Source organism: Azospirillum rugosum (assembly GCF_017876155.1).
In the GTDB taxonomy this organism is placed as follows: domain Bacteria; phylum Pseudomonadota; class Alphaproteobacteria; order Azospirillales; family Azospirillaceae; genus Azospirillum; species Azospirillum rugosum.
In genome coordinates, this window is the sequence record NZ_JAGINP010000020.1 from 111,657 (window position 1) to 166,606 (window position 54,950).

Genomic DNA, 54,950 nt, shown 5'->3' on the forward strand with positions numbered 1-54,950 from the left:
CGCCTGTTCGAGCCGGTCGAGGGGCTTGCCGACCATCTGCTGTCGCGCCGCGCCAAGAAGGCCCGCCGCGCCGGCCAGGGCTTCGCCGACCTGTCGGTGACGGAGCGGCACGAGCTGCGCATCGCGCTGAAGAAGCTGCGCTACGCGGCGGAGTTCTTCCGCAGCCTGCACGAGGACAAGCCGGCGCGCCGCTACATCCAGCAGCTGGCCGCCTTCCAGGACGCGCTGGGCCACCTCAACGACGTGGCGACGGCGACCCGCCTGCTGCACGAGCTGCACGACGACGGCAGCCGCCCGGCGCCGGGAGAGCCGCGCGCCGCCGGCATCGTCATCGGCTGGCACGCCCGCGGCGTGGCCGACGCCGAGGCGACGCTGGTCGGCCTGTGGGAGGGCTTCGCCGGCGCGAAACCCTTCTGGCCAAAGCCGGACCGGGAGGAGTAGTCTTTCCGGCCATGCGCACAATCCTCGTCGCGAACATCAAGGGCGGCTGCGGCAAGACCACCATCGCCACCCACCTTGCCGCCGCCTACGCCGGGACGGGGCACAGCACCGTGCTGGCCGACGTGGACCGCCAGCGCTCCTCGCTCGGCTGGCTGGAACGCCGGCCGCACACCGCCCCGGCCCTGGTCGGGCTGGACTGGGCGAAGGACTTCGGCGACGCGCCGAAGGGGACGCAGCGCCTGATCATCGACGCGCCGGCCGCGCTGAAGACCAAGCAGATCGAGGATCTGGTCCGCATGGTCGACATCGTCGTCCTGCCGGTCCTGCCCAGCGCCTTCGACGAGCAGGCGACCCAGCGCTTCCTCGGCAAGCTGGAGGAGCTGAAGTCGATCGCCAAGAACCGCAAGTCGGTCGCCGTGGTCGGCAACCGCCTGCGCGCCCGCACCAAGGCCGCCGACCGGCTGGACCAGTTCCTGGGCGGGGTGGGGCACCGCGTGGTCACCCGCCTGCGCGACAGCCAGATCTACGCGGACGCCGCCGCCTCGGGCCTCAGCCTCTTCGACCTGTCCGGCAAGCGCGCGGCGGAGCACCGCGCCGACTGGGACCCGCTGCTGACCTACATCGACGGGGTGTGAGGCAGATTTTGTAGATTTTGTAGGTTGGGTGGAGCGCAGCGCAACCCAACAAGCGTCGGCTTGGAAGCGTGTGTTGGGTTTCGCTGGCGCTGCACCCAACCTACGGGGCCTGCGAATCGGCGCTGTTACACTCCGTTACGCGGTTCGCGCCTGCCGGACATCAACCCGTTACACAGCGGCGTCAGCTTGACCGTCGTGATTTCGAACGGTCAGCAGGGTGCCGCCATGCGCTTTTCCTCCTTCTCATTCTCCCGCCACGTCGTCACCCCGGTGACCATCGTCCTGTTCGTAGTCTCCACGGTGACGGGGATCATGCTGCTTCTGCACTGGAACGCCGGGCTGGTGCGCTTCTCGCACGAATGGCTCAGCGTCGGCTTCTCGGCCATCGCGCTGTGGCATCTGGCGCGGAACTGGAAGGCCTTCCTGGGCTATCTGAAGCGCGACTGGGCGCTGGCCGCCTTCGCGATCAGCCTCGGTGCGTCGCTGGTCATCACGGGCATGACCGGCAGCAGCGGTCCGTCGACCAGCGGTCCAGGCGCCATCATCGGCGCGGTGTCCAACGCCCCGCTGGAGACCGCCGCCCCCCTCTTCGGGCTCAGCGCCGACAAGGCCGTGCAGGCCCTGAAGGCCGCGAACATCGAGGCCAGGCCCGACGAAACGCTGACCGTCATCGGCAACCGCGCCGGCACCAACGCTATAGCCATCGCTGCCGTCCTCAACGGCCAGCGCCGGCGCGCGCCGCAGTCCTGAGAGACCGCGTCACACCCGCGCGACGATGAACAGGCGCTTGAAGGGGAACAGGGTATTGCCGTCTGGGCGCTGCGGGTAGGCGGCCTCCAGCTTGGCGCGGTAGGCGGCGAGGAAGGCGTCCAGCTCCTCCCCCTGCAATGTCTCCATGACCGGGACCAGCGTGGTGCCGCGGGTCCATTGCAGGACCGGAACGTCGCCGTTCAGGACCTGGAGATACTCGGTCTCCCAGATGTCCACGCGCGCGGCGCGCGGGCTGAGCCAGTCGTAATAGTCGCGGGGCGCGTGCACCGGCTTGGTGCGCAGCGCCTCCTTCAGCTTTGCGGCCCAGGGGCCCTCCCCCGCCGTCTCGTAGAGCAGGCGGTGCGACGGGGCCTCGAAGTTGCGGGGCATCTGCACGGCCAGCACCCCGCCGGGGGCGAGCGTCTGCAACAGCTCCGGGAACAGCCGCTGGTGGTCGTCCAGCCAGTGCAGCGCGGCGTTGGAGATCAGCAGATCCACCGGCCAGTGCGGGCGCCAGTCCCGCAGGTCGGCCTGCATCCAGCGCACGCGCGACGCGGTGCCCTCCGCCCAGGTCAGCATGGCGGGGGAGTTGTCCACCCCCAGCACGTCGGCGTCCGGCCAGCGTTCGGCCAGCAGGCGGGCGAGCTGCCCGCCGCCGCAGCCGAGGTCGACGACCGTCTTCGGCTCGATGGAGGGCAGCGCCGCCACGAGGTCGTGGGCCGGGCGCCGGCGCCAGACGTCGAACAGCGCGTATTGCTCCGGATCCCACGCCATGCCCGATTCCCCTCGCCCGACTCAGCCTTCGGCGTGGCCGCGATGCCGGGCGATCTGCGCGTCCATCCGGTCGTAATGCTTGTTGACCATATAGAAGATCGCCACCAGGCAGCCGATGGCCAGGATCCAGCCGCCGTAATAGAAGGCCTCGTCCGCGGCGCGCGACGCCGCCAGAAGACCGAGGAACGCGAGGAGGCCGAGAACGCCCCCGATGATCCACTTGCCTGTGCCTTCCAACTCCCGTCTCCCTTTGCCATTGATCTTCTTGCGTCCGGCCGGTTGCGGCGCACCGCGAATTTTGGGCGAGCGGGGGCCGGAAATCAATGCGGGATGGCGTGGCGCGCGGCTGAATTCTCCACCGCCGTTGCCGTCGGCAACTCCAGCGCGAAGGTGGTGCCGGCGGCCGTGCTTTCCACCAGCCGCAGCTCCCCGCCATGGGCGCGCAGCACCTCCCGCGCGATGGCGAGGCCGAGGCCGATGCCGCCGGCCCGGGCCGAGCCGGCGAAAGGCTGGAACAGGTTCTCCCGCGCCCGCGGCGGCAGGCCGGGGCCGTTGTCGGCGACCAGCAGGACCAGCGTCCCGTCGCGCCGTTCCGCCGCCACCGTCACCCGGTCGGCCCCGGCCTGCACGGCGTTGCGGCCCAGGTTGACCAGCGCGCGGGCGAACTGCACGGCATCCACGCGGGCGGTCAGCCCCTCCGGCACGGCGTTCTCCCACAGCACCTCCGCCCCGCGTTGCGCGGCGCGCACCTCCGCCGCAGCCTCGTCGACCAGGGCGGCGAGGTTCACGTCGGCCGCGTGCAGCGGCAGCACGCCGTCGCGGCTGTAGGCCAGCGTCTGGCCGCACAGCTCCACCGCGCGGTCGATGGCGCCCATCAGCCGCGGCGTCACCCGCCGCACCTCCGGGTCGGCGCTCTCCGACAGGCGTTCGGACAGCAGGGCGGCAGTGGACAGGATGCCGCGCAGGTCGTGGTTGATCTTGGTGACCGCGGTGCCCAGCGCCGCCAGCCGCTCCCGCTGGCGCAGCGCGGTGCGCACCGTCTGCTGCATGTCGGCCAGTTCGCGTTCGGCGACGCCGATCTCGTCGGTGCGGGCGCTCGGCTCGATCGGCGGGGTGCCGTCGGGGGCGCGGCGGAAGGCCACCATGCTGGCGGTCAGCCGCCGCATCGGCCGCACCAGCATCCCGTTCAGCGCCAGGAAGACCAGCCCGGCGGTGATCAGCGAGATGACCACCGACAGCGCCAGGATGCGGCCGGAGAAGTCGATCATCGCGACGACCATCGGCCGCTCGTCCATCACCATCTCGACCCGGAAGGCCGGGTCCTTGGGCGACAGGCCGATGACGCGGATCACCCGGTCGCGCCGCTGCGCCAGCGCGGCGAAGGCGTCGGCGATCAGCGACCAGGGCGTGGCGTCGCGCAGGTCGAACACGGCGTCCACCCGCGGCGGCATGGAGCGCGACAGCATGTAGACCCGGCTGTCCGGCTGCGCCAGCTCCACCGCGTGGGCGCCCACATAGGCCAGCAGCCGGTTCTGCAGACCCATGGCGACCATCATGCTGGGCGAGGCCTCCACCGACAGCGCGGCGAGGTGGGCGGCGGCCAGCCGCTCCTCCAGGAAGGTCTGGCGGAAGCGCGCGATGGACGGGGTGTAGATCAGCACCTCCGCCAGCATGACGAACAGCACGGTCAGCACCAGCAGCTTGGCCGACAGGCTTCGCGTCACGGGGGGAAGGGGCATGGGGGCGGCGTCCGGTTCGGGAATGCCGCAAGATAAGCCAGGACGCGGCGGCTGCCCAGCCGGCCGAACCGGTGTTATCCGAACCACCCGAGAAACCGCACCAGCCCCCGCGTGCGCGGCCCGAACAGGGTCGGCGTGTAGAAGCTTCCGGCCGCGCGCTTGCCGGCCTCCGCGAGCGTGGGGTAGGGCAGGGTCAGGTTCGCCACGTCGCCCACGCCCATCCGCTTCGCGACGGCCAGGCACCACAGGGCGATCTGCTCCCCCGCGTGGGGACCGGCGATGCCGGCGCCCAGAAGCCGCCCGCGCTTGGTGACGACCAGCTTCACCAGCCCCTCGGTCTCCGCCTCGGTCCGGGCGCGGTCGTTGCCGGCGAAGGGAGCGGTCAGGGCGCGGACGCCGTCGCCGTGCCGCTCCCGCGCCGCCGCCTCGGTCAGGCCGACCTGGGCCAGCTCCGGCTCCGCGTAGGTGACCCAGGGCAAGGCGGCGTAGTCCACCTTGGCGGGCAGCCGGAACAGCGCGTTCTTGATGACGACCGAGGCGTGCTGGCCCGCCACATGGGTGAAAGCCGGCCCGCCGGTGACGTCGCCGACCGCGAAGACGTGCCGGTTGGTGGTGCGCAGCCGGGCGTCCACCTTCACGCCCTTCTTGGTCACCGCGATCCCCGCGGCGTCCAGCCCCAGATCCTCCAGGTTCGGTGCGCGGCCCGTCGCGACGAGAAGGTCGGAGCCCTCGATCCGCCGCCCATCCTCCAGCAGCACCGCCACGCCGTTGCCGGCCCGCTCAGCCTGCGCGGCGGCGGCGCCCTCCAGGATCGCGACGCCCTCCGCCGACAGCCGCCGGCGCAGGACCTCGACCAGTTCCGGGTCGTCCTTCGGCAGCAGGCGGGAGCGGACGAGCATCGTCACCCGGGCGCCGAGCCGCCGGTGCGCCTGGGCCATCTCCACCCCGATGGGGCCGCCGCCGAGCACCAGCAGATGCTCCGGCGCGGCGGTCCGCTCGAACAGCGTCTCGTTGGTCAGGAATGGCAGGGCGTCGAGCCCGGGGAGGGGCGGCACGGCGGGGCGGGATCCCGTCGCCAGCACGAAGCGCCGCGCCCGCACGGTGATCCCGCCGGCCTCCACGGCGTCCGGTCCGGTGAAGCGCGCCGCGGCCCGGATCACCCGCACGCCCAGCCCCTCGAACCGCTCCTGGCTGTCGTGCGGGGCGATGGAGTCGATGACGCCGCGGACGTGCCCGTGCACCTGGGCGAAGTCGATGGAAGGCTCATGGCCGTTCACGCCGAAGCGGCCGGCCCGGCGCAGGGACTCGGCGGCCTTGGCGGCGGCCAGCAGGGACTTTGACGGCACGCAGCCGCTGTTCAGGCAGTCGCCGCCCATGGCGCCGCGCTCGATCAGCACGGTGTCGGCGCCCATCTGGGCCGCTCCGGCGGCGACCGACAGCCCGCCTGACCCGGCGCCGATCACGCACAGGTCGCAGTTGATCGCGCTCACCGGCGCCACCGCTTCGCCAGCACCGGCAGCAGGGCCAGCGCCCCCAGCCCGAGCAGCGGCAGCAGGATCTCCGGCGCGAAGATCAACCCCAGGTCAGGCTTCCCGCCGGCGTCCAGCACCGCGCCCAGCCCGTTGCCGACCGACGCGTAGACCAGCGCCCCCGGCACGATGCCGACCAGCGTGGCGAGCGCGTAGGTGCCCAGCGGCACGCCCAGCACCGCCGGCACGAGGTTCACCAACCAGAAGGGGAACAGCGGCACCAGCCGCAGGAACAGCGTGTAGCTGAAGGCGTTGGCGCGGAACCCGCCCTCCAGCCGTTCCACCCACGGGCCGGCCTTGGCGCGCAGCAGCCCGCCCAGCGCGGACCGCGCGGCCAGGAACACCGCGATGGCGCCGAGCGTCGCGCCGGCCACGGCGCAGGCGGTCGCCGCCAGCGTCCCGAACAGGAAACCGCCGGCCAACGTCAGCACGGTCGCCCCCGGCACGGAAAAGGCCACGGCCAGCGCGTAGACGCCCACATAGGCGGCGGCGGCCAGCGTCCCGTCCTCCGCGACGAAGCGGGCCAGCGTCTCCCGGTGGGCGGCCAGCGCGTCGAGCGTCAGGTGCCGGTGCAGCCCCAGCGCCAGGGCGACGCCCAACCCGGCCAGCAGCAGGGCGGGCGGCAGCCAGCGCCATGGCGTTCGCCGACCCTGGCGCGGTTCGTTCCCGCCGTTTGCGAAGCCGTCGTCCGTCGCGGCCATGCCTTCCGTCCTCCGCCGTTCCTCATGACCTAGCACCGGCGCCCGGCAACAGCCATTCACAGGTTGTGACCCGACGTTCACCGATCCGTGATCCCGGCGGATCGACCTCCCCGTATCTCTGGCGCGATCGGCGCAAGGTTGGTAGTAGGACGGGCATGAGCGACCTTGCCCGTCACATCGACTCCCTGTCCCGCGCCAGCGTGCTGTGCGTCGGCGACGTCATGCTCGACCGCTTCGTCTACGGGGCGGTCGACCGCGTCTCCCCGGAAGCGCCGATCCCGGTCCTGCGGATCGAGCGCGAGACGGCCATGCTCGGCGGCGCCGGCAACGTGGCCGCCAACGCCGTGGCGCTGGGCGCGGCCTGCCGCTTCGTCTCGGTGGTGGGCGAGGACGCGGCGGGGCTGGAGCTGGTCCGCCTGATCGCCCGGGCGACGGGCGACGGCGGCGGCCTGGTCGCGGAGCCCGGCCGCCAGACCACGGTGAAGACCCGCTTCATCGGCGGGCGCCAGCAGCTTCTGCGCGCCGACGCGGAAACCATCGCGGCCATCGACTCGGAAGATGAGGTGATGGTCGCCGCCCGCACCGGCCTGCTGACGGTGGGCGCGGTGATCCTGTCGGACTACGGCAAGGGCGTGCTGACCGACGGGCTGGTCGCCCGGCTGATCGCCGCCGCGCGGGAGGCCGGGGTGCCGGTGGTGGTCGACCCGAAGGGCGACGACTTCGGCCGCTACCGCGGCGCCAGCGTCGTGACGCCGAACCGGAAGGAGCTGATGCAGGCCACCGGCCTGCCGGCCGACACGGACGCGGAGGTGGAGACGGCCTGTCGGCAGCTGATCGAGACCTGCGGCATCGACGCCGTGGTCGCCACGCGCAGCGAGCGCGGCATGTCGGTGGTGACCCGCGACACGGCGACGCACCTGCCGGCCCGGGCGCGCGAGGTCTTCGACGTGTCGGGCGCCGGCGACACGGTGGTGGCGACGCTGACGGCCGCCCTGTCGGTGGGCGTCGATCTGGTGGAGGCGGCGCGGCTGGCGAACCTCGCCGCCGGCATCGTGGTGGGGAAGGTCGGCACCGCGGTCGTCCGCGCGCCGGAGCTGCTGTCCGCCCTGCACGAGCAGGAATGGCGCAGCGGCGAACAGAAGGTCGGCTCGCTCACCCAGGTCGTGGAATGGGCGGAACGCTGCCGCGCCCGCGGCAAGCGTGTGGGCTTCACCAACGGCTGCTTCGACCTGCTGCACCCCGGCCACATCTCCCTGCTGAACCAGGCCAAGGCGGCCTGCGACGTGCTGGTGGTCGGGCTGAACAGTGACGCGTCGGTCAAGCGCCTGAAGGGCGAGTCCCGGCCGATCCAGAACGAGGGCGCGCGGGCGACGGTGCTCGCCTCGCTGGCCTGCGTGGACCAAGTGGTGGTGTTCGCGGAGGACACGCCGGAGGCCCTGATCCGGGCGCTGCGCCCCGACGTGCTGGTGAAGGGGGCCGACTACACCGTCGCCACGGTGGTGGGCGCCGAATTCGTGATGAGCTACGGCGGAAAGGTCGTGCTGGCCGACCTCGTGGAGGGCCAGAGCACGACCAACACCATCAAGCGCATGCAGCGCTGACAGGGCTTCTCCCGCCCGGCAGCTCCCTCCCCAAAAAAGATCCGGGGTCGCGGAGCGCCGGGCGGGGTCGCCTGACGGGTCCCGTCTTTGCGTCTTCTGGGCCTTTACATCTTCTTCTGGACGTTGTCCGACGAACGCTCCATGGCGCGGCCGCCGGCCTGCACGTCTTCACCCATGCCGGAAACGGTGTTGCAGGCGGCGAGCGAGGTGCCCAGGGCGCCGGCGAGCATGGCGAAAAGCACGAGCTTCTTCAGGTTACGCATGTCAATCTCCCGCTTGTGGTGACGAGCAATCGCCGGAAAAACGCGCGAACAGGGCCAAGTGTTTCCAAGCCGCCGCGGCGTGTCCGGACAGGGCCGCCACTCAAAAGGATGAGGGGAGGGACGCGCATGTTCGATGGCTTCACCGAACGCCGGATCGCCACCAGCGGCGCGGAGGTCCACGCGCTGGTCGGCGGCCAAGGGCCTGCACTGCTTATGCTTCATGGGTTTCCGCAGTCCCACGCGATGTGGCACCGCGTGGCCCCGGCGCTGGCTGAACGCTTCACGCTGGTGCTGCCCGACCTGCGGGGCTACGGCTTATCCGCCAAGCCGCCGGGCGATCCGGCGCATGAGACCTACTCCAAACGCGCCAATGCCCTCGATCAGGTGGAGGTGATGGCCGCGCTGGGGTACGAGCGCTTCCTGTTGGCCGGCCACGACCGAGGGGCGCGGGTGGCGCACCGGCTGGTGCTGGACCACCCGGACCGGGTGGAGCGCGTGGCCTTCCTGGACATCGCCCCGACGCTGGAGGTCTTCGCCCGCATCGACCAGCGCATGGCGACCGCCTATTACCACTGGTTCTTCCTGATCCAACCCGGCGGCCTGCCGGAACACCTGATCGGGCTCGACCCCGAATTCTACCTGCGCCGGGTGCTGGGCTCCATCGGCAGCACGGCGGACGTCTTCGGCGAGGAGGCCTTCGCCAACTACCTGACCGCCTTCCGCGACCCCGCCACCGTCCACGCCATGTGCGAAGACTACCGAGCCGCCGCCAGCATCGACCAGGTCCACGACCGCGCGGACCGCGCCGCCGGCCGGGTGGTGACCTGCCCGTCCCTGGTCCTCTGGGGCCGCAACAGCGCGGTCGGCCGCCTCTACGACGACCCGCTGGGCATCTGGCGCCCCTACGCGCCGGGCATCCAAGGCCAGGAGATGCCCGCCGGCCACTTCATCCCGGAGGAAGCGCCGGAGGAGACGGCGCGGGCGTTGATGGAGTTCTTCGGGTAAGGCGGTAAACAACCCCTCTCCCTGCTCCGCAGGGAGAGGGAGGGGCCCACCGCAAGGCGGTGGGAGGGTGAGGGCAAGGTTTCACGACGGAGAAACACCCCAATGCCTCGCGTTTCGGCACCCACACTGGACAAGGCCCGTACCTTGCGCACCGAATTGACGGACGCGGAACGGGTGTTGTGGCGTCTGCTGCGCGGTCGTCGGATCGACGGGTGGAAGTTCCGCCGGCAGCATCCCGTTCCGCCCTATGTGCTGGACTTCGCCTGCGTCGAGGCGCACTTGGCCGTCGAGGCGGACGGCGGGCAGCACAATGGCTCCCTGCGCGATGACGCGCGGGCGGAGTTCCTTGTAGCGGCCGGCTGGAGAGTGCTTCGCTTCTGGAACAACGACATTCTGGCGAACCCGGACGGTGTCGGCGAGACGATCCGGGTGGCGCTGGTACGGGGTTAGACCTTGCCCTCACCCTCCCGCGCCCGCGGGGCGCGGGTCCCTCCCTCTCCCGCCGGAGGCGGGCGAGGGGATGATTACCCGGCGGGCCAGGGGCGTTCGCGGATCACCTTGTACGGGTAGTCGGGCTCGCAGTAGCTGTTGGGGTCCTGGCGCTTGGGCAGCTTCACCGGGTCGCGGGGGAGCTTCTCGTGCGGGACGTGCTCCAGCAGGTGGCTGATGATGTTCAGGCGGGCGCGGCGCTTGTCGTTGGAATGCGCGACGTACCAGGGCGCCCAGGGTGTGTCGCTGGCGGCGAACATGTCGTCGCGGGCGCGGGAATAGTCGAACCAGCGGCTGTAGGACTTCAGATCCATCGGCGACAGCTTCCAGGTCTTCCGGCCGTCGTGGATCCGCGCCTCCAGCCGGCGGGTCTGCTCGTCGGGGCTGACCTCCAGCCAGTATTTCAGCAGGATGATCCCCGATTCGACCATTGCCCGCTCGACCGCCGGGACCATCTCCAGGAAGCGCTTGGCCTGCTCTTCCGTGCAGAAACCCATGACCCGCTCTACTCCGGCGCGGTTGTACCAGCTGCGGTCGAAGATCACGACCTCGCCGGCCGCCGGGAAGTGGGGGATGTAGCGCTGGATGTACATCTGCGACTTTTCGCGCTCCGTCGGGGTCGGCAGGGCGACGACGCGGAAGACGCGCGGGCTGACGCGCTCGGTGATCGCCTTGATGGTCCCGCCCTTGCCGGCGGTGTCGCGCCCTTCGAAGACGATGCAGACCTTCAGGCCCTTGTGCACCACCCATTCCTGAAGCGTCACAAGGTCGGCGTGAAGCTTGGCAAGCTCCGCGCTGTAATCCTTCCACGACAGCTTCGATGACTGCTTTGACGGCGACGGTGCCAGGGCGAGATCCCCGTTGTGGTCGCCATTGTGGTTGTCGTGCTTCTTTTTGTGCTTCTTCGCCATGATCATCCTCCCCGCTGGAGTTCCGACGATGGTAGCGCAGCGGTTTCGGCGGCCGGGGGAGCGGAGAAGGCGGGGGTGCGTGTGCATTGGGGCGAGCCGTCGCGCCCGCGATACCCTCACTTCGGGATGGGCGACAAGGCCCCCCGCCCTGCGGATCCCACAACCCGGCATCCCCCCTTCGGACGAACTGTCCCGTTGCCAGTTGGCGTGAGCGGCGGCATATATCGGCGCGCGGCCCTCCCCGCTGGACGGGAAGGCTTTTGGCGAACACAAGAATGGCGGAAGGAAAGCCCCAATGGCTGAAAGCACTTTCGACGTCGTCGTTGTCGGCGGCGGTCCCGGCGGTTATGTCTGCGCGATCCGCGCGGCCCAGCTTGGTTTCAAGGTGGCCTGCGTGGAGAAGCGCTCCGCGCTGGGCGGCACCTGCCTGAACGTGGGCTGCATCCCCTCCAAGGCGCTGCTCTCCGCGTCGGAGAAGTTCGAGGAGGCCAAGCACGGACTGGCCAAGTTCGGCATCAAGGTCGGCGGCGTCGAGCTGGACCTGCCGGGCATGCTGTCCCACAAGGACAAGGTCGTTAAGGAAAACACCCAGGGCATCGAGTTCCTGTTCAAGAAGAACAAGATCGCCTGGCTGAAGGGTGCGGGCCGCATCACCGCCCCGAACACCGTCGAGGTCGAGGGTGTGGGCACCATCACGGCCAACAAGGCCATCGTGATCGCCACCGGCTCCGAGGTCACCCCGCTGCCGGGCATCGAGATCGACGAGCAGAAGATCGTCTCCTCCACCGGCGCGCTGGAGCTGCCGGAGGTGCCGAAGCGCCTCGTCGTCATCGGCGGCGGCGTGATCGGCCTGGAGCTGGGGTCCGTCTGGGGCCGCCTCGGCTCCCAGGTCACGGTCGTGGAGTTCCTGGACCGCATCCTGCCGACCATGGACGGCGAAGTGTCCAAGCAGATGCAGCGCATCCTGGCCAAGCAGGGCATGACCTTCAAGCTCGGCGCCAAGGTCACCGCCGCCAAGGTCACCAACACCGGCGTCACCCTGTCGGTCGAGCCCGCCGCCGGCGGCACGGCCGAGGAGGTGGAGGCCGACGTCGTGCTGGTCGCCATCGGCCGCCGCGCCTACACCAACGGCCTCGGCCTCGACGCTGTGGGCGTGGAGATGGACAACCGCGGCCGCGTGAAGATCGGCAAGCATTTCGAGACCAACGTGCCGGGCATCTACGCCATCGGCGACGTGGTCGAAGGCCCGATGCTGGCCCACAAGGCCGAGGAGGAGGGCGTGGCGCTGGCCGAGCTGCTGGCCGGCCAGGCGGGCCACGTCAACCACGACCTCGTCCCCGGCGTCGTCTACACCTGGCCGGAAGTGGCCGCGGTCGGCAAGACCGAGGAGGAGCTGAAGGCCGCCGGCGTGCAGTACAAGGCCGGCAAGTTCCCCTTCCTGGCCAACGGCCGCGCCCGCGCCATGGCCGCCACCGACGGCTTCGTGAAGATCCTGGCCGACGCCCACACGGACAAGGTCCTGGGCGTCCACATGGTCGGCCCGAACGTGTCGGAGATGGTGGCCGAGCTGGCCGTGGCGATGGAATTCGGCGCTTCGTCGGAAGACATCGGCCGCACCTGCCACGCCCACCCGACCCTGTCGGAAGTCACCAAGGAAGCCGCGCTCGCCGTCGAAGGCCGCGCGATCCACATCTGACGGTCCAGCGTAGGTTGGGTGGAGCGTAAGCGAAACCCAACAATGCACGCCATGCCGCGTGTGTTGGGTTTCGGCTGCGCCTCCACCCAACCTACACTGGAAAGAAGAACCACAGAGACACGGAGACACAGAGAGGCTGAATCCCTCTGTGTCTCCGTGTCTCTGTGGTCTCTTTTTTTTGGGATCTTTTATTTCGGGGTCTGCTTCGCCCTTGGATGGGCGGCGCGGTAGATTTCCATCAGCTGCTCGCTCTCCACGTCCGTGTAGCGCTGGGTGGTGGAGAGGGAGGCGTGGCCCAGCAGGTCCTGGATCGCGCGCAGGTCGCCGCCGTCGGCCAGCAGGTGGGTGGCGAAGCTGTGGCGCAGGGCGTGTGGCGTGGCCGTCTCCGGCAGGCCGATCATGCGGCGGAGATCCCGCATCTGGCGCTGGGCGATGGCGGGGGCGAGCTGGCCGCCGCGCACGCCGACGAACAGCGGCGCGTCGGGACCCTGCTTGTAGGGGCAGGCGTCCATATAGGCGCGCACCGCCTCCGTCACCGCCGGCAGGACCGGCACCATGCGTTCCTTGCGGCCCTTGCCCTGCACGCGCAGCGTCTCGCCGAGCGGCGCGTCCTTGCGCCGGAGGTTCAGCGCCTCCGAGATGCGCAGGCCGCAGCCGTAGAGCAGGGTGAACAGCGCGCGGTCGCGCTTGCCGATCCAGGGCTCGTCCGGCTCCTTCTCCGATTCCTCAAGCAGGCGGTCGGCGTCGACCACGGTCAGCGGGCGCGGCATCGGGCGCTTGACCTTGGGCGTGCTGAGCCCGCCGATGGCCGGGTTGTGCAGACGGCCGCTGCGGTCCAGCCAGCGGAAGAAGTTGCGCACGGCGGCCAGCGCCCGCGCGCGGCTGGCCGCGATCAGCCCGTCGTTGGCCAGCTTCGACAGCCAGGCGCGGAAGTCCGCGGGGCCGAGGGAGCCCAGGTCGTTCATCGACGGCGGCCGCGCGTGGTAGCCGGTGATGAACTCCAGGAAGGTCGCCAGGTCGCCGACATAGGCGGTCAGCGTGTGGGGGGAGACGTTGCGCTCGCTCTCCAACCAGCGCCGCCAATGGCCCATCGCGTCCTGCACGTCGGGCTGGGCGGAGAAGCCGAGGATGGCTTCCTTTTTTCCGGTCATTCGGGATTCGCGATTGTGGCGGGGGTCACGCTCAGGCCGGCAGTTCGAGCCAGCCGCGGATCACCCGCTCCACCACGCGGGCGAGGAAGCCGACCAGCTCCGTCCCCTGGCCGGTGTGGAAGGTGTCCGGCTCGCGGCTGCCGAAGGCGAGCATGCCCTCCGGCGTCTCGCTGGAAACCTGGAGACGGATCAGGACCTCCGACCGCACCAGCCCGGCGCCGGGGCCGTAGATCTCCGGGTCGCCCTGGATGTCGGCGTTCAGCGCCACGTCGGCGCGGCCGAGCCAGCGGTCGACCGTCCCCGGCTCGACCACCCGCACGCCCGAGGTCTGGACATGCGGGGTGTCGTGGCCGTTCGATTCGACGATCAGGCAGGCGACGTCCAGGTCCAGCAGCACGGCGAGGTCCGTCGTGATGGTCTGGATCAGCTGCTCGAAGCTCTGCGCGTCCAGCAGGAACAGCACGGCCGCGTGGATGCGGTTCTGGCTGTTCATGTTGGCGCGGGAGGTGCCGATCAGCTCCCTCTGCTGGTCCTTCAGCAGGCGGATCTCGCCGCGCAGGCGTTCCACCATGTAGGCCTGCAGGTCCACCACCCCGCGCCCGCGGTCCTGCGACGGCGGCGTCAGGTGGTGGACCAGATCCCCATGATGAACCAGGAAGTCGGGGTGTTCCCGCAGGTAGGCGCACACGTCCTCGGCGGTCAGTGCGTCCTTCAGTCGCTGGGTGTGTCCCGGCTCTCGGCCCATGATCACCTGCCCGTGTCGCCTCGGCCCATCAAAGAATCGACTGCCCGGTCTTCTGCCAGTCCGCGACGAACTGGGCGAGGCCCTTGTCGGTCAGCGGGTGGTTGAACAGCTGCTTCAGCACCGCCGGCGGGGCGGTGACGACGTGGGCGCCCAGGCGGGCGGAGTCGACGATGTGGATCGGGTTGCGGATCGAGGCGACCAGCACCTCGGTCTTGAAATAGTCGTAGTTGCTGTAAATCTCGACGATGTCGGAGATCAGGCCCATGCCCTCCTGCCCGATGTCGTCCAGGCGGCCGACGAAGGGCGACACGAAGCTGGCGCCGGCCTTGGCGGCCAGGATCGCCTGCGCCGCCGAGAAGCACAGCGTGACGTTGACCATGGTCCCTTCGGAGGACAGCGCCTTGCAGACCTTCAGACCGGCCTGGGTCAGCGGCACCTTCACCGCGACGTTGTCGGCGATCTTGGCAAGCTTCTTGCCTTCCGCCAGCATGGTCTCGAAGTCGGTGGAGGCCACCTCGGCGCTGACCGGGCCGTTCACGACGTCACAAATTTCGGCCACGAGGTCCAGGAAGCTGCGACCGGTCTTGGCGACGAGGGAGGGGTTGGTGGTAACACCGTCCAGCAGACCGGTGTCGGCCAGATCGCGGATCTCGGCGATGTCGGCGGTGTCGACGAAGAACTTCATGACCAGGAATCCATACTTGCTGAGGAAGACCGGGCCCCGTCGCCCGGAAAATGACGCCCGAGGCGTCGGCCAGGGGGCACTCTAGCCGATGCGCGCCAATTCCGCCAGTTCCGGGGCCAGTTCCGGGAGCCCGGTGCAGGCCGACCTGCTGGGGCCGGAGCCACGCGTCCGCGTGCTCCTGCCGCTGCCGCTGCGCGAGGCCTACGATTACCGCGTGCCCGCCGGGATGACCCTCAACCCTGGGGACTATGTGGAAGTTCCGCTCGGGCCCCGCCGGGTGCTGGGTGTCGTGTGGGGCGACGGCGCCGGGGTGGTGGAGTCCGCGCGGCTGAAGGCGGTCGTGCGCCGCTTCGACGTGCCGCCGATGCCGGAGGTGGAGCGCCGCTTCGTGGAGTGGGTGGCCGCCTACACCATGACCCCGCCGGGCCACGTGCTGCGCATGGCGATCAGCGTGCCGGCGGCGCTGGAGCCGCCCAAGCCGATGCTCGCCTACCTGCGCAAGCCCGACGCGGAGCCGCCGCCGGGCTTCAAGATGACCGACCCGCGCCGGCGGGTGCTGACGCTCCTCGATGACGGCCCGCCGCGGACTCCGGCCGAATTGGCGGAGGAGGCCGGCTGCGGCGTCACCGTGGTGCGCGGGCTGGCCGAGGCCGGGCTGCTGGAGCCCGTGCTCCTCCAGCCGACCAAGCTCGGCCGGCCGGACTGGGCGCGCGAGGGGCCGACCCTGTCCGGCGACCAGGAGGCCGCGGCCGACGACCTGCGCACCCGCGTGGAGTCGGGCGTCTACTCCACCGTGCTGCTGGACGGCGTCACCGGTTCCGGCAAGACGGAGGTTTATTACGAGGCGATTGCCGCCGCGCTGAAGCAGGGGAAGCAGGCGCTCGTCCTGCTGCCGGAAATCGCCCTGTCGGCGCAGTGGCTGGAGCGGTTCGCCCGGCGCTTCGGCGCGCCGCCCGCCGAATGGCATTCGGAGCTGACCGGGGCGCAGCGCCGCGACACCTGGCGCGCCGTGGCCAACGGGGAGGTGCCGGTGGTGGTCGGCGCCCGCTCCGCCCTGTTCCTGCCCTACAAGAACCTGGGCGTCATCATCATCGACGAGGAGCACGACTCCGCCTACAAGCAGGAGGAAGGGGCCATCTACCACGCCCGCGACATGGCCGTGGCGCGGGCCCACCTGGGCGGCATCCCCATCGTGCTGGTCTCGGCGACTCCGTCGCTGGAAACCAAGGTCAACGCCGACAGCCACCGCTACGCCCGCATCCATTTGCCGGGCCGTCACGGCGGGGCGGTGCTGCCCGACGTCGAGCTGATCGACCTGAGGAAGGACCGGCCGCCGGCCCGCCACTGGCTGGCGCCGACGCTCAAAAAGGCCATCGAGGAGACGCTGGCGGACAAGGAGCAGGTGATGCTGTTCCTGAACCGCCGCGGCTACGCCCCGCTGACGCTCTGCCGGGCCTGCGGGCACCGGCTGCAATGCCCGAACTGCACCGCTTGGCTGGTCGAGCATCGGCTGGCCCGCAAGCTCCAGTGCCATCACTGCGGCCTTTCCCAGCCGCTGACCCCCACCTGCCCGAACTGCGGCGAGGAGGGCACGCTGGCCGCCTGCGGCCCCGGCGTGGAGCGGATCGCGGAGGAGGTGGCGGAGCTGTTCCCGGACGCCCGCGCCGCCATCATGGCCTCCGACACGCTGTTCGGCCCCCGCGCCATCCAGGAGATGGTCCGGCGAATCGCCGACCACGAGCTGGACATCCTGATCGGCACGCAGGTGATGGCGAAGGGCCACCATTTCCCCATGCTGACGCTGGTGGGGGTGGTGGACGCCGACCTGGGGCTGGCCGGCGGCGACCTGCGGGCCGGTGAGCGGACCTACCAGCTGCTCCACCAAGTTGCCGGGCGCGCCGGGCGCGGCGAGCGGCCGGGCCGGGTCATGCTGCAGACCTACATGCCGGAACACCCGGTGATGCAGGCGCTGGCCGCCGGCGACCGCGACGGCTTCTACCAGCTGGAGGCGGAGATGCGGCTGGAGGCCGGCATGCCGCCCTTCGGACGGCTGGCCGCCCTGATCGTGTCGGGGGAGGACGCCACGGCGGTGGAGAAGGTCGCCATGGCGCTGGGCCGCGCCGCGCCGCGCAGCGACACCGTGCACATTTTGGGACCGGCCCCGGCGCCGCTGGCATTGCTGCGGGGGCGCCACCGACGCCGGCTGCTGCTGAAGGCGCCGCGCTCCACCCAGGTGCAGCCGCTGATCGCCCGCTGGCTGGAGCAGGTGGAGATTCCGCCCAGCGTGCGCGTGCAGGTCGATGTGGACCCTTACAGCTTCCTGTAGAGGCCGCGCCTTGGAATCACGGGCGGCGTTTTGAAGGGGGGCTGCGACCTATTGTCCCTGCGGCGTCCGCAGGGCACCTGTGACGTTTGGCGCGTTGCGGATCGAAAATCTTGGTATTACCAGGGTAGGGCCCGTTTCTTTCGCCGAGCCTTGCCATGTCGATCCTGTCCGGGATTCTCGCGTCCGGCCGTTTCCGCGCCCACACGCTGTTGACGGTGCTGCCCGTCCTGTTGCTGCTGCTCGTGATCGCGCTGGCCGCCGGCGCGCCCGCGGGGACCCGCGGCACGGAGGCGGAGGCGAAGGCGCTGCTCGACAAGGCCGCGGGGTTTCTGCACCAGAACGGCGCCGCCGCGGCGCCGGAGGCCTTCGGGCGCCGGGACGGCGCCTTCATCGACCGTGACCTATACCCCACGCTGATCGACCGCGACGGCACGATGGTGGCGCACGGCTGGACCCCCGCGCTGAACGGCGCCAGCGTTCTGGACCTGAAGGATGTGGACGGGCGGTCCTTCATCCGCGAGGCGCTGGCCCTGGCCGCCGAACAGGGCGCCGGTGCCGTGTCCTACAAATGGACCGACCCGCTGTCGGGCCAGATTGCGCCCAAGACGATGCATGTCCGGCGAATCGACCTGGAGGGCGCGCCCTACCTTCTGTCGGTCGGCGTGTACCGCTGAGGGGTCTTGCGACTCGGGGTGGGGCTTTCAGGGCGCCGGCAGGGCGTCCGGATTTTCACAATACGGAAACGGTGCGTTGGGCGCGCGGGCGGGGACGCCAGATCGACAGGCACTCGGACGCGGTGGCGCCGGACCCGATGCCGTACCAGCCGGACCGGTCGTTGAAGGACAGGCTGTAGCGGCCGCGGCCGTCGCGCTCGAAACGGAAGACCGGGCGGTCGACCCCGGGGAGCAGCACAAGGAGGCGGTCATGCTCGCGGCCCGTCTCGCGGATCACCCCGGCCCAGTGGCCAAGGCGCAGCTTCGGTTCCGCGACCGCCTCGAACTCGACAAGGTCGGCGGGCGTGAAACGGGCGCAGGAGAAGGCGACGACGGTCATTGGCAGGCCTTGTGTCTTTCCCTGTCAGGCAAACGATGCGGGAGGCACCCCTGGCGAGGCGCGCCTCCGAAATGGGCAGCGGCGGGTGAACGCGATGCCTCAAACCTGCGCAAGAATGGTTAACTGGATGTTAAACGGAATTTAAGGTCACAGCCCGCCGGGGACTCGGGAGGCTTCCAGGCAGCCTTTTCCGACGCACCGGTAAGACCATTGCAGAAATGAAGTGGTATGCCCATTTCCGGTTTCGGTCCTCGTGGACGGAACCCGCGCGGGACGTGCCCAAAACGCCGCACTCGAATTGTCCAGACCCCGTTGCGCGGGGGCTAATCCTGTGATATTGGACCGCTCGCTTTCGCGGTCCAGGGCGCCGCGATGCGGGTTTCCCGCCCTTAAGGCCCTGAAAATTCACCGTCTACCGAACTCAATTCGAGGGATCAGGTGGCATCCGAAGGTACAGGCGTTTCCGAACTCGCTACGCGCTACTCCATCGCGCTGTTCGAGCTTGCGGATGAGAACAAGGCGTTGGATCAGGTCGCGAGCGATCTGACCGCGCTGAAGCAAATCCTGGCCGAGAGCGCCGACCTTCGCCGCCTCGTCCGTAGTCCCGTGATCAGCCGCGCCGACCAAGGTCGTGCCATGGCCGCGGTTCTGGATCGCGCCGAAGTGTCCGATCTGACCAAGCGCTTCGTCGGGCTGGTGGCGCAGAACCGCCGCCTGTTCGCGCTTGAGGGCATGATCGACGGCTATCTGGCCGAACTGGCCCGCCGCCGTGGCGAAGTGACCGCGCAGGTCACCTCCGCGCAGCCGCTGAGCGACGCCCAGCTCGCCGCGGTCACCGACGCGCTCAAGGCCTCGATCGGCTCGAAGGTGTTGATCAACACCTCCGTCGATCCCGCGCTGATCGGCGGCATGATCGTTAAGTTCGGCTCGCGCATGGTCGACACCTCGGTGCGCACGAAGCTGAACAAATTGCAACTCGCCATGAAGGCCTCAGGGGGATCAGTCTGATGGATATCCGCGCCGCAGAAATCTCTGCGATCCTCAAGCAGCAGATCGCGAATTTCGGGACCGAGGCGGACGTCGCCGAGGTCGGCCAGGTGCTGTCGGTGGGTGACGGCGTCGCCCGCGTGCACGGCCTGGACAATGTGCGCGCCGGCGAGATGGTCGAGTTCCCCGGTGGCATCAAGGGTATGGCGCTGAACCTCGAGACCGACAACGTCGGTATCGTGATCTTCGGCTCCGACAGCGAGATCAAGGAAGGCGACACCGTCAAGCGCACGGGCACCATTGTGGACGTGCCGGTCGGCCGCGGCCTGCTGGGCCGCGTCGTGGACGGCCTCGGCAACCCGATTGACGGCAAGGGCCCGCTGGTGGACGTCACCCGCACCCGCGTCGAGGTGAAGGCCCCCGGCATCATCCCGCGCAAGTCGGTGCACGAGCCGATGCAGACCGGCCTGAAGGCCGTCGACAGCCTGGTTCCGATCGGCCGTGGCCAGCGCGAGCTGATCATCGGTGACCGCCAGACCGGCAAGACCGCCGTCGTCATCGACACCTTCCTGAACCAGAAGCCGATCAACCAGGGCGACGACGAGAGCAAGAAGCTCTACTGCATCTACGTCGCCGTCGGCCAGAAGCGCTCCACCGTTGCCCAGATCGTCAAGACCCTGGAAGACGCCGGCGCCCTGGAATACTCCATCGTCGTCGCGGCCACCGCGTCGGAGCCGGCCCCGCTGCAGTTCCTGGCGCCCTACACCGGCTGCACGATGGGCGAGTATTTCCGCGACAACGGCATGCACGCCCTGATCGTGTACGATGACCTGTCCAAGCAGGCCGTCGCCTACCGCCAGATGTCGCTGCTGCTCCGCCGTCCGCCGGGCCGCGAAGCCTACCCGGGCGACGTGTTCTACCTCCACTCCCGCCTGCTCGAGCGCGCCGCCAAGATGGGCGACAAGCACGGCAACGGCTCGCTGACCGCACTGCCGGTCATCGAGACGCAGGCCGGCGACGTGTCGGCCTACATCCCGACGAACGTGATTTCGATCACCGACGGCCAGATCTTCTTGGAAACGGGCCTGTTCTATAAGGGCATCCGCCCCGCCATCAACGTCGGCCTGTCGGTGTCGCGCGTCGGCTCGGCCGCCCAGATCAAGGCGATGAAGCAGGTCGCCGGCACCATCAAGATGGAGCTGGCCCAGTACCGCGAGATGGCCGCCTTCGCGCAGTTCGCCTCGGACCTCGACGCCGCCACCCAGCGCCTGCTGGCCCGCGGCGCCCGTCTGACCGAGCTGCTGAAGCAGCCGCAGTTCCAGCCGCTGCCGGTCGAAGAGCAGGTCGTGTCGATCTTCTCGGGCGTGAAGGGCTACCTCGACAAGATCAAGGTCGAGGACGTCAACCGCTTCGAGCAGAAGTTCCTCGGCGAAATCCGGTCCAAGGGTGCCGACATCCTGGCGACGATCCGCAACGAGAAGCAGATCACGCCCGCGACCGAGGAGAAGCTGAAGGCTTTCCTCGACAACTTCTCCAAGGTGTTCGTCTGATCGACGGCGGGGGCGCTCCGGTGCCCCCGCTTTCCACCCGAACGACCCCGAGCGGAATGAAGGGCCGGCATGCCAAGCCTTAAGGACCTAAAGAACCGGATCAGCAGCGTCCAGTCGACGCGCAAGATCACCTCGGCGATGAAGATGGTCGCCGCCTCCAAGCTGCGCCGCGCGCAGGAGCAGGCGGAAGCGGGCCGTCCCTACGCCGAGCGCATGGGCCGCATGCTGGCCTCTCTCGCGGCCAACGTGCAGGATTCGGGCAACGGGCCGAAGCTGATGACGGGCACGGGCGCCGACCAGGTGCACCTGCTGATCATCATCAGCTCCGACCGCGGCCTGTGCGGCGCCTTCAACGGCTCCATCGTCCGTGAGTCGCGCCGCCAGATCCAGCGCCTCCAGTCGGAAGGCAAGACGGTGAAGCTGCTCACCGTGGGCCGCAAGGCCCGCGACCAGCTGCGCCGCGAATTCGGCGCGCTGATCGTCGAGACCTACGAGGATGTCGGCCGCCGCCGGCTGTCCTTCGCCGACGCCGACGTCATCGCGCAGAAGGTCCTGTCGCTGTTCGACGCCGGCGAGTTCGACGTCTGCTCGGTGATCTACAACAAGTTCAAGTCGGCGATCTCGCAGATCGTGACGGTCCAGCAGCTCGTCCCCTTCGCCGTCGAGGCGCAGGCGGAGGAGGCCGCGTCGGCCGACGCCAAGGCGATCTACGAGTTCGAGCCGGACGAAGAGCAGATCCTGGCGGAGCTGCTGCCGCGCAACCTGTCCATCCAGGTCTACCGCGCCCTCCTGGAGAGCGCAGCGTCCGAGCAGGGCGCCCGCATGACCGCGATGGACAACGCCACGCGCAACGCCGGCGACATGATCAACAAGCTGACGATCACCTACAACCGCACGCGCCAGGCCTACATCACCAAGGAGCTGATCGAGATCATCTCCGGCGCCGAAGCGGTCTAACGGGCGCAGCGTTCGCGGTCGATACGACGGCACATCCGACAATTATCGAGTTCCGAGGGAGCTTTACTCCATGGCCACCACCACCCAGGCGACCAACGCCGTCGGCAAGATCACGCAGGTCACGGGCGCCGTCGTCGACGTCCAGTTCGACGGCGAGCTGCCGGCCATTCTGAACGCGCTGCACACCCAGAACGACGGCAAGGTCCTCGTGCTGGAGGTTGCGCAGCACCTCGGCGAGAGCACGGTCCGCGCCATCGCCATGGACAGCACCGACGGCCTGGTCCGCGGCGCCGAGGTGACGGACACCGGCGCCCCGATCGCCGTGCCGGTCGGCCCGGCCACCCTCGGCCGCATCATCAACGTGATCGGCGAGCCGATCGACGAGCGCGGCGACCTCGGCGCCGATCGCACCCTGCCGATCCACCGGTCGGCCCCGGACTTCGTCGAGCAGTCGACGGACGCCGAAGTGCTGATCACGGGCATCAAGGTCATCGACCTGCTGGCCCCCTACGCCAAGGGCGGCAAGATCGGCCTGTTCGGCGGCGCCGGCGTGGGCAAGACCGTGACCATCATGGAGCTGATCAACAACGTCGCGAAGGCGCACGGCGGCGTGTCGGTCTTCGCCGGCGTGGGCGAGCGTACCCGTGAGGGCAACGACCTCTACCACGAGATGATCGAGTCGGGCGTCATCAAGCTGGACGGCCCGGGTTCCAAGGTGGCCCTGGTGTACGGCCAGATGAACGAGCCGCCGGGCGCCCGCGCCCGCGTCGCCCTGTCCGGCCTGACGCTCGCGGAGTACTTCCGCGACGAGGAAGGCCAGGACGTGCTGTTCTTCGTGGACAACATCTTCCGCTTCACGCAGGCGGGCTCCGAGGTGTCGGCGCTTCTCGGCCGCATCCCCTCGGCGGTGGGCTACCAGCCGACGCTGGCCACCGACATGGGCGCCCTGCAGGAGCGCATCACCTCCACCAAGAAGGGCTCGATCACCTCGGTGCAGGCCATCTACGTGCCCGCCGACGACCTGACCGACCCGGCCCCGGCCACCTCCTTCGCCCACCTGGACGCCACCACGGTGCTGTCGCGTTCGATCGCCGAAATGGCGATCTTCCCGGCGGTGGACCCGCTGGACTCGACCAGCCGCATCCTGGACCCGCGCGTCGTCGGTGAGGAGCACTACACCGTCGCCCGTTCGGTGCAGCGCGTCCTCCAGACCTACAAGTCGCTGCAGGACATCATCGCGATCCTGGGCATGGACGAGCTGTCGGAAGAGGACAAGCTGGTCGTGGCCCGCGCCCGCAAGATCCAGCGCTTCCTGTCCCAGCCGTTCCACGTCGCCGAGGTGTTCACCGGCACCCCGGGCGTGCTCGTCCCGCTTGAGGAGACGATCCGCGGCTTCAAGGGCATCGTGAACGGCGACTACGACCACCTGCCGGAGGCTGCCTTCTACATGGTCGGCACCATCGACGAGGCGATCGCCAAGGCGAAGAAGCTGGCCGCCGAAGCCGCCTAATCCAGGCAGCGTCAGGCTCAGGAACGAGGCTAACCCTCTCCCTCTGAAAAGGGGGAGGGGGTTCTTATGAAGAGGCACCAGGAAACCCATGGCCGATAAAGTCGAATTCGAGCTGGTCTCTCCGGAGAAGCTGCTGACCTCGCAGCCCGTCGACATGGTCGTGGTGCCGGGTTCGGAAGGTGATTTCGGCGTTCTCGCCGGCCATTCGCCGCTGATCTCGACCGTCCGACCGGGCGTGATCGATGTCTACGAGGGTGACCGCGTCGTGGACCGGGTGTTCGTCGCCGGCGGCTTCGCCGAAGTGACGGAGACCCGCTGCACCGTCCTGGCGGAAGAGGCCATTCCGGTGGCCGACATCGACCGCGGCAAGGTGGAGCAGGACATCCGCGACCTGGGCGAGGACCTGGAGGACGCCAAGTCCGACGACGAGAAGGCCCGGGTCGAGGCGAAGCTCGCCGTCGCCCGCGCCAAGCTCGACGCCGCCGGCGCGACCGCGTACTGATCGGGGCTACGGCCCGGCGGCGGTGACGCCGGCTGGGCCATACCCTCCGAAGCGCCGCCGCACAGGGCAACGTTGCAACGCGGCATCACCGTCATAAATACGTCCCGCAAGGGAATGACGCCTCCCGGTCCGACCGTTGAGGCGTTTTGTTTTTCCGGCTAGAAATTTTAAAACGGCGCCCGGGACATGGGATCCGGCAGGAGCGGGGTGGGATGGTGGCGTTGCATTGGAATTATGAAGAGCTTCCCTGGGACCGGATTGATCATTCCAAGGTCGATCCCGATCTGGTTCCGCTGATCAAGGCGGCGGCCCTGGTGGAGTTCAACGCCGATGACTACACGGCCTATCTCTGCAACGTCTTCCACGACGATCCCGAATTCCAGGACGTCGCCAAGGGCTGGGCGGTCGAGGAGGTCCAGCACGGCCGCGCGCTCGGCAAATGGGCGGAGTTGGTCGACCCGACCTTCAACTTTGACCGCGCCGTGCAGCGTTTCCGCGACGGCTACAAGGTTCCGATCGACCTGAACGCTTCGGTCCGCGGGTCGCGCTCCGGCGAGATGATCGCCCGCTGCATGGTCGAGACGGGCACCAGCTCCTACTACGCGGCCATCGGCGATTCCACGGACGAGCCGGTGCTGAAGCTGATTTGCAAGAACATCGCCGCCGACGAGCTGCGCCACTTCAAGATCTTCTACACCTACACCAAGAAGTACCTGGAGCTGGAGCAGCTGAACAAGTTCCAGCGGCTGAAGGTCGCCCTGTCGCGGATCGGCGAGTCGGAGGATGACGAGCTGGCCTACGCCTACTTCGCGGCCAACGCGCCGGAAGGCGAGGACTACGTCCACAAGACCTACAACCAAGCCTACATGCGCCGGGCCTACGGGCGCTACAAGGCGAAGCACATCGACCGTGCCGTCGCCATGGTCTTCAAGGCCTGCGGGCTGAAGCCGCACACGCGCTTCTGCACCCTGGCGTCGCGGGGCGCCTGGTGGCTGGTCGAAAGCCGCGCCCGGCGGCTCGCCAAGGCGGCGTAAAGAGATGAGAAGCGGGGCTCACCGGCCCCGCAAGCCCGCGATCACCGCCTCGAACTCCTCCAGCACGGCCTCGTAGACCGGGCGCTTGAAGGGCACGATCAGGGTGGGCAGCGCGTCGGCGTCCACCCACCTCCAGGCGTCGAACTCCGGATGCTCGGTGGCGAGGTCGATGTCCTCGTCCCGGCCGGTGAAGCGGGCGGCGAGCCACACCTGCTCCTGCCCGCGCCAGCGCCCCTTCCACACCTTGCCCAGCAGATGGTCGGGCAGGTCGTAGCGCAGCTTCTCCGCCGTCTCCCCCAGGATCTCGGCCTTGTCGGTGCCGATCTCCTCCTTCAGTTCGCGCAGGGCCGCCTCGTGCACGCCCTCGCCCTCGTCGATGCCGCCCTGCGGCATCTGCCAAGCGTCCTTGCTGTCGCAGCGCTTGGCGACGAAGACCTGCCCGCGGTCGTTCAGCAGCATCACCCCCACGCAGGGCCGGTAGGGGAGGGAGTTGCGGTCGATGGTCTTGCTCATGCCTATTGCTTCTGAAGATTGGCGAGCGCCGACACCGGCGCGATCGCGAAACCGCGGTCGGCGAGGCCGGTCAGCCACAGGTTGATGCGTTCGATGGTACTGGGGTAGGGCGAGCCGATGCCCACCGCGCTGCCGTTGGCCTTGGCGACCGCTTCCAGCTCCTTCAGCTGGTCGTCGATGGCGCCGCGCGACAGGTCGCGGTCGATGACACGGTCGGCGAAGGCCCGCGGCACGCCGGCCTGGGTGGCCAGAGCGCCGCCGACGCTCTTCAGGTTGGCGCGGGCGTCCAGGAACATCAGGCCGCGCGCCTTCAGCGCGTCGACGATCGGCTTCATGGCGTCGCCGTTGCCGGTGAACTTGCTGCCCGTGGTGCTGGTGATGCCGACATAGCCCACTGCGCGGCCCAGCGACCATTCCAGCCGCTCCAGGTTCCGGTCGGGCGCCAGCATCGTCAGCAGGGCGTTCGGGCCCGGATCGTCGCGCGGGTAGGTCTGCGGCTCCATGGGTACGGACAGCATGACCTCGTGGCCCTTGGTGCGTGCGCGCTCGACCCAGTTGTCCAGCCGCTCGGCGTAGGGGACGAAGGCCAGCGTGATGGTCGGCGGAAGCTTTTGCAGGGCGTTGCCGGTGGTGACGCCCGACACGCCCATGTCCGCCAGCACGATGGCGATGCGCGGGCGCTTGTCGGCCGCGGGGAAGGGGCGGGCGTAGACCTGCCAGGGCTTGCGCCCATCCTCCGCGATGCGCGGCAGCGGCCCGTTGCGGGAATCCTCAACCAGGCCAGGCACCGGAGCCGGTGTGAGCGTGACCGGCCCATCAGCCATCGGGGGGGCCATCGGGGGAGCGGCGGCCGGCGGGGCTGCGGGCGCGGCGACGGCCGGGTCAGCCGGTGGCGGCTGCGGCGCAGGCGGCGCGGAGGGAACCGGCGCCGCCGCGACGGCGGGAGGCCGCGGGGCGGCCGGGGCCGGCGCGACCTTCACCGGAGCCTGCATCTTGGGGATGCCAGCCTCCCACGCCTGGACGGTTTCCTCGGCGTTCAGCGCCAGCCAGCCCGCGACACCGCCCAGCGCCAGCAGCAGCGCCGCGAAGGCGCCGATCAGGGCCTTGGTGGAGGTAGACATCGGCCCGCGCGGCGCCTTGGGAGCGGAAACGCCGCCGTCCTGCCGGGGGCGCCGGCCGCGCGACAGCCGGCCGAGCCCGGGGCGGAGACCCCGGACATCGACCTTCAGGCGGCCCAGCAAGGCGGCGGCGTTCACGGCTTTACCGCTCCGTCAATGCGTGTTGCGCGCCTGGAACAGGGCGACGCCCCGCAACAGGTCGAGCGCACGCGCCAACTGGTAGTCGAAGGGCGGCTGGCCCGCGGCGGCGGCCGGTTCACCGTTTTCTCCCGTGGCGGGCGCGGCGGTCGGCGGGTTCGCGGCGCTTCCGGGAGCGGCGCCGGGCTTCGGGGCACCACCCGGTGCCGGGGCGTTGCTGGCGCCCGGACCCGGGGCCGGCTGGGTGGTTGCCGGCTTCGGCGGCTGGCCGGGAGACGAGGCATCCGGGTTGCGCAGCGCGCCGCGCAGGTCGCTCTCGCGCCGGCGGGCGACGCCCTGGTCGGTGTCCTCCACCTTCGCCGGGTGCACCTCGATGTCCGGCGTGATGCCCAGCGCCTGGATCGAGCGGCCCGACGGCGTGTAGTAGCGCGCGGTGGTCAGGCGCATGGCGCCGTGGCCCGGCAGCGGGATGATGGTCTGGACCGAGCCCTTGCCGAAGGACTGCGTGCCCAGCACCAGCGCCCGCTTGTGGTCCTGAAGCGCGCCCGCCACGATCTCCGACGCGGAGGCGGAGCCGCCGTTGACCAGCACGATCAGCGGGATGCCCTTGATCATGTCGCCCGGCTTGGCGTTGTAGCGCGTGCCCTCCTCGGCCTTGCGGCCGCGGGTTGAGACGATCTCGCCTTTGTCGAGGAAGGTGTCGGACACCGACACCGCCTGGTCGAGCAGGCCGCCGGGGTTGTTGCGCAGGTCGAGCACGAAGCCCTTCAGCTTGTCGCCCAGCTGCTGCTGGATGGAGGTGATGGCCCGCTCCAGCCCCTGTTGGGTCTGCTCGTTGAAGCTGGTGACGCGGATGTAGCCGATGTCGCCCTCGGTGCGGTAACGGACCGACTGCACCTTGATCACGGCGCGGGTCAGCGTGACCTCGAACGGCTCGCCAGCCTCGCCGCGGCGGACGGTGACCTTGATGTCGCTGCCCACGGGGCCGCGCATCTTCTCCACCGCCTCGTTCAGGGACAGGCCCATGACCGCCTCGCCGTTCAGCTGGACGATCATGTCGCCCGGCTGCAGACCGGCGCGGAAGGCGGGCGTGTCGTCGATGGGGGACACGACCTTGATCAGGCCGTTCTCCATCGTGACCTCGATGCCCAGCCCGCCGAACTCGCCGCGGGTCTGCACCTGCATGTCCTGGAAGCTTTTCCGGTTCAGGTAGCTGGAATGCGGGTCGAGCGAGGTCAGCATGCCGTTGATGGCGGATTCGATCAGCTGCTCGTCGGTGACCTGCTCGACATACTCCGCGCGCACGCGCTCGAAGACGTCGCCGAACAGGTTCAGCTGCCGGTAGGTCTCCGACGTGTTGCTGTTGTTGCTGACCTGCGCGGTGACGGTGGCAACGCCGGCGCCCAGAAACACCAGGGCGGCTGCTGTGGCGGCTCGCTTGACTATCCTCATCTACCCTTGTCCTTTCCCCTCCGGGGTGCCGAAGCCGCGTTGCGGGTTGATCGGCTGACCGTGTCTTCGCAGTTCGAAGTAGAGATCCGGGCTTCCGTCGGCGGGCATCAAACCAATGGGCTCCCCGGTGGCCACGCGCCTGCCGACGGCCGTGTCGATGCGGCCAAATCCAGCAATCAGACTATGATATCCATTGCTGTGTTCAACGATCAAGATTTGCCCATAGCCGCGAAACGGCCCGGCGAACATGATCGTTCCGGCCTGGGGCGCCACAACGGTGCCGCCCGGCCGGGCCTGGATGGTGATGCCCCGGCTGGTCGAGCCGAAGCGGTCGGATTCGCCGTAGCGGACGGTGACCTTGCCGACCGCCGGCATGCGCCCGCCGACCACGGTTTCCGCGTCCGGCGCCCGTTGGGCTGCGGCGAACTCCGCCTCCGCCCGCGCCCGCTCGGCGGCTTTTTCCTCGGCGGCTTTCTGCTCGGCCGCCTTCTGTTCCGCCAGGCGCTGCTCCGCCAGCCGGCGCTCCGCCTCCTTCTTGGCGGCGAGCTTGCGTTCGGCCTCGCGCCGTTCGGCTTCCAGCCGCTCGGCCTCGCGCTTGGCGGCAGCCTCGGCCGCGGCGCGGCGTTCCGCCTCGATGCGCTCCATCAGCTGGCGCAGGTCGGTGGCCTGCCCGGCGAGCCGGGTGGCGTGCTGCGCGACCTGGACCCGTTCCTCCTCGGTCTGGCGCGACAGCTCCTCGCGGCGGGCGACCAGCTTTGACAGGTCGTTCTGGCGGTCTGCCAGGGCGGTGCGGGCGGCCATGGTGCGGCGGCGCTGCGTTTCCAGCGTCTCGCGCGTCTCGGCCAGCTTCGTCAGGGCGCCGGCCAGCGCGTCGGCCCGGGCGCGCAGCGCCGGCACGGTGTCGCGCAGCAGCAGGGCGGAGCGCAGCGTGTCCACCGGCCCCTCCGGCCGGGCCAGTGCGGCCTCCGGAGGAATGCGGGCGAGGCGCTGGAGTGCCGCGAGAAGGCCGGCGATCTGCTGGCGCTCGCCCTCCAGGGCGGCGGACCGCTCCCGTTCCTCGGCCTCCAGCTTGGCCAGCGTATCTTCCAGCTGGGCGAGGTCGCTTTCCTGAGCGCGTTCCTCCGCGGCGAGGCCGATCAGTCGGGCGCGCAGGTCGTCGAGTTCCTTTTGCAGGCTCTGCGACTGTTGGTCGAGCTGCTTCTGGCGGGACTTGTCCGCCTGGAGTTCCTGCTCGACCCGCTTCAGGGTCTGCTGGGGGGACTCGGTTTGGGCGAAGGCGGGGGTGGCGAGGAGGAGGGTGGCAAGAAGCAGAAGCCCTCGCGTTGGGCCCCCCTCCCAGTCACGGCCGCTCGCAAGTCTCGCGGCCGCGCTCCGCCTACGGTCGCCTTCGGCGCCCGTCCGGCCTTCGGCCGTCGGCTCTGCGCCCCCCACTTCGCGGGGGGAGGAGCTTAGAGAGTCATGCTGCGGAGTTCCCTCCCCCGTCGAAGATGGGGGAGGGTTAGGGTGGGGGCCCAGAGCGAGGACGGTCCGCCAGGTCTGCTCTGCGCCCATGCGTTATTCCGCGGCGGCTTGCGCGGCGGCGCGGTCGAGCAGGCTGGCACCGGTCATCTCGGCCGGCTTCGGCAGCTTCATGAGGTCGAGCAGGGTCGGCGCGATGTCGGCGAGACGGCCGCTGCGGATCGCCTTGACGTCCGCCGGGCCGTTGACCAGCACCAGCGGCACCTTGTCCAGCGTGTGGGCGGTGTGCGGGCCGTGGGTTTCCGGGTCGGTCATCATCTCGCAGTTGCCGTGGTCGGCGGTGACCAGCATGACGCCGCCCTGGCGGCGCACTGCGGCCTCCAAACGGCCGAGGCTGGTGTCCACCGCCTGGACCGCTTTCATCGCCGCGTCCAGAAAGCCGGTGTGGCCGACCATGTCGGGGTTGGCGTAGTTGATAACGATCAGATCGTACGTGCCGCTGTCCACGGCCTCCACGACCTTGTCGGTCACTTCCTCGGCGGACATCTCCGGCTGCAGGTCGTAGGTCGCGACCTTGGGCGAGGGCACGAGGATGCGGTCTTCGCCCGGATACACCCGCTCCTCGCCGCCGTTGAAGAAGAAGGTGACGTGCGGGTACTTCTCCGTCTCCGCGATGCGCAACTGAGTCAAACCGGCCTCGCTGACCACTTCGCCCAGCACCTTGGTCAAGGATTTCGGCGGAAAGATGGTCGTCATCAGCTTGGCGAGCGCGGAGGAGTATTCGACCATGCCCACCGCGGCGGCGAGCGCCGGGACGGTGCCGCGGTCGAAGCCGTCGAAGGCGGGATCGACGAAGGCGGCCAGGATCTCGCGGGCGCGGTCGGCGCGGAAGTTGGCCATCAGGATGGCGTCGCCGTCCTTCAGGCCCGTGTAGCCGTCGATGATCGTCGGCAGGATGAACTCGTCGTGCTTGCCGGTGGCGTAGCTCTGCTCGATCGCCTGGATCGGGTCGGCGGCGCGCTCGCCCTCGCCCCGCACGATGGCGGCGTAGGCCTTGGCGACGCGGTCCCAACGCTTGTCGCGGTCCATGGCGTAGTAGCGGCCGGACACGGTGGCGACGTTGACGCCGGCCAATTCATGGACGTCGGCCATGAACTCGGCGACCTGGTCCTTGGCGCTCTGCGGCGGCACGTCGCGGCCGTCGGTGAAGGCGTGGACCTCGACCGGCACGCCCTCGCGCGCCAGCACGGCGGCGAGTGCGGCGATGTGGTCCTGGTGGGAATGCACGCCGCCGGGGGAGAGCAGGCCCAGGATGTGGCAGCGCCCGCCGGTCTTGTGCAATGCCTTGACGAGATCGTTGAGCGCCGTGTTGCGCTCGAACTCGCCCTGGACGATGGCGTGGTCGATCATGACGAGGTCCTGCATGACCACGCGGCCGGCGCCGAGGTTCATGTGCCCGACCTCGGAGTTGCCCATCTGCCCCTTGGGCAGGCCGACCTCCTCCTCGCTGGCCTCCAGGAAGGCGCGCGGCTCCGACGACCAGAGGCGGTCCCAGGTCGGCGTGTCGGCCAGCGCGATGGCGTTGTCCGTCCGCTCCTCGCGATAGCCCCAGCCGTCCAGGATGCACAGGACAACGGGTCGGGGACGTTTGGTCTCGGTCATCGCGCTCCTCATACGCCAGTCGTGGTTGGTCTGCTGTCTAGGCTACCCGGTGGACAGGCACGCCGAACACCGGCGCACCCGCTCACGCCCGGTGATATGGGTGTCCGGCCAGGATTTGCTGAGCCCTGTAGAGTTGCTCCGCCAGCATGCCCCGCACCAACATATGCGGCCAGGTCATGAGGCCCAAGGCCAAAAGAAAGTCCGCGCGCGCGCGGACCGCGTCGCCGTGGCCGTCGGCCCCGCCGATCAGGAAGGCGATGTCGGCCGCACCCTGGTCGCGCCAGGCGCCGATCCTGCCCGCGAAGGCCTCGCTGGACAGGCTTTTCCCGCGCTCGTCGAGCGCCACGACGATGGAACCGGCGGGAATGGCGGCGAGCAACAGCTCCGCCTCCTGCCGCTTCATCTCGTCGGGCGGCAGGCGCTTCTTGACCTCGACCTCGCGGAGCGTCAGCGGCCAGCTGAGCCGGCCGGCATATTCGTCGTAGAGGTCGCGCGCCGGACCGGTCCGTGACCGCCCGACGGCGGCAAGCCACAGACGCATGAATCCGGCTCCCCCTCCGACGACGTCAGGCGCTCATGCGCTCGGCCGACGGCCGCGGCGCATCCAGGCCCCACATCTTCTCGATGTTGTAGAAGGTCCGGACTTCCGGGCGGAACAGGTGGACGATGACGTCCCCGGCGTCCACGAGCACCCAGTCGCACTGGGGCAGGCCTTCGACCTCGACGCCACGGATGCCGGACTGCTTCAGCCGGTCGGCGAGCTTCATGGCCATGGCGGCGATGTGCCGGGTGTTGCGGCCGGACGCCACGATCATGTAGTCCGCGATGCTGGTCTTGCCGGCAAGATCGATGACGATGACGTCATCCGCCTGGTCGTCGTCCAGGGACTTTTCGATAAGCGCCTTCAGTTCCTGCGGCTGGGGAACGGGCGCGGGCCGCACAACGGGCGCGGCCGGTTCGATGAACGTGTTGATGGTACCCACCTCGTCATACAGGGTCACGACCCGCGGGCACGCGCCCGCCGGATCGCCGTCGCCGAGGCCGGATGCAGCGGGTTGCGGAGGAAGATCCAGGCCGGCGTCGCGTGGCCGGCCAACCCCTTGGCCCGATGGTCCTTCACCCGGCGACGGGCATAGCGCTGAGCGGCCATGCCACCAAGCGCACTCATAGAATAAGTTGGACGGGCGAGAACTGCAACCGGGACCAGCCGGAAGATTCGAGTCCAGTCCCGCCAGCGGGGTATTTGCCGAAGATTGTCGGCACCCATCAGCCAGACGAAGCGCGTTCTTGGAAAGCGACGCTTCAGCTCGGCCAGCGTGTCGGCGGTGTAGCGCGTGCCGAGGTCACGCTCGATGTCGGTGACCCGGATGCGGGGATGCCGGGCGACGCCGCGCGCCTCCGCCATGCGCTCGGGCAGCGACGCCATGCCGCGGACGGGCTTCAGCGGGTTCTGCGGGCTGACCAGCCACCAGACCTGGTCGAGCCCCAGCGCCTTCAGCGCGTGCAGGCTGATGTGCCGGTGCCCGGCGTGCGCCGGGTTGAACGACCCGCCGAGCAGGCCGATGCGCAGGCCGGCGTGGAGGGGGCCGGTGTATGGGTGGGGGAGCGCTTTCACGGGGCCCCCACCCCGACCCTCCCCCGCTGGGCAGGGGAGGGGGAGAGGTTTGCGGGGGAGGAGGCGGAGTTCCCTCCCCTGCGAAGCGGGGGAGGGTTAGGGTGGGGGCAACCGCCCACCTTACGGCCGGGTCTGGCCATCGCCGCGCACGACGTACTTGTAGCTGGTCAGCTGCTCCGCCCCGACCGGGCCGCGGGCGTGGAACTTGTCGGTGGAGATGCCGATTTCCGCCCCCATGCCGAATTCGCCGCCGTCGGCGAACTGGGTGCTGGCGTTCCACAGGACGATGGCGCTGTCGACGCGGTTCAGGAAGCGCTCCGCCGCGGCCGGATCCTCCGTCACGATGGCGTCGGTGTGGTGGGAACCGTGGCGGTTGACGTGCGCGACGGCCGCGTCGACCCCGTCCACCACGCCGCAGGCGATGACGGCGTCCAGATACTCGGTGTCCCAATCCTCAGGCACGACCGGAGTCACGCGCGGGTCGGCGGCCTGGGCGACCTCGTCGCCGCGTACGGCGCAGCCGGCGTCCAGCAGGTCCTTCACCAGCACCGGCAGCATGCGGTCGGCCACCTTGCGGTCGACCAGCAGCGTCTCCGCGGCGCCGCAGACGGAGGTGCGGCGCATCTTGGCGTTCATCACCACCTTGCGCGCCTTCTCCAGGTCGGCGCCGGCGTCGACGTAGACGGTGTTGTTGCCGTCCAGGTGCTTGATGACCGGGACGCGGCTTTCCTCGGAGATCCGCTCGATCAGCGACTTGCCGCCGCGCGGCACGATCACGTCGACGAGGCCGCGCATGGTCAGCATGTGTCCGACCGCCGCCCGGTCCGTGGTGGGGACCAGCTGGATCGCCGCCTCCGGCAGGCCGGCGGCGCGCAGGCCGTCGGCCAGGCAATCGGCGATGACGCGGGAGGAGCGGATGCTCTCCGACCCGCCGCGCAGGATGGCGGCGTTGCCGGACTTCAGGCAGAGGCCGCCGGCGTCGGCGGTCACGTTGGGGCGGCTTTCGTAGATGATGCCGATGACGCCCAGCGGCACGCGCACGCGCTGGATGGTCAGGCCGTTGGGCCGGGTCCATTCGGCCATCACGCTGCCGATGGGATCGGGGAAATCGGCGATGTCCTCCAGCCCCTTGGCCATTGCCTCGATGCGGGCGTCGTTCAGGGTCAGCCGCTCCACCATGGGGCCGGCAAGCCGCTCTCCCGCGGCGGCGACGTCCGCGTCGTTGGCCGCCTGGATCTCCGCCTTGCGGGCGCGGATCGAGGCGGCGGCGGCCCTCAAGGCTTGATCCTTCGACGGTCCCGGCATGGTCGCCAGCTCCGCGGCGGCGGCGCGGGCGGCGCGGCCGAGGGCGAGCATCTGGTCGTGCAGGGCGTCGGTGGTCTCAAGCAGGGCGGACATCGGTCCAACTCCGGTGGCGGGGCCCGACTCCGCGGGCCCGGTTGAAAGGGGCGCAACTCTACCGCATCCCCCAACTCCGTGAAAGGGATGCTCGCGAAAGGCGGGTGAATACGCCGAAAAGCTGAGCTGCGCGCTCAACAATGCGCTGTAACACGGATTGTTGCCGCGCTAGCGTTCTCCCAAACGCGAAAACGCGAAAACGCGAAAACGCGGGGAGGCGGAGATGACGGGGTTGATGCGTTGCGGCGTGGCCGCGGCGGTGGTCGTGCTGTGCCTGGGGCAGGGAGTCCGGGCGGAAACGCCGCTGGAACGCGGCAAGGCCTTGATGAACGGCATCGTCGCCTGCGGCAACTGCCACACGCCGCAGGGGCCGAACGGGCCGGTGCCGGGCATGGAGATGGCGGGGGGAACGCCCTTCGACGAGAAGCCCTTCACCGCCTACGCGTCCAACATCACGCCGGATCCGGAGACCGGGATCGGCCGCTGGACCGACGAGCAGCTGGTGACCGCGATCCGCGAGGGCAAGCGGCCGGACGGCTCCTTGATCGGCCCGCCGATGCCCTACGAGTTCTACCGCCATCTGTCCGACGGCGACGTGCGCGCCATCGTCGCCTACCTGCGCAGCGTGCCCGCCGTGAAGAACGCCGTGCCGAAGTCGGTCTACCGCATGCCGCTGCCGGCCGCGTACGGGCCCCCGGTCGGCTCCGTGCCGGACGTGCCGCGCGGCGACCGTCTGGCGTACGGCGCGTACATGGCCGGCCCGCTCGGCCACTGCCTGGAATGCCACACGCCGATGCTGCCCGACGGGCGCCGCGACATGACCCGCGCCGGGCTGGGCGGCGAGCGCTTCACCGGCCCCTGGGGCACGACCGTGTCCCGCAACATCACCTCGGACAAGGAGCATGGGCTGGGCCTGTGGACCGACGCCCAGATCAAGCGCGCGATCACGGAGGGCGTACGCCCCGACGGCGCCCGGCTCGGTCCGCCCATGGCCTACCATTTCTACAAGAGCATCGACGACGCGGACCTGAGCGCGCTGGTCGCGTACCTGCGTACGCTTCCGCCGCGGTCGTAGGGCGGGGATGCGTCGAAAACGCAGTACCGGAAGCTGCGCTGAACGGGCATAGTCCGCGCGCCTTTTTTCCGCCGGACGCGTGCCCCATGCTGACCCTGCTGCTGATCGTTTCCGCCTTCTTCGCCGGCGTGCTCAACGCCGTGGCCGGGGGCGGCAGCTTCCTGACCTTCCCGGCGCTGATCATGGTCGGTGTGCCGCCGCTGAACGCCAACGCCACCAGCACGGTCGCCGTGTCGCCCGGCGCGCTCGCCAGCGCCTACGGCTACCGGCGGGAGTTGGGGAGGGTCCGGGAGGTGAACCTGCCGGCCTTCCTGGGCGTTAGCCTGGTCGGCGGGCTTCTGGGCGCGCTGTTGCTGCTGTGGACGCCGCAGCGCACCTTCGAGGCGGTGGTGCCCTGGCTGCTGCTGTTCGCCACGGTGCTGTTCGCCTTCGGCCCGAAGGTGTCGGCCTACATCCGGCGCAATTTCAAGGTCGGGCACGGCACGGTGCTGGTCGTGCAGTTCCTCATCGCCATCTACGGCGGCTATTTCGGCGGCGGCATCGGCATCCTGATCCTGGCGACGCTGGGCGTCTTCGGCCTGACCGACCTGCATGCCATGAACGGGCTGAAGGCGCTGGTCTCCGGTTGCCTGAACGCGGTGGCGGTGGTGGCCTTCGTGTTCGGCGGCGCCGTCTACTGGACCGAGGCCCTAATCATGCTGGTCGCCGCCATAGCCGGCGGCTACGCCGGCGCCGCCGTCGCCCGCCACATCCCGCCGCCGCTCCTGCGCAAGTTCGTGATCGGCGTGGGCGTCGCCATGACGGCGTATTTTTTCTGGACGAAGGGGTAAGCGCCCGATGGCGGGCTGTTGATCGAGGAATAATATCCTGATATGTTCCGTGGCGAACACGGGACGCGTGCGACCAAACAGGGGCTGGCCATTGGGCCGGCCCTTTTCTTTGGCGGATCGCCAGGGCCGCGCCGTCCCGTTGGCATGAGATCCGGCCAGGAAAGGAGTCTTTGGCAATGGGCGCGATGTCCCCGGTGACCATCAAGGACGAGAGTGGATTGGACAATGAGGCGGACTCCTGGCCGCAGGATGCCGGAGCCGATGTGGCACAGGAGGCCGGCTTGGCCGAGGGCGAAGGTGGGGACGCTCCGGCGGGGAACGGTCGCCGCCTCCGGCCGACGCGCGTCCGGTTTCACGGCGGTCCGTGCTTCGGGAGTCGGATGACCCAGCACCGGAGCGCGGCGGGACCGCGCCCGATGACGCCGCCCCGTCCACCGATACAGCGAACGACATGGCCGACGAGGAGCCCGCTGCGACGTCGCTGCCGACCGTCGAGCCCATCCCGGACGATGCCGCCCTGCCGAACCCCGCGGACGCGTTGAACCGGCTTGTCGAGGATCCGCGTTATCGGACGGACCGGGCGTATGCCGATTACGTCACGCGGCAATTCGAGCGGGTCTACGGAACCGATGGGACGACCGACGCGACCGGACGGTTGATCGCCGAGGGCGATTTCTCAAGCTTCGCGCCGTTGGCGGAACGGTCCGCGACGGCCGACGCTGAAGATGGACAGGGCGCCGCACCCGATTCCTCTCTGCGGGATCCGGCGGATCGACCCGATGAGTCGTCCCGCGTCGCCTCGCGCGAGGAGATCGAGACGTGGCTGCGCGACCGCACCATCGAGGTGGCGGAAAATTCCAAGGCGAAGACGGCAACGGATGCCGTGACCGTGGACGAGCGCAAAAAGGCGGATATTCCGGAATTGCCGTCCTTCAAGGTCGACTATTTCAAGAGCCAACCCAGGGCTTGGGAGGATTTCAACGAGGCGCTCGCCCAAATGCCGAACCTGTCGGCGAGCCAGCGGCTGATCTACGCCAAAATCTTCGCTATGGAAGGCGGAATGACGACGCATCCGACATCGGGGGCGGCAAGCGGAATCACCCAGGACATTCTGGATTTGGCGAAGGAGGATCTGCCGGGTCTCAAAAAGGTCCGGAAGCCGGATCAACTGACGGTGCGACAACGAGCGGCGATTTATCCGTACTACTTCGACGACGTGCTGAGGACCGTTGGCGGCCGGAAGGCGCTGGACGAGATTGGAAACGACGAAGCCGCCGCCGCCTTCGCCGACACGCTGTTCCGCTTTGGCCGAGGGCGAGGGACGGAAATCATTCAGGACGCGATGAACCGCGTGTTTCAAGACAATGGGTATCCTGAAATGCCGAAGGACAGGCAAATGGGTCCCGGGACTATCGCGGCCTATTCTTACCTTGCGACGGACGAAAGGCTGAGTGAACAGCTTTCATACTATCTCGCGGATAGAAAAGTAAAGCAACTGCAAAGAGAAAAGAACAAGGAAGAAGATATAAAAAATCATTTTAGCTTTTCAAGGAGGGGTCGTGACTAACATGGTGTCTAGTATGGCGGTGAATACCATTCGAAAACGATCCATCGGCCACCGTCCTTCTTCCGCAACGTGTAGGTTGTTCCCATCCTTATCGGGTCTTTGTCGGGCGGAGGACAGCCGTTGCTCCAGCAGGAACGCTCGCTCAATGTGATCTGGACATCGCCGGCCTTGCACGTCGGTTCCAGATCGTCGTTGAGGCAGCGTCGGGGAACGTCCCGTGCCTTGAGCCGGCGCGTTGCGACGACCCGGTAGAGCGTGGTGCCTTTGCCTCGTCCGTCCATCTGTATGGCCCGTATTTGTCTCCCGGTGGCGAGCGTGCAGAGGGCGTTGATCGAGTGTTCAAAGCACGCGAGCAACGTTTCCAAGGTGCAGATGGGGCTGACCAACTGGCCGATGCACCGGCTGCTCGACTCGGCGTCGGTCGGCCCCATCCTGTGCCAGCGGTTGGGTGGGTCCAGAGGAGGCAGGTCCGGGTCTTTGCCCGCGGCCGGCAACGCCCACAAGACGAGGATCGGGGCCAGGACTGTGAGTTTCGCGGCGTGCAGCATGGAATGGCAGCCTTTTGGGTTCAGTATGGCGGTGAATACCATTCGAAGACGATCCATCGGCCATTGCTTTCCTTCCGTAACGTATAGATTGTGCCCATCTTTATGGGGTCTTTGTCCGGTGGGGAGCATTCGGCGCCCCAGCAAGGACGCTTGCTCAGCGTGATCTGGACATTGCCAGCCTTGCACGTCGGTTCCAGATCGTCGTTGAGGCAGCGTCGGGGAACGTCCCCTGCCTTGAGCCGGCGCGTCGCGACCACGCGATAGAGCGTGGTGCCTCTGCCTTCTCCGTCCTTCGGGATGATTTCTCGGTCTCTTCCGGTGGCCAGCGTGCAGAGTGCGTTGACGGCGTGGTTAAAGCACGCGAGCAGGGTTTCCAAGGTGCAGATGGGGCTGACCAACTGGCCGATGCACCGGCTGCTCGACTCGGCGTCGGTCGGCCCCATTTTGTGCCAGCGGCTGGGCGGGTCCAGAAGGGGCAGGTCAGCGTCGCCACCCGCGGCCGGCAGCGCCCAAACGGCGAGGGCAAGGGCCCAGGCTGCGTACTTTGCGGGTTGCGGCATGGCTCGGCGATCGAATGCGTTGGTGTGCGCCTCGATCATGCTACGCTGCGGTTGTGCTGTCGCGCGCCGGTCGCGAACGCGTCAATCCGCCGCCATGCGCTCCGCGAAGCCGCAGAGCGCGTCCCAGTCGAGGGCGCCCGGGTCCTCCACCACATGGTCGGCGGCTTCGAACAGCAGGTGGGGGTGCTGGGGCCAGGCGATGGTCAGCATGCCGGCGGCCTTGCCGGCGCGGGCGCCGGTGGGGCTGTCCTCGATGACCGCGCAGGCCTCCGGCGGCACGCCCAGCCGGGCGGCGGCGGTCAGGTAGGGCTCCGGGTGCGGCTTGCCGTTGGTCACCTCGTCGCGGCTGAGGCCGAAGGCGAAATGCGGGCTGCCGATGCGGCGCAGGTTGGCCTCGACCGCCCGCCGGCCGCTGTTCGACACGCAGGCCTGCCGCAGGCCGCGCGCCGCGAAGGCCTCGACCAGGGCGAAGGCGCCGGCGCGGGCCTCCACCTCGGCGATGCGCTCCAGATAGAGGTCGGTGATGGCGTCCGCCCATTCCTGGAAGGTCACGGTCATCGGCCGTTGTGCGTTCAGCCGCGCGTAGAAGTCCGGGAAGGCGATGCCCAGGGTGCTGCCGTACTGCTCCTCGGTCAGGTCGTGGCCGAGGCCCCGGCACACCGCGATGGTGGCGCGCTGGTGCCAGGGCTCGCTGTCCAGCAGCGTGCCGTCGATGTCCCACAGGATGGCCTGGAGCGGCGGGCGGGCCGACAGGGGAACGCTCACCGCACCACCAGATCGTCGCGGTGGATCATCTCGTCGCGTCCGCGATAGCCGAGGATCTCCTCGATCTCGTGGCTCTTGCGGCCGGCGATGCGGCGGGCGTCGTCGGCGGCGTAGGCGGTCAGGCCGCGCGCCACCTCGCGCCCGTCCGGCGACTTCACCACCACCACGTCGCCGCGGTCGAAGTCGCCGTCCACCGCGCGCACGCCGGCCGGCAGCAGGCTGGCCCCGTTGGCGAGCGCCTTCAAGGCACCCGCGTCCACGGTCAGGGAGCCCGCGGCGTTCAGGTTGCCGCCGATCCAGGCCTTGCGCGCGCTGGAGGGCTCGGCCGCCGGCAGGAACCAGGTGCACAGCGCCCCGCCGTTCTCCGGCCGTTGCTCCAGCGCGGCCAGCGGGTTCATGCGCTTGCCCTTGGCGATGACCATGCGGCAGCCGGCGGCGAGCGCCACGCGCGCCGCGACGATCTTCGTCACCATGCCGCCGGAGCTGTAGCCGGGCGGTGGCTCCCCGGCCATGTTCTCGATGTCGGAGGTCAGTTCCTGGACAACGGGGATGTGCCGGGCGTCCGGGTCCTTGCGCGGGTCGGCGGTGTAAAGGCCGTCGATGTCCGACAGCAGGACCAGCGTGTCGGCGCTGATCATCTGCGCCACGCGGGCGGCGAGGCGGTCGTTGTCGCCGAAGCGAATCTCGGACGTGGCGACCGTGTCGTTTTCGTTGATGACCGGGATTGCGCCCAGCTTCAGCAGCGTGTCGATGGTGGCGCGGCCGTTCAGGTGGCGCCGCCGCTCCTCCGTGTCCTCCAGCGTCACCAGCACCTGGGCCACGGTGATGCCGTGGCGGGCCAGCGTCTCCTGGTAGGCGGCGGCCAGCCGGATCTGGCCGGTGGCGGCGGCGGCCTGCTTCTCCTCAAGCCGCAGGGGGCGGCCGACGAGGCCCAGATGCTCCCGCCCGCAGGCGACGGCGCCGGAGGTGACGATCACCACCTCCTGCCCGCGCTTGCGGCAGGCGGCCACGTCGTCGGCCAGCGCGTCCAGCCATTCGCGCCGGACCTGCCCGGTCGCGCTGTCCACCAGCAGGGCCGAGCCGATCTTCACCACCAGCCGGCGCGAGTCCAGCAGGGTGGGCAGCCGGGCGGGGGCGTCAGCCCCGGGCGCCCCGGCCGTTGTCGCTGTCGTCGCTGTCGTCGTCACCATCGTCGCCGCCATCATCGTCATCATCGTCCCAGGCGTCGGAATCCGCGGGCAGAGGGTCGTACTCGCCCGTTTCCTCGTTCCAGCCCGCATACTCGTCGTCGATCTTCTGGCCGACCGGCGGCCGCGGGATGGAGCGCGTGGCCGGGGCGTGGATGACGTCGGGCTCCTCTTCCTTGGACTGTTTGATGAGCGTGAGCAAGCGGTAAAGCACGGCCTGCACGCCCTGGCCCGTGGCGCCCGAGAGCACCATGACCTCGGCGCCCGAGGCCTCCTCCAGCGCCGCCTTCTTCTCCGCGACCTCCTCGTCCAGCAGGGCGTCGGCCTTGTTCAGGCCGATGATCTCCGGCTTGTCGGCGAGGTTGCCGCCATAGGCGGTCAGCTCGTTGCGGATGGTCGTGTAGGAGTGGACGACGTCGTCGGCCGTGCCGTCGATCAGGTGGAGCAGCACGCGGGTGCGCTCCACATGGCCGAGGAAGCGGTCGCCGAGCCCGTGCCCCTCGTGCGCGCCCTCGATCAGGCCGGGAATGTCGGCAATCACGAACTCCTCCTCACCCGCGCGCACCACGCCCAGGTTGGGGGCGAGCGTCGTGAAGGGATAGTCGGCGATCTTCGGCTTCGCCGCGGTGGTCGCGGCCAGGAAGGTGGACTTGCCGGCGTTGGGCAGGCCGAGCAGGCCGGCGTCGGCGATCAGCTTCAGCCGCAGCCAAACCCAGCGCTCCTCCCCCGGCCAGCCGGGGTGGGCCTTGCGCGGGGCGCGGTTCGTCGGCGTCTTGTAGTAGGCGTTGCCGAAGCCGCCGTCACCGCCCTTCAGGAAGGTGACGCGCTGGCCGGCCTCCGTCAGGTCGAGCAGCACCGTCTCCTGGTCCTCGTCCAGGATCTGGGTCCCGACCGGCACGCGCAGCACCACGTCGGTGCCCTTGGCACCGTTGCGGTTCGACCCCATGCCGTGGTTGCCGCGCTGCGCCTTGAAATGCTGCTTGTAGCGGTAGTCGATCAGCGTGTTCAGGCCGTTCACGGCCTCGATCACCACGTCGCCGCCGCGCCCGCCGTTACCGCCGTCCGGCCCGCCGAACTCGATGAACTTCTCGCGGCGGAACGCGATGGCACCGGGGCCGCCGTCGCCGCTCTTCAGGAACACCTTGGCTTGATCGAGGAACTTCATCGGGGACCGTGCCGGCCAATCTGCAAACTGCGCCCCGCCGGCCGTTCCCGAGGGGAGAGGCGAGGGCGGAGACCACCATACCAACAAAAGAAAATCGGGGGCCGGTTGCCCGGACCCCCGATTTATCCGCTTACACCGTACGGGCCGGCCAAGCTTATCCGGCCAAGCTTACTCGGCCGCGACCGCCGGAACCTGCACCGCCTCGACGGCGACGAAGGTGCGGCCCTTGGCGGAGCGCTTGAAGGTCACGACGCCGGCCGCGGTGGCGAACAGCGTGTGATCCCGGCCGATGCCGACGTTCTCACCCGGGTGGAACTTCGTGCCGCGCTGGCGGACGATGATGTTGCCGGAGACGACGGTCTCGCCGCCGAAGTGCTTCACGCCGAGACGACGGCCAGCGGAGTCGCGGCCGTTGCGCGAGGAGCCGCCTGCTTTTTTGTGAGCCATGGGGGGTTACTCCTGTGACTGGTCGGCGGCCGCTCAGGCGGCGCCGTTGATCCCGGTGATGCGTAGGACGGTCAGGTCCTGGCGATGGCCGTTCTTACGGCGGTAGTTCTGGCGGCGCTTCTTCTTGAAGACGATGATCTTCGGACCGCGATCCTGGGCGACCACCTCGGCGGTCACGGCCGCGCCGGCAACCGTCGGGGTGCCAACCGTGGCGCTGCCGCCGTCGCTCACCATCAGCACGTCGCCGAGCGTGATGGAGGCGCCAGCCTCGGCCTCGAGCTTCTCAACGCGGATCACGTCGCCATTGGCGACCTTGTACTGCTTGCCGCCGGTGCGGATCACTGCAAACATCGTCGTCACTGCCTATTCCAAAACAAACAGCGGGCCGCTCGCCCACCGTTTGAGGTGCAAGCCCGTTCGTGAGAGCGGGGATTTATACCGACGACCCACCCTGAGTCAACAGGGTTGGTGGTAATGCGGCGTTCATTTTCCTGCAAAATCCCGCAAACAAGGGGCTTGCATCCCCAAAGGCTTTTGGGTAGGTTCCGCGCCACCCCGGAAACGGGGCAGCGGATGGGTGGCAGAGCGGTTGAATGCACCGCACTCGAAATGCGGCATACCCGCAAGGGTATCGGGAGTTCGAATCTCCCCCCATCCGCCACATTTCTTCAGCGCAACGCGCTTTTTGATGTCGCTTTCCCCTTTAAGTGACACTTGCCGCTTATACGTGAGAGTGCATCACGCATAAGCGAGACGGTTTCGAACCGTCGATCTCCTAAAGTCACAAGCAGTTCCAACTGGTTGACGCGCGTGTTGTGCGCTCAGACCGCATCGCGCTTGCTCCACTGGTCGGCGTGCGTCCGCGCATGCGGTCTTCGGATCCCTCTCGCCTAAAGGGGGCGCCGTCGGAGTGGAGTCCTTAGAGACCTAATCATACGGTGGTGTGCGGCGAGAGGCATGCGGCGATTGCCCGGACGCCTCCAAGACACGCGAACCGCCGTTCCCGATCATGAGGCCATCAAGGTCCATCGTTCGGGAGGTTCTGGATGCCGCCGATCGCCAATGACCTCTGGCCGGGGCGCCCCGCACTCCTGGAAGGTGAATCCTTCTCGTCCTGGTTCGCCCGCGTTGCGGCCGGCAATGGGCTCCGGCCGGCGGACCTGTACCGAATCCTCCAACCCGGCGGCGACCGCAATCCGCGAGACCTGGACCGCTACGCCGATTTCCACCTGCTGAGCCTGATGGCCGACAAGACCGGGGCCTCGGTGGAGGCCTTGGAGCGGTCCACCTTCCGCCGGTGGGCCGGGATGGCATTCGAACGGGACGATGGCCTCGTCAAGTTGGACTGGCTCCCGCCGGCTGGGCGGGAAAAGGCGAAGCGATGCTTCGGTCAGCAAGTTTGCCCGCTGTGCCTCACCGAGGACGCCGTGCCGTACCTGCGCCTTGAATGGCGCCTTGCCTTCCTCACGGTCTGCCCGACGCACAACCGCCTGCTGCTCGACCGCTGTCCCGCGTGCAACGAGCCGTTCAGTGTGCTCCGGCAGGATCGGCATGATGGGGTCTGTTGCTGGTCGTGCGGCGCCGACGTCCGGCGCTTTGCCGGCGATGCGCCGCCTCTCGATCCCACTCCGGAGCGGGAGGACCTGCTGGCCACCATTGACCGGGGCTGGCAGCAACTCGGTGACTACGGCCCAGTCTACTCCTTTACAATATTGCGGATCCTCGCGTTGGTCGCGCGCCTGATCGCCGGTGGTCAACACGCCTACGCTCTCCGAGCCTGGATCGGCGCTCGTGACCCGCGCCTCGCAGTGCCGCCCGAGACGCTGCCGCGCGCCCGCGACGGCGCCTTGCTGACGCCGCGGGCCCGGTGCGTGATCGTCGCGATGGCGCATCATCTGCTGGGCGACTGGCCGCACCGCTTCGTCGAGGCCGCGCGCGGTGTCGGCATGGCTCGCATCCACATCCGGACGAATTTCGGGGAGGCTCTGCCCTTCGCCTTCGTCCATGCCGTCGATTGGCACTTGAAGGAGGCGCTTGCGCCGGCATCCCGCCAGGAACTCTCGTCGGCCAAGGCCATCCTCGAACGGCGCGGCGTGAAGCCGACCTACCGCAATCTGGTCGATCTGGCCGGCACCAGGCGGAAACCCCTGAACGCCATGGCTGAACCAGCGGCGGAAACGGCGCCGTGGGGAAAGGGCCCGTTCTGGAAGCTGGATGGCGTTTCGGCCGAGGTGAAGGAGGCGGCGCGCATCGCCGCGCACCGCTCCGGCGAAAGTGTCGCAGTCTGGTTGGATCGGTTGGTGCGTAAAGAATTGAATATGCCAGCTATGCGTGTAATCTGACGTCGCGAGAGAAAGCGCCGTTGCGAGTCCTCTAAGGTTGAATCCGGGAGGTGACGCATGCCGGTCCGCAAGATCGGTCTCTGCTACCGCAGTGTCTCAAGGCGGGTTCCGATGGGGGGCGGCCGGGCATGGGTCGCGGTCGAATCAACGTTGGAGCGGGACTTCGCCCTGTTGCAGCGATTCGATCGCTACGTCGCCGGAGTCGAAGAGCAGCCGGTGCGTATCGAATACCGCGTCGGCCAGGGGACCAAGCGTCGCTATGTCCCGGATTTCCTGGTCACCTACCATGGCATTGGTCGTCCGCCGCAGCTCGTGGAGGTGAAATATTCCACCGATCCGCACCTGCTGGCGGGCACCTTGGAGGAGCGCTTCGCTGCGGCTCGCCGATTCGCCGCGGAGCGTGGGTGGGGCTTCACACTGGCGACCGAAAAGGAAATTCGCACCCCACGGCTGGAGAACGCCACCTTCCTGCTTCCCTTCGGCGACCGTCCAGCTGATCCGGCTTTCCGCGACCGGCTGCTCACGGTGGCAGTGGAGGCGCCGATCACCGTGCAGGAGCTGGCCGACCGCGTCGCCGGCAATGCGGCGGAACGCGTGCGGGTACTGCCCAGCTTGTGGACCCTGATCGCGCGCTTCGAGCTCGTGGTCGACCTCGACCGGCCGATCACCATGCGGACCATGCTCCGGCACCCCAAGGGAGTAGACGCATGACGACGCGGTTCAGCTTCAGCGCCGGCGCGGCCGTCAAGCTGCGGGGACGGTCCTGCACCATTCTGGAAGCGGTCACCGCCTCATCGGTCCTGATCGAAGATGTTGAGACGAAGGAGACGCAGGTGGTGCCGGTTTCCAAGCTGTCCCATCCGGACAGCGCTGCGAAGCCGGAACCGACGCGGGCGCTAGACAGCCTTCCCGAGGATGACCTAGCCGAGGCCAAGCGCCGTTTCACGATCATCAAGCCCCTGGTCCGGTGCGAGCGCCGCGGCCAGGAGGATGTCAAGCGGGTGGCCGAGCAGCATGGAGTCGGTCTCTCAACCCTCTATCGCTGGATCAAGTGTAAGCGTTGCGAGCGCACCCTTTGGTTCGGGCCGGGCAATCACCGCATCGATCTGTGGCGGCGGACCTTGAAGTGTTCGCGGAGGTCGAGAATGGCCTTTGCCTGGGCGGGAACGCCGGCTTCGGCGATGGCCTCGGTGCCGAACAGCATGGGGTCCAGCGCCTGGAAGGCGGCGTGCTCGGGCTTGTCTGGATTGGTTACGCTCTTCCAGGCCCGTGGCGCCAGCCGGGTGGCGGCTAGAAAGCCGAGGGACCAGAACATCGGGTCCCAACCTCCGTCCCGGTGCGGCGGCAACTGCGGCCGATACAGGTAGGGAAACTGCGTCATGGTCTCCGACAGGCGGTTGTGGTGGTGCGCGACGGCCTGGATGGCCAAGTTCTCGCGGGTCTCCTCCACGGCGAGCAGGGCGCGCTCGCCCAGGAGCTGGCCGATCCAGATCGACGGATCGATGAACTTCGGCCCGATCAGCACGGCGGTCAGGTAGCCGTCGAGCGCGTCGAGGCGCGACACCGGCGCCATCCTACCGCGGGCCCGCAGGTAGATTTCGAGTTCGTTGGCGTCCAGCATCGGCTTGAGCGCCGCCGAGGCGGTGTTCGCAGCGGACTTGGCCATCATGCCGCTTGGCTCTCCTCGCCATCGTCGACGGCGCCGTCCCGCTCCGCCTTCCACATCCATGGCAACAGGCGGTCGAGGGCGTTGGCCTTTACCGCGCCGGACACCATGCGTTCCAGCACGTCGGCCACATAGGTGAACGGATCGACGCCGTTGAGGCGGGCGCTCTGAATGAGCGAGGCCAGGATCGCCCAGTCCCGGCCACCCGCCGCCGAGCCGGCGAACAAAGCGTTCTTACGGCCCAAACCGATCGGGCGCATGCTTCTTTCCACCGTGTTCGTATCGACATCGATGCGGCCATCATCGAGAAAGGCCACCAGCCCGTCCCAGTGGCCCAGGGTATAGTTGATCGCCTTGGCCAGGCTCGACTGGCCGGAGATCGTGCCCCGCACCTCCAGCAGCCGGGCCTTCAGCGCCTCCATGAGCGGCCGGCTCTCGGCCTGTCGCACCCGGCGACGCGTTTCGGCCGTCGTGCCGCAGCTGCGCTCCTCAATGGCATACACCGCGCCGATGCGCGCGATCACGTCGCGCGCCACGTCCGACTTGGTGGCCTTGTACACCGCCACGAACTTGCGGCGTGCATGGCTCAGGCAGAACACCAGCCGGACCTTTGCCCCGGTGCGCCGGCGACGGACCAGCGCCTTGTAGGCGGCGTAGCCATCGACCTGAAGAATGCCGGCGAACGCCGCCATCTGCTCCTGCAGCGTCGCCTTGTCGCGCCCCTCGGCGAACACGTAGCCGACCGCTGGCATGGCTGACCCCCGCCAGGGGCGGTCGTCCACCGCCTGGGCCCAGAGCTGGCAGACCTTGGTCCGGCCCCGCCCGGGATCGAGCCGGGGCAACGGCGTCTCGTCGCAGTACACCCGTTCCTGGGAGCGGATGTAGAGCAGGAGCCGATCGTACAAGGGTTTCAGCCACCAAGCCGCCCGGCGAACCCAGAACATCAGGGTGGCGCGGTCGAGCGCCACGCCCTGACCGGCGAACATCTGCGCTTGCCGGTACAGCGGCAGATGCCAAGCGAACTTCGCCACCACGACATGGGCAACCAGGGCGGTGGAGGCCAGGCCGCCGTCCACGACCCGCGGCCGGGCCGGAGCCTGGACCGGGGGGCCGGCGCAGGCCCGGCAGACGTACTTGGGCCGGATCGTGCGCAGCACGCGCACGACGGCGGGGATGACGTCCAACGCCTCGGCGACATCCTCGCCGATCCGGTGCAGCCGCCCCGCGCAGCACGGGCAGGTGGTGCTTTCCGGCTCGATCACCCTCTCCATCCGCGGCAGATGCCGGGGCAGCGCGCCGACGTTCCAGTTCGCCGGCCGCCGCGGGCGCTCAGGCGCGGCCCGATCGGCGTTGTCGTTGGCCGCCGGCGCGGCCTCAAGGGCGAGATCGCTGAGATCGAGGAGGCCCTGTTTGGGATCGATCCCCGCCGCCTTCTCCGACTTGGCCCCGCAGATCAACGCCTTCAGGGTCTTCACCTGCTCCTGCAACGCCGCCTTCTCGGCGGCGAGGCGACGGACCATGCGGGCCAGCTCGGCGGTGTCCTGAGGGAGCGGATGGGGGCAGCGGCATGTGCCGGAGTATACCGGGGAAACCCGCTAAACCCCAGACGAATCAACGCATTCAGCCCATCCAACGTGGCTTCTTGACCGGTGGCGGCGAGGCTGTTTGCCACGCCAGTCCGTCGAGCAGAAGCGCGAACTGCACAGCGCTCAGACGGATCGCTCCATCCTGGACCGGCGGCCAGGAGAAGCGGCCGGCTTCCAGCCATTTTGTTGCGAGAATTAGCCCGCTGCCGTCCCAGACCAGAATTTTGAGCCGGTCCTTGCGCTTGGAGCGGAAGACGAAGACGTCGCCGCAATAGGGATCGGCCTTCAGCGCCTCGGCGACCAGGCCGTGGACGCCCTTGCGGAAGTCGATGGGCTGCGTGGCGACCACGACCTTGAGGTCGGGACGCAGCGTGATCACCCCCGCCCCCGGGCGGCCGCGATGACCGCCGCCGCGAGGTCGGGATCGACGGCGCCATGGAACACCAACCGCCCGCCGCGTAGGTCCATCTCGATGCGGCCCGGCGGCACCTCCCGAGGTGCCGGGCGGCGATCCTCCGGGGGAGCGGGCGTCGTTTCCTCGGCCACCGTGACCGGGACGAACAGCGGCGTCTGCATCGGGGCCGCCTCCGCGACGACGCCCGCCTCCCGGCGCCAGACCGTGAGCAGGCCGCGGTTCACCCCGTTGCGTCGCGCGACCTCCGAGATGTTGACGCCCGGCGCCGCGCTCTCCGCCACAATGCGCGCCTTCTCCTCCGCCGTGTACGAGCGTCGCTGCCGACGGCCCGTGATCACCTCGACCCGCCGATACGGCCTGCCTTCATCCATGGCTTCAAGCCTGGGATGAAGTCTGGCGCCATCCTCCATCGTACCCTCCGCGTCCCGTGAGCCCGCGCGCAATCTCGATCACGGAACCCGGTTCGAAAAGAAGGGGGCGCTCGTAACGCTTACTATATTTTCGCAGTGCCGCTGGAGGCGCCCCAGGTAGCGACACGCCTCTTCGCGCCGCGCGCTGGAAAGAGACGCGGCTTGCCGGATACGCAACGGCTGGTGCCTCCGGCGCCAGCCGTCGGAGAGATGGCCGCAGCGGTTCAGGAGAACCACAGCGGCGCGCTGTCTTCCTCTTCGGACGACGCGACGACCTGCCGGAAGGAATTCCAGATTTGCACGACCTCCGCCAGCGCTTGGCGCGTTGTATCGATCACGGCGCGTTGTTTCGGGTTGGCCTGGATGCGGAGCGCCAGGATGGTGTTGCGGTAATCGGCCATCATCGAACGGAGCCAAAGGTGGTTTTCCCGGCCAAGCTCGTCATAGGCGGTCTTCAGCAGCGCGTGGGCGAGCCGTGCAGAGGCGGAAGCGGGGGCGGGGTTCCCGGATGCGATCAGCAGCTGGACGACGCAGGAGAGAAACATCAGCGCCATCGCGTTGCGGTTGAGTTCCCTCATCACCTCCGGATCCGGCATGGAATCGAAGATGAACAATGGCAGGTCGGAGTTCCCCCAAGCGGAATGGAAGAACCAGCGCACCAGATCCGTGCGGAAGCGACCGGAGTCCTCCGTGTCGTCGGCGATGGCCGCCAGCAGGGGTGGCCTCGATGCGCCCCGGCCCGGATCGCCGACCACGCCTTGGAGGTTGTAGAGGAGGTAGTCGCGCACGATGGAAAGCGCCGCCTTGCTCGATTGTGTGGACGCCTCTTCACCCTTTTTCGGCAGCCAGTGAACAAGGTGTCCTAGAACTTCGAACAGTGCTCCTTCACTTCGGGCAAGATATCGGGTGATGAACTGATAGTATCGGTCTTGCTCCAGTTCCGGCTCCGCCCTGTCGATCCACCCGCGTAGGCGTCTCCAGAACAGGTCGGAGGGCTGGTAGCGCCGGTCTTCGGCGATGACGAGCAGAAATTCGCAGAAAAAATCGCGGTGCACCTGGGCCGACACGCCATCCAGAAACTTCCACGCCATCGCCTGGAGCGCCGGGTCCGCCTCCAGCGCAACGAACAGTTTGGCGGTGCGTTCGAGCAGGCGGTTCTGCCGGTCCGTCTTGGTTCGGCGTCCGAACAACCGCTTCAGCGCCTCGCTCAGGTTGCTGCCGACATCCCGCACCGAGTGATGGCCTGCGCCACCGGTTCCCTTCGTTGCGTAACCGGGCACCCCTGGCAGGGCACGGACGATCTCGTCGATCAACTCGTTCACCGCATCTGAACCGCGCTCCGGATCCGAGCGCAGCATGTCCGCGAGCAGCGACAAGGCGCGATCCGCCACGGCGTCGGATGTGCCCGAACCCAGGATCACGTCCGCCGCCATCAGCGTGTCGAACTGGCGGTTGCAGAACAGGGCCTGCGAGCGCTCCAGATAGTGCTCGGCTTCCAGGCGTGCCGAGGCATGGGTGAAGCCCATGGACTTCCGGCCGTCATGATCGGTGCGGACAGTCACGCCCAGCCGAGTGAGGATGGTATCACCCTGCTCCCGCCAGACCTCGATGGCCAGCAGGGTCCGGGAGCGGGACGTGGCGCGTGTTCCAAAGTTCGGCTTGTCCTGGGCCGGCTGCTCGCGTTCGATCGTCTTCCCGTCCAAGAGAAGCAGCATGACCTTTTCGAAGTCTCCGATCGGCAGCCGATCGAAGCGGGTCGCAACGTAAAGCGCGGTGAGGCGCAGCAGCGAATCGCCGGACCCGTCGTCGCCGACCGCGGTTTCCACCAGAGCGGTGGGCATTTCCGTCGTGCTCGTGCGGACGCCGGCCTGCGGGGTCAGGTTCCACCGGGGAATCAACAGAGGCTTGGGAAGGCCGGTCAGGTCCGTACAGGCCAGGATGACGATGATGTCCTTTGCTTTGAGCCGGTTGCGCAGGTCGGCAACGGCAATCACGGTGCGGGGGATCAAGCCCACCGGCTCGTTGTCCGCGGCCATGACCAGAACGACCGCCGGCTTGCCGTTCGCGACCGGCAGCTTTACCAGGTCGTCGAGCATGAACTGCTGGTCGAGTGGAGCGTTGCTGATCCTGCGGACGAAGCGCGGTTGTCGGTCAGCCAGCGACGGGTGCCCAAACAGGGCTCGCGCAGCACCGAGAAGATTGGAGTCTTCCGCCGCCGTAATCACCACCACGCGCTCGGAAAGCATGCGGGCGACGTGGGCATCGACATCCGCCGCCGGCGGCTGTGGCCCGGTACCCAGATCGTCGGGGATGTCGTCGGTGCGGTCCTGCAACGGTATGTCGTTGCTGGTGCCCGTATGGAAGATAATATTGTTGAAAATATTTTCCGCTTGATTGCCGATATTGATGGTTTTCTTCAGCTCTCCCGGCTTGGGCTGCTCGCCTGGAGTTTGCACCACCTCCGGCTTGGGCTGCTCGCCTGGAGTTTGCACCACCTCCGGCTTGGGCTGCTCGCCTGGAGTTTGCACCACCTCCGGCTTGGACTGCTCGCCTGGAGTTTGCGCCACCTCCGGCTTGGGCTGCTCGCCTGGAGTTTGCGCCACCTCCGGCTCGGGCTGCTCGCCTGGAGTTTGCGCCACCTCCGGCTTGGGCTGCTCGCCTGGAGTTTGCGCCACCTCCGGCTTGGGCGACTGGGGCGTCATCGTGTCGTCCATCTTTAGCGGCTTACCTTTTTCCAACTGCTCTTGGTTCGTCGCGTCCATTGGTCGTCCCTATTCGCCATCGCCGCTGCTGAGAAAGCTTAGAACGTAAAATTATTCGTGATCGTGTCTCCGTTGTTCACCTGAACTTTCTCGCCCCCTACATTCATGTTGAAAACTTTTCCCGTGATTGACTTGCGCTGGTCCACCGTGCCACCTTTGATCACGTTCACCTCCGAGCTGACGCCGCTGGTATCGGCCCGGTTTTCGATCTCTATCGCCGTTGCGCCGGTTGCCGCCGGACCCGCTGCCGGAGCGGCGTTCAACAGGTGGTGCGCCATGTCGATGAGCGTGCCGTCTGCTTGCGCGCCGATCCGGTCGATGAAGTCCCTGAGCGCGGCCAGGCTTTGCGGCGATGGTCTGAACGCGTCGACCAGAAATTGGATTTCGGCGGCGGACTTTGGATTCTGCGTAGCGATACGGGCGAGGGCGTCGCGCAGGTTGGCGAATCTGGTGTTCCGCTCCGCCACACCGGGCAACCCGGCGGCGAACAAGGAAAGGGCGATGGCTTCCGAAACCAATGTATCATCGTTCTGCGGCATGATCGGCCTCGCATGGTCCTGGCGTTCGTGGATGGAGAATCGCGTGTGGCCCCGTTAATTGGGTGTGGGGTTGCCGGGCTCGGCCTCCGCATCATTGGCGGTCGTGCCACCGGTCTTGGCTTCCTCGCCGGTCCTCGCCTTGCGCTCCTTCGCGAGTTCCAGCACGCGGTTTCCCGGGTCCATGACGGAGGAGACGTGGCGCAGGATATCGACGTCCGTCGCCGACGGGTCGGTGGACCGTTGCGGCGCCTCGTAAGCCAGAACCCTGCTTGTGGCCTGCCTGCGCTCGCGGATGACTTTCATGTAGGCGGCGATCTCCGCGTCGTCGGGTGGCATGCCCTCCTTGAGGCGCTGGTTGAGAAGCGCGCGCATGGTCTCGAGATCCTCGGTGTCGGCCGCACGGTTGAGTTTGGCGTCCGCGAGCGCCGTCGTGAGTTCGCCGAGAGCGTTCTCAAGCGCGCCCTCGCGTCGCGCGCGTTCGTAAGACTCGTCGGCCGAAAGCGCACGCGAGAAGCTGACGAAGGTGATGGACAAGCCGAAGGCCTGTTCGATCGCCTTCTGGGCGATGCGGGCAACCTCGTGCACCTGGCTCCATTCCCGTTCGGTCCGGTATTCGAGCAGTTCCGGCGGAAGAAGGGAAAGCGAGCTGTGCAGGCTCTTCGCCAGTTCGGACTTGATGGCGTTGATTTCCGCTTCGGACTGGTAGGGATCGAAGCTGTTGGACTGGAACACGGTCCAGCCGTCGGGCGCCATGCCGCTGACCTTGAACGAGATCAGGAACGTGACCGGCGACGAGCGGCCGCCGTTGGTCAGCGATCCGACCGGAAACGGATCGAGCGTATGGATGCCGCTGCACAGGTGTCGATAGCGGCGGGTGAGGACCGTATCCGCCATCTTGGGCACGACATGGATGGCCCGCAGGCAGAATATCTGCTTCAGGCTCGCTTCGACCGCGGTGCGGATCTGCTCCTCGACCGGAACCTTCAGTCGCTGGCGTGGTGGGCTGCTTCCCGCGCCCAGGAGGTCGACGGGACCCTTCGGCGCCGGCGGAAGCTCATCGACGCTGGAGAACTGGGTGTAGAATTCCTCCGGCGTGATGCCGTGCAGCACCTTGCGAACGGACTCCGTGACGGTGTGGCGCATCTCCTCGATCAGGTCCACCTCGGGGCGGATGAACCGTTCGATGTCGATCAGGGACGCCGGCATCTCGGCGGACACCGCCACATCGAGGGCGACGTTGACCCGGGTGTCGCGTGTGGCGAAGTCTTCCTGGCCGGTGACCAACCGGACGCCTTCCCGCTTCAACTTCAGGATTGGCTGTTCCGGAATGGCCGAGTAATGCTTGACCGAATAGCCGATCTCCATCGCCTTCTCGGCCAGCGGGGAACGGATACGCTCATTGTCGAGACTGAGGATCAGCTCGGCGTAGGTGCTGTTGAACAGTGCGCCTGTGACGATCTGCCCGACATGCGCCTCCAGCCATTCCTTCGGGTTCGCGACGGCCGCGTTGCGTTGCGCCGCCGCCTGGAAACGCCCCGGGTTTTCAAGCTGCATCGAGAGGTTGCTGATGATCGGCAGGGTGGCCTGGGAATCCTTTGGCCTGATCACGGTCGACAGTTCGAATTGGACGAGTTCCGGCGGATTGCCGCCGGGATGCGGCAGTTCGAAGTCGATGTGGTCGAACACGCGCCCTTGCCGGTCGCGCAATGCCTCGTTGAGGCGTCCGAGCAGGCGCTGCCGCGTGCCGGTCAGCGCCGCCGACGCGAAGTCGGCGATCGTCAATTCGGCGGACACGAAATTCTGCAGCACGTCCTTGATGTCACGCGCCACGTCCGCCCGCAGGCCCGCCTCGCCCTCCTTGGCGGCGAGCAGGCGGATCAACGCCTTCCCCCGGTGTTGTTCGCTGACGCGCAGCGGACCGCCGATCACCGCCCGAAGGTCGCCTTCAAGCCCTTTCGGGCGGATGTTGAAGGAGACGCCCGCGATCGTGACCTCCGACAGCTTCTTCAGGTCGGTCTCGCCGTCGAGCTGCAGGTGAAGGCGCATGGTCAGCCCGGTCTCGCCTGCGACACGCGCTACCAGATGCTGGATGATCTCGTCCCGGCGATCGAAGAAATCGAGCACCAGGTCGCGGCCGGTCCGCGCCTGGCCTTCCGCGAACTCCTCGATGTAGCGAAAGAAGCGGCGCTCCCACGTAGCGATGAGGTCGCCGGAGGGTCCGGCGTCTCCCAACAGCGCCGTCACCACCTTATCCTGCTTGCCCGGGGGGCAGTTGAGGGCATACGCGGCGTACAGCATGACCGGCTCCGTGTTCGGAACCCGCATGACCCGCAGCGGGCAGCGGACCACCCGGTCGGCTGTCCATACGCCGGTCTGCACCCGGTAGGTCTTGACGGATCGGCCGATTGAGAGCCAGGGCTGCTTGGGCAACACCTCTTTTCGGCCGTGGTCGAAGACTACGCTTTCGGTCCGATTGTCATCCGGACCTTCATCCGTCGAACGCACCAGCATTCCCAGGGGAATGCCCGTGCCGAGAACTTCATCGTTCGCCGACTTGCCCATCAACGCGCGGCCTCCGCAATATCAGTGACGTCCTGCATCATCGCTTTGATTTCCTTCAACCGGCTGCTCGCCTCGGGGATCGACTGCTGTTGCCAATCGGTGGACTTCAGCGATGTCTTGACGGTTTGGAGACGCT

At 68.4% G+C, this 54,950-nt stretch carries 55 protein-coding genes and 1 tRNA gene (2 of these 56 cut by a window edge); 21 read left to right on the forward strand and 35 right to left on the reverse strand.

Annotation, left to right across the window (positions count from 1 at the left end):
* From J2851_RS24760 to J2851_RS24770, 3 genes are all read left to right on the forward strand, one after another.
* Positions 1-441 carry the final stretch of a CYTH and CHAD domain-containing protein gene (locus J2851_RS24760; RefSeq protein WP_209769615.1) on the forward strand. The gene continues 1,164 nt to the left of window position 1, outside the view, so only the last 441 of its 1,605 coding nucleotides appear in the window; its start codon lies beyond the left edge, outside the window; its stop codon occupies positions 439-441.
* 11 nt (positions 442-452) lie between these two features.
* On the forward strand, positions 453-1,076 hold the full coding sequence (locus tag J2851_RS24765; RefSeq protein ID WP_209769616.1) for a ParA family protein: 624 nt from the start codon (positions 453-455) through the stop codon (positions 1,074-1,076).
* Positions 1,077-1,271: 195 nt separating this feature from the next.
* Complete coding sequence (locus tag J2851_RS24770; protein WP_343206621.1) at positions 1,272-1,826, forward strand: DUF4405 domain-containing protein; 555 nt, start codon at positions 1,272-1,274, stop codon at positions 1,824-1,826.
* Positions 1,827-1,835: 9 nt separating this feature from the next.
* On the opposite strand, the gene J2851_RS24775 is transcribed toward J2851_RS24770, so the two are convergent.
* The 5 genes from J2851_RS24775 to J2851_RS24795 form a co-directional block, all read right to left on the reverse strand.
* A complete protein-coding gene (locus tag J2851_RS24775; protein ID WP_209769618.1) occupies positions 1,836-2,600 on the reverse strand; it encodes a methyltransferase domain-containing protein in 765 nt (254 codons plus the stop codon).
* A 21-nt stretch (positions 2,601-2,621) separates the two neighbouring features.
* A complete protein-coding gene (locus J2851_RS24780) occupies positions 2,622-2,837 on the reverse strand; it encodes a hypothetical protein (protein WP_209769619.1) in 216 nt (71 codons plus the stop codon).
* 83 nt (positions 2,838-2,920) lie between these two features.
* Complete coding sequence (locus J2851_RS24785; RefSeq protein WP_209769620.1) at positions 2,921-4,339, reverse strand: sensor histidine kinase; 1,419 nt, start codon at positions 4,337-4,339, stop codon at positions 2,921-2,923.
* Between the two features lie 74 nt (positions 4,340-4,413).
* The gene (locus J2851_RS24790; RefSeq protein WP_307420271.1) at positions 4,414-5,829 is read right to left on the reverse strand and encodes a dihydrolipoyl dehydrogenase family protein; all 1,416 of its coding nucleotides are present in this window, start codon (positions 5,827-5,829) and stop codon (positions 4,414-4,416) included.
* On the reverse strand, positions 5,826-6,569 hold the full coding sequence (locus tag J2851_RS24795) for a TVP38/TMEM64 family protein (protein WP_209769621.1): 744 nt from the start codon (positions 6,567-6,569) through the stop codon (positions 5,826-5,828). Before J2851_RS24795 ends, J2851_RS24790 begins: the two co-directional genes overlap by 4 nt.
* Before the next feature lie 155 nt (positions 6,570-6,724).
* On the opposite strand from J2851_RS24795, the gene rfaE1 reads away from it, so the two are divergent.
* The gene (gene rfaE1 / locus J2851_RS24800; RefSeq protein ID WP_209769622.1) at positions 6,725-8,170 is read left to right on the forward strand and encodes a D-glycero-beta-D-manno-heptose-7-phosphate kinase; all 1,446 of its coding nucleotides are present in this window, start codon (positions 6,725-6,727) and stop codon (positions 8,168-8,170) included.
* A 104-nt stretch (positions 8,171-8,274) separates the two neighbouring features.
* Here rfaE1 and J2851_RS24805 read toward each other — a convergent pair whose 3' ends face one another.
* Positions 8,275-8,433, reverse strand: a complete 159-nt coding sequence (locus tag J2851_RS24805; RefSeq protein ID WP_209769623.1) for an entericidin A/B family lipoprotein — start codon at positions 8,431-8,433, stop codon at positions 8,275-8,277.
* 126 nt (positions 8,434-8,559) lie between these two features.
* Between J2851_RS24805 and J2851_RS24810 the strand changes: the two genes are divergently transcribed.
* Together J2851_RS24810 and J2851_RS24815 are read left to right on the forward strand one after the other, a co-directional pair.
* Positions 8,560-9,438 (forward strand): alpha/beta fold hydrolase, encoded by an 879-nt coding sequence (locus J2851_RS24810; protein ID WP_209769624.1) that lies wholly within the window; start codon positions 8,560-8,562, stop codon positions 9,436-9,438.
* 144 nt (positions 9,439-9,582) lie between these two features.
* Positions 9,583-9,888, forward strand: a complete 306-nt coding sequence (locus tag J2851_RS24815) for an endonuclease domain-containing protein (RefSeq protein WP_246500909.1) — start codon at positions 9,583-9,585, stop codon at positions 9,886-9,888.
* Positions 9,889-9,962: 74 nt separating this feature from the next.
* Here the strand turns inward: J2851_RS24815 and ppk2 are convergent, their stop codons facing one another.
* Positions 9,963-10,838, reverse strand: a complete 876-nt coding sequence (ppk2, locus tag J2851_RS24820) for a polyphosphate kinase 2 (protein WP_209769626.1) — start codon at positions 10,836-10,838, stop codon at positions 9,963-9,965.
* Positions 10,839-11,133: 295 nt separating this feature from the next.
* Here ppk2 and lpdA point away from each other — a divergent pair, with 295 nt between their 5' ends.
* A complete protein-coding gene (lpdA, locus tag J2851_RS24825; protein ID WP_209769627.1) occupies positions 11,134-12,534 on the forward strand; it encodes a dihydrolipoyl dehydrogenase in 1,401 nt (466 codons plus the stop codon).
* Between the two features lie 188 nt (positions 12,535-12,722).
* Here the strand turns inward: lpdA and J2851_RS24830 are convergent, their stop codons facing one another.
* The 3 genes from J2851_RS24830 to fsa are packed head-to-tail and all read right to left on the reverse strand — an operon-like array spanning position 12,723 to position 15,115.
* Entirely contained in the window at positions 12,723-13,685 is a 963-nt protein-coding gene (locus tag J2851_RS24830; RefSeq protein WP_209769628.1) for a tyrosine recombinase XerC, read from the reverse strand.
* A gap of 31 nt (positions 13,686-13,716) precedes the next feature.
* Complete coding sequence (locus tag J2851_RS24835) at positions 13,717-14,430, reverse strand: DUF484 family protein (protein ID WP_209769629.1); 714 nt, start codon at positions 14,428-14,430, stop codon at positions 13,717-13,719.
* 28 nt (positions 14,431-14,458) lie between these two features.
* Positions 14,459-15,115 (reverse strand): fructose-6-phosphate aldolase, encoded by a 657-nt coding sequence (gene fsa, locus J2851_RS24840; protein ID WP_209769631.1) that lies wholly within the window; start codon positions 15,113-15,115, stop codon positions 14,459-14,461.
* An 88-nt stretch (positions 15,116-15,203) separates the two neighbouring features.
* Here fsa and J2851_RS24845 point away from each other — a divergent pair, with 88 nt between their 5' ends.
* Together J2851_RS24845 and J2851_RS24850 are read left to right on the forward strand one after the other, a co-directional pair.
* A complete protein-coding gene (locus J2851_RS24845; protein ID WP_211114429.1) occupies positions 15,204-17,441 on the forward strand; it encodes a primosomal protein N' in 2,238 nt (745 codons plus the stop codon).
* 155 nt (positions 17,442-17,596) lie between these two features.
* On the forward strand, positions 17,597-18,115 hold the full coding sequence (locus tag J2851_RS24850; protein ID WP_246500910.1) for a cache domain-containing protein: 519 nt from the start codon (positions 17,597-17,599) through the stop codon (positions 18,113-18,115).
* A gap of 55 nt (positions 18,116-18,170) precedes the next feature.
* Here the strand turns inward: J2851_RS24850 and J2851_RS24855 are convergent, their stop codons facing one another.
* Positions 18,171-18,494 (reverse strand): hypothetical protein, encoded by a 324-nt coding sequence (locus J2851_RS24855; protein WP_209769633.1) that lies wholly within the window; start codon positions 18,492-18,494, stop codon positions 18,171-18,173.
* A 438-nt stretch (positions 18,495-18,932) separates the two neighbouring features.
* Here J2851_RS24855 and J2851_RS24860 point away from each other — a divergent pair, with 438 nt between their 5' ends.
* The 6 genes from J2851_RS24860 (at position 18,933) to J2851_RS24885 (ending at position 25,034) form a co-directional block, all read left to right on the forward strand.
* On the forward strand, positions 18,933-19,502 hold the full coding sequence (locus J2851_RS24860) for a F0F1 ATP synthase subunit delta (RefSeq protein ID WP_209769634.1): 570 nt from the start codon (positions 18,933-18,935) through the stop codon (positions 19,500-19,502).
* A complete protein-coding gene (atpA, locus tag J2851_RS24865) occupies positions 19,502-21,031 on the forward strand; it encodes a F0F1 ATP synthase subunit alpha (RefSeq protein WP_209769635.1) in 1,530 nt (509 codons plus the stop codon). The genes J2851_RS24860 and atpA overlap by 1 nt, the downstream gene beginning before the upstream one ends.
* 69 nt (positions 21,032-21,100) lie before the next feature.
* On the forward strand, positions 21,101-21,988 hold the full coding sequence (locus J2851_RS24870) for a F0F1 ATP synthase subunit gamma (RefSeq protein WP_209769636.1): 888 nt from the start codon (positions 21,101-21,103) through the stop codon (positions 21,986-21,988).
* Positions 21,989-22,058: 70 nt separating this feature from the next.
* Complete coding sequence (gene atpD, locus J2851_RS24875; protein ID WP_209769637.1) at positions 22,059-23,498, forward strand: F0F1 ATP synthase subunit beta; 1,440 nt, start codon at positions 22,059-22,061, stop codon at positions 23,496-23,498.
* A gap of 88 nt (positions 23,499-23,586) precedes the next feature.
* Complete coding sequence (locus J2851_RS24880; protein ID WP_209769638.1) at positions 23,587-24,000, forward strand: F0F1 ATP synthase subunit epsilon; 414 nt, start codon at positions 23,587-23,589, stop codon at positions 23,998-24,000.
* A gap of 212 nt (positions 24,001-24,212) precedes the next feature.
* The gene (locus tag J2851_RS24885) at positions 24,213-25,034 is read left to right on the forward strand and encodes an acyl-ACP desaturase (RefSeq protein WP_209769639.1); all 822 of its coding nucleotides are present in this window, start codon (positions 24,213-24,215) and stop codon (positions 25,032-25,034) included.
* An 18-nt stretch (positions 25,035-25,052) separates the two neighbouring features.
* Here the strand turns inward: J2851_RS24885 and J2851_RS24890 are convergent, their stop codons facing one another.
* The 9 genes from J2851_RS24890 to J2851_RS24930 all read right to left on the reverse strand — a co-directional run bounded on the left by J2851_RS24890 (position 25,053) and on the right by J2851_RS24930 (position 34,388).
* A complete protein-coding gene (locus tag J2851_RS24890; protein ID WP_209769640.1) occupies positions 25,053-25,547 on the reverse strand; it encodes an RNA pyrophosphohydrolase in 495 nt (164 codons plus the stop codon).
* A gap of 2 nt (positions 25,548-25,549) precedes the next feature.
* On the reverse strand, positions 25,550-26,803 hold the full coding sequence (locus J2851_RS24895; protein ID WP_209769642.1) for a divergent polysaccharide deacetylase family protein: 1,254 nt from the start codon (positions 26,801-26,803) through the stop codon (positions 25,550-25,552).
* A gap of 15 nt (positions 26,804-26,818) precedes the next feature.
* A complete protein-coding gene (locus J2851_RS24900) occupies positions 26,819-28,255 on the reverse strand; it encodes a S41 family peptidase (RefSeq protein WP_209769643.1) in 1,437 nt (478 codons plus the stop codon).
* Complete coding sequence (locus tag J2851_RS24905; protein WP_307420274.1) at positions 28,256-29,686, reverse strand: murein hydrolase activator EnvC family protein; 1,431 nt, start codon at positions 29,684-29,686, stop codon at positions 28,256-28,258. It lies immediately after the preceding gene.
* A 123-nt stretch (positions 29,687-29,809) separates the two neighbouring features.
* Positions 29,810-31,375, reverse strand: coding sequence for a 2,3-bisphosphoglycerate-independent phosphoglycerate mutase (gene gpmI, locus J2851_RS24910; protein WP_209769645.1), 1,566 nt, complete (start codon positions 31,373-31,375; stop codon positions 29,810-29,812).
* 82 nt (positions 31,376-31,457) lie between these two features.
* A complete protein-coding gene (gene rlmH, locus J2851_RS24915; RefSeq protein WP_209769646.1) occupies positions 31,458-31,916 on the reverse strand; it encodes a 23S rRNA (pseudouridine(1915)-N(3))-methyltransferase RlmH in 459 nt (152 codons plus the stop codon).
* Between the two features lie 25 nt (positions 31,917-31,941).
* Complete coding sequence (gene rsfS, locus J2851_RS24920; RefSeq protein WP_209769647.1) at positions 31,942-32,376, reverse strand: ribosome silencing factor; 435 nt, start codon at positions 32,374-32,376, stop codon at positions 31,942-31,944.
* Complete coding sequence (locus J2851_RS24925; protein WP_209769648.1) at positions 32,373-32,990, reverse strand: nicotinate-nucleotide adenylyltransferase; 618 nt, start codon at positions 32,988-32,990, stop codon at positions 32,373-32,375. Before J2851_RS24925 ends, rsfS begins: the two co-directional genes overlap by 4 nt.
* A gap of 120 nt (positions 32,991-33,110) precedes the next feature.
* Positions 33,111-34,388 (reverse strand): glutamate-5-semialdehyde dehydrogenase, encoded by a 1,278-nt coding sequence (locus tag J2851_RS24930; RefSeq protein WP_209769649.1) that lies wholly within the window; start codon positions 34,386-34,388, stop codon positions 33,111-33,113.
* A 223-nt stretch (positions 34,389-34,611) separates the two neighbouring features.
* On the opposite strand from J2851_RS24930, the gene J2851_RS24935 reads away from it, so the two are divergent.
* The 3 genes from J2851_RS24935 to J2851_RS24945 all read left to right on the forward strand — a co-directional run bounded on the left by J2851_RS24935 (position 34,612) and on the right by J2851_RS24945 (position 37,860).
* Complete coding sequence (locus J2851_RS24935; RefSeq protein ID WP_209769650.1) at positions 34,612-35,463, forward strand: c-type cytochrome; 852 nt, start codon at positions 34,612-34,614, stop codon at positions 35,461-35,463.
* An 86-nt stretch (positions 35,464-35,549) separates the two neighbouring features.
* Positions 35,550-36,293 carry a sulfite exporter TauE/SafE family protein gene (locus J2851_RS24940; RefSeq protein WP_209769651.1) on the forward strand — a complete coding sequence of 248 codons (744 nt, stop codon included), beginning with the start codon at positions 35,550-35,552 and terminating at the stop codon, positions 36,291-36,293.
* Between the two features lie 451 nt (positions 36,294-36,744).
* Positions 36,745-37,860, forward strand: coding sequence for a lysozyme family protein (locus J2851_RS24945; RefSeq protein ID WP_209769652.1), 1,116 nt, complete (start codon positions 36,745-36,747; stop codon positions 37,858-37,860).
* Between the two features lie 8 nt (positions 37,861-37,868).
* Here the strand turns inward: J2851_RS24945 and J2851_RS24950 are convergent, their stop codons facing one another.
* The 7 genes from J2851_RS24950 to rplU form a co-directional block, all read right to left on the reverse strand.
* On the reverse strand, positions 37,869-38,450 hold the full coding sequence (locus J2851_RS24950) for a hypothetical protein (protein ID WP_209769653.1): 582 nt from the start codon (positions 38,448-38,450) through the stop codon (positions 37,869-37,871).
* A complete protein-coding gene (locus J2851_RS24955) occupies positions 38,429-39,007 on the reverse strand; it encodes a hypothetical protein (RefSeq protein ID WP_209769654.1) in 579 nt (192 codons plus the stop codon). Before J2851_RS24955 ends, J2851_RS24950 begins: the two co-directional genes overlap by 22 nt.
* Positions 39,008-39,049: 42 nt before the next feature.
* Complete coding sequence (locus J2851_RS24960) at positions 39,050-39,733, reverse strand: HAD family hydrolase (protein WP_209769655.1); 684 nt, start codon at positions 39,731-39,733, stop codon at positions 39,050-39,052.
* On the reverse strand, positions 39,730-40,923 hold the full coding sequence (proB, locus tag J2851_RS24965) for a glutamate 5-kinase (RefSeq protein WP_246500911.1): 1,194 nt from the start codon (positions 40,921-40,923) through the stop codon (positions 39,730-39,732). Before proB ends, J2851_RS24960 begins: the two co-directional genes overlap by 4 nt.
* Positions 40,871-42,085, reverse strand: a complete 1,215-nt coding sequence (obgE, locus tag J2851_RS24970; RefSeq protein ID WP_209769656.1) for a GTPase ObgE — start codon at positions 42,083-42,085, stop codon at positions 40,871-40,873. The genes proB and obgE overlap by 53 nt, the downstream gene beginning before the upstream one ends.
* A 168-nt stretch (positions 42,086-42,253) precedes the next feature.
* Positions 42,254-42,532 carry a 50S ribosomal protein L27 gene (rpmA, locus tag J2851_RS24975; RefSeq protein WP_209769657.1) on the reverse strand — a complete coding sequence of 93 codons (279 nt, stop codon included), beginning with the start codon at positions 42,530-42,532 and terminating at the stop codon, positions 42,254-42,256.
* 33 nt (positions 42,533-42,565) lie between these two features.
* On the reverse strand, positions 42,566-42,883 hold the full coding sequence (rplU, locus tag J2851_RS24980; protein ID WP_209769689.1) for a 50S ribosomal protein L21: 318 nt from the start codon (positions 42,881-42,883) through the stop codon (positions 42,566-42,568).
* 220 nt (positions 42,884-43,103) lie between these two features.
* Between rplU and J2851_RS24985 the strand changes: the two genes are divergently transcribed.
* The 3 genes from J2851_RS24985 to J2851_RS24995 all read left to right on the forward strand — a co-directional run bounded on the left by J2851_RS24985 (position 43,104) and on the right by J2851_RS24995 (position 45,585).
* Positions 43,104-43,193: transfer RNA gene (locus tag J2851_RS24985), tRNA-Ser, on the forward strand.
* 385 nt (positions 43,194-43,578) lie between these two features.
* The gene (locus tag J2851_RS24990) at positions 43,579-44,874 is read left to right on the forward strand and encodes a TniQ family protein (protein WP_209769658.1); all 1,296 of its coding nucleotides are present in this window, start codon (positions 43,579-43,581) and stop codon (positions 44,872-44,874) included.
* A 57-nt stretch (positions 44,875-44,931) separates the two neighbouring features.
* Positions 44,932-45,585 (forward strand): TnsA endonuclease N-terminal domain-containing protein, encoded by a 654-nt coding sequence (locus J2851_RS24995; protein WP_209769659.1) that lies wholly within the window; start codon positions 44,932-44,934, stop codon positions 45,583-45,585.
* 382 nt (positions 45,586-45,967) lie between these two features.
* Here J2851_RS24995 and J2851_RS25000 read toward each other — a convergent pair whose 3' ends face one another.
* The 8 genes from J2851_RS25000 to J2851_RS25035 form a co-directional block, all read right to left on the reverse strand.
* Complete coding sequence (locus J2851_RS25000; protein WP_246500912.1) at positions 45,968-46,543, reverse strand: YecA/YgfB family protein; 576 nt, start codon at positions 46,541-46,543, stop codon at positions 45,968-45,970.
* Positions 46,540-48,060 carry an IS66 family transposase gene (gene tnpC, locus J2851_RS25005; RefSeq protein ID WP_209769661.1) on the reverse strand — a complete coding sequence of 507 codons (1,521 nt, stop codon included), beginning with the start codon at positions 48,058-48,060 and terminating at the stop codon, positions 46,540-46,542. Before tnpC ends, J2851_RS25000 begins: the two co-directional genes overlap by 4 nt.
* Before the next feature lie 100 nt (positions 48,061-48,160).
* Positions 48,161-48,505: an IS66 family insertion sequence element accessory protein TnpB gene (gene tnpB, locus J2851_RS25010; protein ID WP_209769663.1), complete on the reverse strand. Its 345-nt coding sequence runs from the start codon at positions 48,503-48,505 to the stop codon at positions 48,161-48,163.
* Positions 48,502-48,912, reverse strand: a complete 411-nt coding sequence (tnpA, locus tag J2851_RS25015) for an IS66-like element accessory protein TnpA (RefSeq protein ID WP_209769664.1) — start codon at positions 48,910-48,912, stop codon at positions 48,502-48,504. The genes tnpB and tnpA overlap by 4 nt, the downstream gene beginning before the upstream one ends.
* A gap of 263 nt (positions 48,913-49,175) precedes the next feature.
* A complete protein-coding gene (locus tag J2851_RS25020) occupies positions 49,176-51,713 on the reverse strand; it encodes a hypothetical protein (RefSeq protein ID WP_209769665.1) in 2,538 nt (845 codons plus the stop codon).
* Positions 51,714-51,751: 38 nt separating this feature from the next.
* A complete protein-coding gene (locus J2851_RS25025; RefSeq protein WP_209769666.1) occupies positions 51,752-52,252 on the reverse strand; it encodes a hypothetical protein in 501 nt (166 codons plus the stop codon).
* A 54-nt stretch (positions 52,253-52,306) separates the two neighbouring features.
* Positions 52,307-54,814 (reverse strand): hypothetical protein, encoded by a 2,508-nt coding sequence (locus tag J2851_RS25030; RefSeq protein WP_209769667.1) that lies wholly within the window; start codon positions 54,812-54,814, stop codon positions 52,307-52,309.
* Positions 54,814-54,950: the final stretch of a hypothetical protein gene (locus tag J2851_RS25035; protein WP_209769668.1), read on the reverse strand. 367 nt of this gene lie beyond the right edge of the window; the window shows 137 of its 504 coding nt (coding positions 368-504); its start codon lies beyond the right edge, outside the window; its stop codon occupies positions 54,814-54,816. The genes J2851_RS25030 and J2851_RS25035 overlap by 1 nt, the downstream gene beginning before the upstream one ends.

What these genes read in the sequence shown, in the direction of transcription:
- rplU (WP_209769689.1), bottom strand. Translation starts at nt 42,883, where the DNA reads ATGTTTGCAGTGATCCGCACCGGCGGCAAGCAGTACAAGGTCGCCAAT.
- J2851_RS25025 (WP_209769666.1), bottom strand. Translation starts at nt 52,252, where the DNA reads ATGCCGCAGAACGATGATACATTGGTTTCGGAAGCCATCGCCCTTTCC.
- J2851_RS24845 (WP_211114429.1), top strand. Translation starts at nt 15,204, where the DNA reads ATGCGCGCCAATTCCGCCAGTTCCGGGGCCAGTTCCGGGAGCCCGGTG.
- J2851_RS24835 (WP_209769629.1), bottom strand. Translation starts at nt 14,430, where the DNA reads ATGGGCCGAGAGCCGGGACACACCCAGCGACTGAAGGACGCACTGACC.
- J2851_RS25030 (WP_209769667.1), bottom strand. Translation starts at nt 54,814, where the DNA reads ATGGGCAAGTCGGCGAACGATGAAGTTCTCGGCACGGGCATTCCCCTG.
- J2851_RS24830 (WP_209769628.1), bottom strand. Translation starts at nt 13,685, where the DNA reads ATGACCGGAAAAAAGGAAGCCATCCTCGGCTTCTCCGCCCAGCCCGAC.
- J2851_RS24855 (WP_209769633.1), bottom strand. Translation starts at nt 18,494, where the DNA reads ATGACCGTCGTCGCCTTCTCCTGCGCCCGTTTCACGCCCGCCGACCTT.
- lpdA (WP_209769627.1), top strand. Translation starts at nt 11,134, where the DNA reads ATGGCTGAAAGCACTTTCGACGTCGTCGTTGTCGGCGGCGGTCCCGGC.
- J2851_RS24995 (WP_209769659.1), top strand. Translation starts at nt 44,932, where the DNA reads ATGCCGGTCCGCAAGATCGGTCTCTGCTACCGCAGTGTCTCAAGGCGG.
- J2851_RS24930 (WP_209769649.1), bottom strand. Translation starts at nt 34,388, where the DNA reads ATGTCCGCCCTGCTTGAGACCACCGACGCCCTGCACGACCAGATGCTC.
- fsa (WP_209769631.1), bottom strand. Translation starts at nt 15,115, where the DNA reads ATGAAGTTCTTCGTCGACACCGCCGACATCGCCGAGATCCGCGATCTG.
- atpA (WP_209769635.1), top strand. Translation starts at nt 19,502, where the DNA reads ATGGATATCCGCGCCGCAGAAATCTCTGCGATCCTCAAGCAGCAGATC.
- atpD (WP_209769637.1), top strand. Translation starts at nt 22,059, where the DNA reads ATGGCCACCACCACCCAGGCGACCAACGCCGTCGGCAAGATCACGCAG.
- J2851_RS24870 (WP_209769636.1), top strand. Translation starts at nt 21,101, where the DNA reads ATGCCAAGCCTTAAGGACCTAAAGAACCGGATCAGCAGCGTCCAGTCG.
- J2851_RS24795 (WP_209769621.1), bottom strand. Translation starts at nt 6,569, where the DNA reads ATGGCCGCGACGGACGACGGCTTCGCAAACGGCGGGAACGAACCGCGC.
- J2851_RS24940 (WP_209769651.1), top strand. Translation starts at nt 35,550, where the DNA reads ATGCTGACCCTGCTGCTGATCGTTTCCGCCTTCTTCGCCGGCGTGCTC.
- obgE (WP_209769656.1), bottom strand. Translation starts at nt 42,085, where the DNA reads ATGAAGTTCCTCGATCAAGCCAAGGTGTTCCTGAAGAGCGGCGACGGC.
- J2851_RS24775 (WP_209769618.1), bottom strand. Translation starts at nt 2,600, where the DNA reads ATGGCGTGGGATCCGGAGCAATACGCGCTGTTCGACGTCTGGCGCCGG.
- J2851_RS24880 (WP_209769638.1), top strand. Translation starts at nt 23,587, where the DNA reads ATGGCCGATAAAGTCGAATTCGAGCTGGTCTCTCCGGAGAAGCTGCTG.
- ppk2 (WP_209769626.1), bottom strand. Translation starts at nt 10,838, where the DNA reads ATGGCGAAGAAGCACAAAAAGAAGCACGACAACCACAATGGCGACCAC.
- rlmH (WP_209769646.1), bottom strand. Translation starts at nt 31,916, where the DNA reads ATGCGTCTGTGGCTTGCCGCCGTCGGGCGGTCACGGACCGGTCCGGCG.
- J2851_RS24900 (WP_209769643.1), bottom strand. Translation starts at nt 28,255, where the DNA reads ATGAGGATAGTCAAGCGAGCCGCCACAGCAGCCGCCCTGGTGTTTCTG.
- gpmI (WP_209769645.1), bottom strand. Translation starts at nt 31,375, where the DNA reads ATGACCGAGACCAAACGTCCCCGACCCGTTGTCCTGTGCATCCTGGAC.
- J2851_RS25020 (WP_209769665.1), bottom strand. Translation starts at nt 51,713, where the DNA reads ATGGACGCGACGAACCAAGAGCAGTTGGAAAAAGGTAAGCCGCTAAAG.
- J2851_RS24990 (WP_209769658.1), top strand. Translation starts at nt 43,579, where the DNA reads ATGCCGCCGATCGCCAATGACCTCTGGCCGGGGCGCCCCGCACTCCTG.
- J2851_RS24950 (WP_209769653.1), bottom strand. Translation starts at nt 38,450, where the DNA reads ATGGTATTCACCGCCATACTGAACCCAAAAGGCTGCCATTCCATGCTG.
- J2851_RS24810 (WP_209769624.1), top strand. Translation starts at nt 8,560, where the DNA reads ATGTTCGATGGCTTCACCGAACGCCGGATCGCCACCAGCGGCGCGGAG.
- proB (WP_246500911.1), bottom strand. Translation starts at nt 40,923, where the DNA reads ATGGTGACGACGACAGCGACGACAGCGACAACGGCCGGGGCGCCCGGG.
- tnpA (WP_209769664.1), bottom strand. Translation starts at nt 48,912, where the DNA reads ATGGATGAAGGCAGGCCGTATCGGCGGGTCGAGGTGATCACGGGCCGT.
- tnpC (WP_209769661.1), bottom strand. Translation starts at nt 48,060, where the DNA reads ATGGTCCGTCGCCTCGCCGCCGAGAAGGCGGCGTTGCAGGAGCAGGTG.
- J2851_RS25000 (WP_246500912.1), bottom strand. Translation starts at nt 46,543, where the DNA reads ATGATGGCCAAGTCCGCTGCGAACACCGCCTCGGCGGCGCTCAAGCCG.
- J2851_RS24890 (WP_209769640.1), bottom strand. Translation starts at nt 25,547, where the DNA reads ATGAGCAAGACCATCGACCGCAACTCCCTCCCCTACCGGCCCTGCGTG.
- J2851_RS24765 (WP_209769616.1), top strand. Translation starts at nt 453, where the DNA reads ATGCGCACAATCCTCGTCGCGAACATCAAGGGCGGCTGCGGCAAGACC.
- J2851_RS24885 (WP_209769639.1), top strand. Translation starts at nt 24,213, where the DNA reads ATGGTGGCGTTGCATTGGAATTATGAAGAGCTTCCCTGGGACCGGATT.
- J2851_RS24955 (WP_209769654.1), bottom strand. Translation starts at nt 39,007, where the DNA reads ATGATCGAGGCGCACACCAACGCATTCGATCGCCGAGCCATGCCGCAA.
- J2851_RS24805 (WP_209769623.1), bottom strand. Translation starts at nt 8,433, where the DNA reads ATGCGTAACCTGAAGAAGCTCGTGCTTTTCGCCATGCTCGCCGGCGCC.
- J2851_RS24935 (WP_209769650.1), top strand. Translation starts at nt 34,612, where the DNA reads ATGACGGGGTTGATGCGTTGCGGCGTGGCCGCGGCGGTGGTCGTGCTG.
- J2851_RS24850 (WP_246500910.1), top strand. Translation starts at nt 17,597, where the DNA reads ATGTCGATCCTGTCCGGGATTCTCGCGTCCGGCCGTTTCCGCGCCCAC.
- rfaE1 (WP_209769622.1), top strand. Translation starts at nt 6,725, where the DNA reads ATGAGCGACCTTGCCCGTCACATCGACTCCCTGTCCCGCGCCAGCGTG.
- J2851_RS24785 (WP_209769620.1), bottom strand. Translation starts at nt 4,339, where the DNA reads ATGCCCCTTCCCCCCGTGACGCGAAGCCTGTCGGCCAAGCTGCTGGTG.
- J2851_RS24945 (WP_209769652.1), top strand. Translation starts at nt 36,745, where the DNA reads ATGGCCGACGAGGAGCCCGCTGCGACGTCGCTGCCGACCGTCGAGCCC.
- rpmA (WP_209769657.1), bottom strand. Translation starts at nt 42,532, where the DNA reads ATGGCTCACAAAAAAGCAGGCGGCTCCTCGCGCAACGGCCGCGACTCC.